Consider the following 57,671-nt stretch of genomic DNA (forward strand, 5'->3'; position numbering starts at 1 on the left):
GTGAACGTTTTAAGGTTTTTGCTGACAATATGAAAGATGAGCAATTATCTAAATTTTATACTGACTTAATGATTTCAGAAGCAAATCATTACACATTATTTTTAGGATATGCTAGAAAGTATATGGATAGAGAAATAGTTGATAAAAAATGGAATGATTTATTAGCTTTTGAAGCTGAAATGATGAAAAACAGAGGTACTTTAGCTAAAGTACATGGATAATGTTCAATAATCATTGAACGATTATCAATAGTCAATTTGAACTGATAACTAAGATTAATGTTTTCTAAAGAAGAATCAGCACGTATACGTAAAGAGTTTTGGACGAGTTTTGGAAAATCTTTTCCAAGAAAGTGGTTGTTGTACAATACTAAAATAAAAGGGTTTTCCTTTAAGTTTCAAGCTGATAGAAAAAAGGCTTTTGTTTGTTTAGATCTTGAGCATCCTGATGAAGTTGCTAATGAATTATTATACGATCAATTATTAGCTTTACAACAAATTCTTGAAACAGAATATTTACCAGAAGTTATCTTTGATGATGCCCACCAATTAGAAAGTGGAAAATATATTCGTCGTATTTACGTTTTACACGATACAAAGTTTAGTATTCATAATAAAAATACTTGGAGAGATTGTTACGAGTTCTTTGTAGAAACTATGAATCAATTCGAACTATTTTACTATGAATATGAAGACTTTATAAAACAAGCAATTTAAATCCCCTTAATATGAAATGCATTAAAAACATTTTCTTCATCTGTTTAGTTGTACTAATTGCAGGATGTAGTTCTGACTCTGAAAATGAAGGAATCTTAGCTGACAACACTTCAGCTACTTCTTATGAAAAAGAAATTCTGGATTTAATTAACAATCATAGAACTAGCAATGGCTTATCTAAACTTGAAATTTTAGATATCATAAAAACACAAACCAATGCTCACACGGATTATATGATTAATGCTGGTGTAATATCACATGACAAATTCAGTGAAAGAAGTAGTTATTTACAAGCTAATGCACAAGCTAAAGGAACGGCTGAGAATGTAGCTTCTGGATATTCAACTGCTCAATCGGTTACAAATGGTTGGATTAATAGCGATGGACATCGTAAAAATATAGAAGGAAATTATACACATTTTCATTTAACAGCTAAACAAAGCGCTGCAGGTAAATGGTATTACACTAATATATTTATTCGTCAATAAATAAGAAATTCAAAAAATAAAAACTCCTTAGACATAAGGAGTTTTTTTTGGTTTTAGTAGTTGCTGTTTGCAGTATTCATAGCTCATTTCAAAAATATCATCAATCTTGTGTTTATCTAAAACTTTATAGTTTTTAAGATATTGATGATCAATCATAACATCACAATACTTAAACTTTGATTGTGCTCGCTGATAACCATTAATGGCGAACAATCTGTTGATTAATTGTTGTACTATTTCTCCTTCCGAATTATTATAACTTGTCATAGGAATGGCATAACTTCCGTAGATAAAATCACATGTGTCTAATAATGGCTCTACGTGAAAATTATCTAAAAGAGCACTGTCAACTAAATTTTTCCCTTGGTAATGCACAGGTTTAAAAAAAGTAGACAATGAGGCTGATGCTTTTAAAATAGTTAAAAGATCTCCTTCATTATAACTCACCATTTCTCCTGTTCCTATATCTACAGCACCAATGTGCAAATTCCCTTTTTCAAATCGTTTAGGTAAATAGTTTTGGAAACTACCGAACATATCATCAACAGACAGAATTCCTTTTTTTTTGAGTTTCTCAAAAGGCACACTAAGCCAATCTTCTTTTTTCATTATTGATAAAATCTCTTCCACAGAATATCCATGAGCATATAATGTACCAACACATGCACCCGCACTATTACCAGAAATTACATTTGGTCTCTCTCCTATTTCTTCAAGGTTTTTCAATAATCCTAAATGAGCTGTTGCTAATGCTCCCCCTCCTGATAATACAATTCCAATCTTCTTCATAGCTATTAATCTAAAATGTAATCTGCTAACCGTCTTCTCTCTTCTTTTACATTTACATGAGGAAATCTTAAGTATTTATTGCGAGCAAGAATTAATGATGAAGCTTCTTTCTCTGTTTCAAAACAAGCGATTAGTTCATTCATACTATTAGAAATTTTAGCAAATACATCAAATGCGATAATGTTCAAATTGGCGAAATGAATTTCTTCATTTAGCATGTTTTCTAATTGTAATTTTTGAATTCTCAGTAAAGTACTTTCTAACACATAAACTTGAATAAGAAGATCTGAAATGTGCATAGATATCTCTTGTTCTTCCTCTAACTTCTGCATAAATTTCTGTAAACAAATACCTGAAACGAAAACTGCAAGAGACTTTAGATTATCTGTAAACTGTTGGAACTTTTCAAGTGTATTCAAACTGTATTCTACTGAATCATTATTAATTTCTGCATATACTTTAGAAAATGCAGACATTACATCTAGCTCTCCTTTCATACCTTTTTTTACAAACTCTTTGATGATAACTAATCTGTTGATTTCATTAGTTCCTTCATATATCCTACTAATTCGTAATGATCGATATAAATGCTCAATAGGACAATCTGCAGAGAATCCCATTCCTCCATAAATCTGAATTCCTTGATCAATAATAAAATCTTGCGCTTCCGAACCAAATACTTTTACAATTGCACTTTCAATACTAAATTCTTTCAATGAATTGATCTTAGCATTCGAAAAAGTTTCTCCTTTTGTTGTTAACTCTTCCCTAAGAATATCGATATCATTACCCAATCTGAATACTGCTGATTCGATAGCGAAAATATATGCACTCATTCTGGCCAATTTATCCTTTATTGCTCCAAAACTGCTTATAGTTTTTCCAAATTGTTCTCTTTGTTTTGCGTATTCTTTAGCATGTTGAACTACTTTATTTCCTACTCCAATACAAGAAGCACCTAACTTAATTCGACCTGTATTTAACGTATTCAAACCTATTTTCAATCCTTTATTTCGTTCACCTAAAAGATTTTCTTTAGGAACTTTTACATTCTCAAAAAATACCTGACATGTACTCCAACCCGAAAATCCCATTTTCTTCTCTTCAGGACCAATTGTAATCCCACCAAAAGCTTTCTCAACTACAAACGCAGATAAATTCTTATCATCTTCTATTTTAGCGAATACAATAAATATGTCTGCAATTCCTGCATTAGAAATCCATGCTTTTTGACCGTTTATACTAAAGTTTCCTTCCTCATCTAAAGTTGCTTTTGTCTTCCCAGAATTTGCATCACTTCCAGCATTCGGTTCGGTTAATGCAAAGGCAGAAAGCAATTCTCCAGCAATCATTTTTGTAAGATACTTTTCTTTTAAAAAATCAGATCCATATAAAAATACTGGAGCAATTCCAATACTAGTTTGAACACCTAAAGCTCCTGTGAATGAATATCCTTTACTCATTGTAGTTGTAAAATGTAATACATCTTTAAATGACATATCCATTCCTCCATATTTCTCAGAAACCTCTAATCCTAAAAAACCTAATTCGCCACATTTTTGAATTAATTCAGGTCCAACTTGAATGGCTTCAGGAGTTTCCATAAACTCTAATCTATTTTCGATTTCATTTTTTATGAAACTTGTTCCTGCATCATGCATCATTTTAGCTTCTTCCAAAATAAGTTCTTTTATATAAAAGGATGACAATTCTGTAGGTTGAATTAAAAACGTTCCTCCTTTTGTCTGTAGTTCTAATGTGTTCATTTTTAGTATAATTTGATTTTTTAGGCATTTTAGCCTAATTCAAATATATAAATTAATTTTAAAAATTAGGCTATTTTGCCTAAATTTGAATTATATGACTACCAAACAAAAAATCTTAACTACTTCTTTACAGTTATTCAATACAATTGGATACGCCAATATTTCTAGTAAAACAATTAGTGAAACTATTGGCATTAGCTATGGAAATTTGTGCTATCATTTTCCAAAAAAGGATGATATCGTAATGCGTTTACATCAGAACTTTTTAGATGAAATGGACGAATCAATGCTTAATCTAAAAGGAGAGATATTCGAGTTTGATTTTATGTTAAGAAGTTTAGAGAATTTAATGAACCTAACTTACAAGTATCGATTTCTATTACTGAACGGATACGATATTACATTAAAACATTTACCGATTAAGCAAAGAACCATGGAGCGTTCTAAAGTCTACTCAAATATTATTTATAAAATATCTAAATTCTTAATTGAAAATGGATATATGCATGATAATTTAAGTGACAAACAACTAAAACTAAAGCTTCATGGTCTACTTATAATATTTAATTCTTGGGTTGCAGATAAAGCGGTATTTTCTGAATTAGCTTTTGAAGAAAATAAAGATCATACGAAGTATTACATTCAATTACTCTTCTCTATGATTAGTTCTGCCTTAACAAAAAAAGGAATCAAAGCATTTTCAACAGCCTATGATCGCATTTTAAATAAGAATGTTCAAGACTAAAAACAGAAAAGCTTCCGAAATTTCGGAAGCTTTTCATTAATTCAAATAAATAAATTTTCCATTTAAAAAAATGATATACTAAATGGATAATTTGGCTCTTCTTCATTGCTTGCTCTTATGGCATTCATAATTGGGAAAATGAAATAAAATATTCCAAGCAATACAAATCCCAATAATCCTAAACCAAATAATAATATTAATGGTATGCATAACAATACATATAGAAACATTGTAATTCTAAAATTAAGAATTGCCTTTCCATGTTCGTCCATGCCTTCTACTTCATCTTTTTTTATTGCCCATAAAATTAATGGGACTATGAATCCACCAATTCCAGATACAAAATCCAATAATTGACTTAAATGTGTTAATACTAATAGCTCTTTATTTTTTCGCATTTTTTTAATGATTAGTTACACTTAATAGACTATTATCTTACCATTTTGTTACAGTTTTAAGCCATTTTCGCTAAATTTTAACTAAAAACCAGTTAAAAACTACCCAAAACTCCAAAAATGAGTCGCATAACAACTTGAAATTTTACAACCCTCACTGAACAACTCTTCATTATATTTGCAAAAAATATTCGATTTGCAAACAAACGTTAACGATACTATCATTGCTTTAGCCACTCCATCAGGAGTTGGTGCTATTTCTGTAATACGACTTTCGGGTGAAGATTCTATTCAAATTGTTAGTCAGTTTTTTAAGTCAGTACGTAAAAACAAACTTTTATCTGAACAAAAGACTCACACCGTTCATTTAGGACATATTATAGAAAAGGAACGAATTATTGATGAAGTATTAGTTTCTGTTTTTAAAAATCCGAATTCATACACTGGAGAGAATGTAGTTGAAATTTCTTGTCATGGATCTGTATTCATTCAACAAGAAATTCTACAATTATTCTTGCGTAATGGCTGTAGAATGGCTGATAATGGTGAGTTTACTATGCGAGCTTTCTTAAATGGTAAAATGGATTTAAGCCAGGCTGAAGCGGTTGCAGATGTTATTGCATCAAATTCTGAAGCTTCTCACCAAATGGCAATTCAGCAAATGCGTGGTGGTATTACCAATGAATTGAAAGAATTACGTGGACAATTATTAGACTTTGCTGCATTAATTGAATTAGAATTAGATTTTTCAGGAGAAGATGTTGAGTTTGCAGATAGAACAAAATTCAATGCTTTAGTCAATACCATTTCCTCTGTATTGAAACGTTTAATTGATAGTTTCGCTTTTGGAAATGCCATGAAAAATGGAATTCCTGTAGCTATTATAGGTGAACCAAATGTTGGTAAATCTACTTTATTGAATGCCTTATTGAATGAAGAAAAGGCTATTGTTTCGGATATTGCAGGAACAACACGTGACGCTATTGAAGATGAATTAATTATAGATGGAGTTGCATTCCGTTTTATTGATACTGCTGGAATCAGAGAAACTGAAGATGTTGTAGAAAGCATTGGAATTCAAAAAGCCTATGAAAAAGCAGATAACGCACAGTTAGTTATTTTACTGGTTAATGCCGAAAAAGTAGTTACAAAATCTTCAGTCATACTTTCTGAAGTTGCAAAAGTAAAAGAACGATTTTCTAATAAAAGAGTTCTTGTAATTGCCAATAAAATAGACTCTCTTTCTGAAGAATCAATTACTCAACTAAAATATTTACTACCTGACGGTATGTTACTTTCTGCTAAACAAAAAGTTGGTGTTGATACTTTAAAAAATGAACTGACTTCATTAGTAAATAAAGGAGCTTTAAGTAATAATGAGACTATTGTAACGAATTCTCGACATTTTGAAGCTTTAACTAATGCATTAGAAAGTATTAATTCTGTTGCTAACGGAATTGAATTAGGAATTTCGTCTGATTTATTTGCTATTGATATTCGCGAATGTTTACGTCATTTAGGAAATATTACTGGAGAATATGATGTAGACAAAGATATATTAGGTCATATTTTCTCTAACTTCTGTATTGGGAAGTAAGTCCAAAATCGATCAACTTTTAGGTATAAAAAAACCCACTCAAAGATTGAGTGGGAAAATTGCTATGAAAAAGAATCTCCAAACGTCTTTGGAGAAGTTTTAAATATTGTTTACGCGTTATTAACCAATAACTTTTACGTTAACCGCGTTAATTCCTTTTCTACCTTCCTCAGTTTCGTACTCAACTTTATCACCTTCGTTGATATCGTCAATTAATCCTGAGATGTGAACAAAAATATCTTGTCCTGATTCTGATTTGATAAAACCAAATCCTTTAGATTCATTAAAAAATTTTACAGTACCTTCTTGCATGTTTACTCTATTATAATTTATATTTTAATTTTTACTTAACCTAACACCTCTCTGTCAATTATCAACACATTTTATAGAATTCTAACATCTATAAAAAAGTTTCAAAACACTTAAAAAAATAAAGTAATGTGGAATAAAGAAGGAAAGAGATTACTCAAAAAAACTTATTAAATACTACCCTAAATTGAAAAGGTGTTCTGCTAAGAACGGTGTAAATATACACCTAAATAATTATAAATTAATCATTTTTAAAAAATACTCTTTCTTTATATTGAGCTTTCTTAACTTCAGCTCTTCTTCTTACAGATTCCTTAGTGTATTCTTTTCTTTCACGTAATTCTCGCATAAGTTTTGTATCTCTATGCTTTCTTCTGTAACGCTTTAATGCTCTATCAATATTCTCTCCGTCCTTTACTTTTATTATTAACATACTTTATATTTATTAAATTCTATTATTATTTTCTAAACTCAAATATCTAATGCCATCGAATTCCAAAAAAAATGGATATAGCATATTCCTCAGGCTATTGACATAAAGCCTTTAGTAACCAATCAAATAGATATTCTTCGAACACTAATGATTGACTTTTATATAATCAGCAAAAAATTAAAACGCAATAAGGATAAGTTTGTCGAGATTGCTTCGGGGGAAAGAAAGCTAAACTAAATAGATCCGATTGTAATTTAATCTAAGATTTTATAATATGAACCAAAGGTATGGATAAAAAAAGAATTAATTACTTTTAAACGTGAATTAACTTAATATGAGTACTAATAATAAACAGTTTTTTAAGTTTATCTTACAATCTATACTATTTTGGGTAGTTGCATTATTCGCTTTTGCCATATTCAGATTTTATGGTATTGAACAAGAATCCTTACTTCCAACTGCTGAAAATACCACAAATCAAGAAATTCTAAATCCGTATCTAGTTTCATTGTTTTTAGGACTAGGTTTAGGACTGTTATATGGTATTGTAGATTATTTATATGAACGTTTTTTTCTAAAGAAAGTTGGATTAGGAGTTGGATTGCTCTTGAATACATTTCTTCATTTTATATCCACAATTTTTGTGTTTACGTTTGGATTAAACCTTATAGCTAAAATATTTTCTCTTTCCATAAATTTAGAAATTGGATGGTGGTTAACCTATAAACGCTTTTGGGCAGCAATACTTTATATAATTTTATCCTCTCTAGTATTTTCATTTTTAAAAATAGCTAAAGAACGTTTTGGAACTGGAGTTTTTGTCAAAATGCTTTTAGGTAGATACAAAATTCCACAAGAAGAGGAACGTATATTTATGTTTTTAGATTTAAAAGACTCAACTACAATTGCTGAAAAATTAGGACATAACTTATACAGTCAATTTATTCAAGACTGCTTTTACGATCTTAATGAAGTGGTTTTGTTTTATGATGCTGAAATTTATCAATATGTTGGAGATGAAGTTGTATTATCTTGGCCTTATCACAAAGGATTAGCCAATAATAATTGTATCGGTGTATTTTTTGCATTTGAACTTAAAAGAGAAACTAGGAAAGAATATTATCTAAAAAAATATGGAGTTTTCCCTATGTTTAAAGCAGGAATTCATGGCGGTTCACTTATGGCAGCAGAAGTTGGTTTTGTAAAAAAAGAGCTTGCTTATCATGGCGATGTAATTAATACTTCTGCTAGAATTCAAGCGGAATGTAACAAGCATAATGTTTCATTGCTCATTTCAGAAAACTTATTGAAAAATCTTAAAGGTAAATCAGTTTCTTCCTCAAATTTCTTGGGTAGTGTTTTATTAAAAGGAAAAGAAAAAGAGGTTAAAATTCATTCAATATTATATGATGTATAAAAAACTTTATAAAAATAGATTTGAAATATTCTTAATAACTCAATTGACAATTTTATTTGGATCATTGTTTTTTCCGTTTGATTTCTTCGAATATAAACTACTTCCAATTTTATATTTAATTAGCATTGGTGCAGGAATTTTAATGATTTCGAAGAACAAAAAATTAACTTGGTTCTTTATTATTCTCTTTGGAATAGCAGCAACGGTTTTTGGTTTTGACATGATTGCTCGTAAGCAAAATTCAGAAAATTTAATCATCCGATTATCCATTTATTTCATCTTTCATGTTTTTGTTACTTGGAACATAATCAAACAAGTTTGGAAAGCGAAACGAGTAACTAAAAATGTAATTATTGGACTGATGAGTGGCTACATTTCTCTTGGGTTTTTGGCTTTTTTCCTATTTATGAGTATTGAATTGACAAATACCGAAGCCTTTAGAGGATTTTTAATGGAAAACTCAAGTGATATTAATTTACGTTCTGATAGCTTGTTATATTATGCTTTCATTACATTATTAACTATTGGATATGGAGAAATTGTGCCGGCAATTCCTATTGCACAGAAAGCTGCTATTTTAGTTGGACTTGTGGGACAATTTTATATGGTAATTATAACGGCTGTTGTTATAGAAAAATATATTCGTCATTCTTCGGCTGACATAGAGAAATAAAGTCTGAAAATTCTTAATTCATACCACTACTCTTTTTGATATTTTTTTTGGAATTAAAGTTATTCTTTGATTTAATTGAAACTACATTTTTATTCCATATTTGTATATCTATTTTAAGCAATACGCTCAATTTATATGAATATTACAGCAAATTCTACTGATGTAAAAAACATCCTTCTAAAAAATAACTCCGGACTAGAACTATCTATTCTAAACTATGGAGCAACTATTCAAAGTTTAAAAGTTCCAAGTAAAAATGGCTCTAAAGTTAATGTTGTTGCTGGTCTTTATAAGCCTGAAGATTATACCAAAGATTTGTATAAGAAACATAATATATGTTTAGGTGCTTCTATCGGTAGATACGCTGGAAGAGTTTCAGGAGGAAAATTTACTATTCATGATAAGGTGTACTCTCTGCCTGTTAAAAATGGGCTTCATTTACATGGAGGAAATGAAGGTTTTGATAAAAAAATATGGAATATAGATACTATTTCTGACGATCAGAACTCTGTTACTTTATCCTATGAAAGTAAACACCTTGAAGAAGGATATCCAGGAAATTTGAAAGTTTCTGTTACGTATACATTAGTAGATTTCAATGTTGATATCACCTATAAAGCAACTACAGATAAATCAACGGTAATTAATTTAGCCAATCATGCGTATTTTAATTTAGATGGACAGGGAACTATTTTAAATCATGAGTTGCAAATTAACAATACTCATCATTTAGAGGTAGATTCTAATCTTTTTCCTACTGGAAAAGTATTACCATCTAAACAAACAAGATTTGACTATTCAAAAAGTTCAGTAATCAATCGAAAAGACTTTAAAGGTTTTGATGATACCTTTGTGTTAGGAGATGAAGAATTAGCTGCTATTTTAACATCAAAAGTAACTGGTATTGAAATGCGGGTAACAACAAATCAACCAGCTTTAGTGATTTACACAAAAGATAAATTTCCAACTATTCCACTTTCGGCAAATTATATGGACTATCCAGCGATTTGTTTTGAAGCACAGAATTTCCCTGACGCTCCTAATAACAAAAACTTCCCTTCTTGTTTACTAAATCCAGAAGAGACTTATGAGAATAAAACTCGATTTTCATTTTCTATAAATGAATAAGCATTTATTGCTCAAGAGATTTCAAATGTTTTTTCCATAGGGAAAATTTAATCCTTCCTGTTAGGAAAACATAAATACAAAATTATATATATGAAATCTCACAAACTACTTTATTTAGTGGTTCTTTTTGCCCTTACCTTTTTTAATTCTGAAGCTCAAACTCCAATTCAAGTTGCGGGAACACCAACCAAAACAGCAATACAAAATGGAAATTGGACTGATGTGAATACTTGGGGCGGAAGTTTACCTCAAAACGATGATCGAATTCTTATTCCTTCTAATATCACCGTAACTGTTGATGGAATGATTCCGCAAGAATTCAAATCAGTTCGAATAGCAATGCAAGGAACATTGCAATATGCTACCAATGTAAATACAGAATTAAGAACAGAATTCTTAGTTAGTGAAATGGGAGCAAATTTTAACATTGGAACACCTTCCAATCCAATTAACTCGAATGTAAACGCTTCTCTAGTTTTTGCTTGGAGAGGAGGAACTACAAAAGCTCAAGATAATAATCGATTTGTTCCTGGTGCTGTTTTAATGGGACCTGTACGAATGGAAGGTTCACCTAAAACGAGCTGGACAACTGTTGCGAATTATCCTTTAGCTGGCGATAATCAATTAACTTTAAAACAAACTCCAACAGGATGGAAAATTGGCGATAAATTAACCGTTGCTGGAACAGATGTAGACGACTATCAAAGTGATGAAGTTGTTACGATTACTGGAATTTCTGGTACTACTATAATGTTGAGTAATTCTTTAATCAAAAATCATCAACCTCCAACTGAACTCAATAATCTTGTAGATGTTCATGTTTCCAATAACACAAGAAACATTGTTATTTCTTCTGAAAACTCAAGTGTTACAGCTCTTTCTGGAGTAAATGGTTATGATAAACCAAGAGGACATATTATGTTCATGCATAATTCTAATGTTCAAATTAGAAATGTAGAAACTAATAATTTGGGAAGAACAGATAAAACTATTGAATTAGATGATTGGTCTGTACCCGAAGAAGGTCCAGAAGATCAACCTGATCCAAGATTCAGTACTACAGTTCCGTATCCTGCAGGAGCAGGTAGAAATCCACGAGGTAGATATTCGATTCACTTTCACAGATCTCTTGACCGAGATGCTAACAAAGCTTTAGTTGAAGGTTGTGTTGTGAATAATGATCCAGGATGGGCATTTGTAAATCACTCTTCTTATGTAGATTTTATAAATAATGTGAGTTACGGCGTTGTTGGATCAGCATATTGTACTGAAGCTGGAGACGAATTAGGTTCTTTTAAAAACAATATTGCCATTAGAACTTATAATCCGAATGAACCTTTGAATTTAGGTCGTCCAATGGATGGAGTTTTGGGAATTAACGGAGGAAGAACAGATGGTTTAACAGACGGAAGAGAACAAATTTCAGATTTCGCCCATCAAGGAGATGGATTTTGGTTGCACAGCACAGGAGTTACTCTAGAAGGAAATGTAGTTTCAGGATGTAGTGGCCATGCTTATATTTATTGGACTGAAGGATTGTGGGAAAGTCTACGCGGGCGACCACAAATGCAGAACAAAATTGATTTATATGTTCCTCCAACTGAATTCCCTAATTTAAATGCAGAACTTAAAACTCAAGTAGCACAACATCCCAATTGGATATTTGATGTTTGGTATGTGTTACCTAGACCTTTTAAAAACAATATAGGATACACAACTGCACAAGGATTTAGAGGTGATTATATTATGACTGAGTTTCATGAAAATGGTGAAACTACGAGTAGAGAATACAATATGATGCCCACTAATTATAGGAATACTATGAATTTGATTATTGAAAACTCACTTTTTTGGGGTATTCGAAGAACCGGAATGCAGTTTGAAAACTGCGCTCAGATCACTATAAAGAATAATAAGATTTATGGTTATGGAGCAAGCACAGGATTTGCTCCTTGGAATCCCAATCCCAATCCCTATCCTGGCAGACTTGAAATAGAACCTCACTCTATTGGAATTGACTTAGATCATTATCATAACACAAGAAATTGGACCATAGAAAACAATGTTATAAGCGGTTGGGATGGAGCATCTCAGGCATTAACATTACCTATGAATGCTACCGTTCGAGTAAATGGTGGAACATTTGATAATTCTGGAACTGATATTTTTATCAGAGAAGTAAACTGGAACAAGAATTGGATTGATCGAATTATTGATAATACGGAAACAACATCTACCCCTTCATCCTTTGTAAACCCTACACCTACTGACTTAACTACACCTTGGAGAACCATAAATATTGAAGGAAATATTGTGTTTAATAATTCAACTAAAAATATTGTTCTAGATGCTCAATTTCATCTATTGAATAATGCTGGTGATGCTTTTGCTTTATTGCATCCTGATGGTTCTGGTGTAAAAATGACAACTTATTTTTTACTTCCTGATGATATTCGATTGAATTTTGGTGATTTTAATAATACTAAGGTTTATTTTGACGAACAAGATCCTAATTTCGTTCCTGTACCAACATCAGATTTGTTAACTCCTTATTTATATCCTACAGAAGATTTATTTCCAGAGCGTGTAACACCTGGTCAGTATTTGAATAAAAGTAATGCCCAATTAAAAAGTGAATTTGGTTCGTCTTTTGGTGGAGAGTTTTTACCTACAAATGCAACAACACATCCTATGATTTCAGGAGGAAAAATAGTTAACTCTACTTTAAGTAATCCAGATATTCCTATTGAAGAAAATAAATGTATTATCTATCCTAATCCGGCTTCTTCATCTTTTTCAATCAAAAGCATAAATAGAGATTTGGATGTCCATATATATTCGTTACAAGGAAATTTGATAAAAACTACTTCGTCAACACAAAACGGTATCGACGTTTCGCAATTGTCAACTGGTATATATATCGTTCAAATACAAGATCAAAACTCTAATTTTGTTTGCACCAAGAAACTTATCAAGAAGTAAATAAGTTTTTTAAAATTGAAAAGCCAGTTTTACAACTGGCTTTTTTATTTCTATTCGAATACAACTTCAATTTCTTTTGTTAATGCGATACTTTGACAAGTTAATATATATCCTTCTTTTACCTCTTTTTCGGATAAAGCCATATTCTTTTTCATCGTCACTTTTCCTTTTTTAAGCTTACAAACACAACTCGAACATACTCCGCCTTCACAAGAATAAGGTGGATTGAACTTATTATTTAATAATGCTCGTAAAACTGTCTCTCCTTTTTCAATACTTATATTTATTTCTTGATTGTTCAATTTAGCCTTTAACGCTGCTTTTTCAATTCCTACTAAATTATTATTAGTGGAACTTTCACCGAAACTCTCGATAAATATTCTATTATCAGGAACGTCAATATTCTTTAATGCTTCCTTTGTGTTCTCAATCATTTTACCTGGCCCACAAATGAAATATTCTGTATTTTGAGCATAAGGAGGATACTCATTTATAAACCAATTAATCGCTTCAGAATCTACTCTTCCCTTTCTATATTCAAACTCTTTTTTAGAAGAAAACCAACTCGTTTTAGGTTTACTAAGACTATGAACTAAAATCAGTCTTGTTGGATATTCCTTCCTTAACTTCTCTAATTCACTTTTAAACAAAACCGTTTCTTGATTCGTATTTCCATAAATCATATGGATATAACTATTCGGTTCACCAATTAAAACAGATTTTAAAATTGAAAGTATTGGTGTTATTCCACTTCCAGCAGCGAATAAATAGTATGTTTTGTAATTATCCGCTTTTACGTCAGCAAAAAAACGTCCATTAGGAATCATAACTTCAACTTCATCTCCAACTTTCAGATTATCATTAATATAATTTGAAACCAACCCGTTTTTAACTCTTTTCACTCCAATTGTCGGAGCTTCCTCGAGGAAAGGAGAACTGCATAAAGAATAAGATCTTCTTACTTCCTCTTCTTCTATATTAAATTTTAAAGTCAAATATTGTCCTGGTTTATAATTGAATTCATCATAAAGCTCAACTGGAACATCAAAAGAAACAGCAACAGCTTCTGAGGTTTGTTCCTTTATCTCAGAAACTTTTAAACTATAAAAATTGCTCATATATTAAATTTTAGCACCATTAGCAATCATCCACTTTTTTACTTCTTCCTGAAAACGAACAATTGCATATTCTCCTTTCTGAGCTCTCGCTCCAACACTAAAATATGGTGAACTTAGAGATTTTTGTTGTTGTTCACAGGCATAAATATCTTCTGCCATAAAATCACCTGATGCCATAGGATCATCTTTATCACCTTCATACTTTCCTTTATTTCCATAGTGTTGCCAAACTTTACTCATTGAAGATTTAGTATACTGTTTGGTAAATTCCCAATCACTTTTATTCTCTACTTTTGATCGAATCACTACTAAAGTTCTGTCTGGTGCTAACGGAATAGCATGAAAAGTATTCCATTGCGCTTCTCCTTCTGTAATTCCAATATTTGGAAATAACCATGGAACATAAGCGCCAATTTTATCTCTTGGTACACTTTCTATTAAAGGAAATTGAGCGGCATTTTCAACATCATTTAAATACTCATCCACCAAAGGTTCATAAAACCAATAATGCGGACCTTTCCAACCGAATTCAGCTTTTGCATGATTATACATGTTTAAAGTTCCTTCATGTAAATGTGCTAAATGATAATGATCTATATAATTTTCAACTACTATCTTCCAATTCGCTTGAATTTCTTTAGAATAAAATGGTTCTCCATCAGTTTCACTCCACTCGACTAATTCTTCAACGACATGCGGACCTAAATAAGATTCTACTTCTCCAAAAAACTCCATAATACTTGGTGCATTTTTCTCAGGATGAACAAATAACATTCCTTTGAAAATATCAACAGAAGCCTCATGTAAATTAAGTTCACATTCGTGCAATTCTTTATTGCATAAATCTGGGAATTCTTCTTCTCTTTTAGGAATACTAATTAATTTTCCTTCCAAATCATACGTCCAATCATGATAAGGACATGTAATCGCTTTTTGTGCTTTACCCACGGCTCTCAATAATTGAGTTCCTCTGTGACGACACATATTATGAAAAGCTCGTAATCTGTGATCTCTTCCTTTTACAATGAAAATATTATTTAAACCGGCTTGTACGGAAATATAATCTCCAGGATTTGAAACATCTTCAACTAACCCTGCATATTGCCAAGTTGTAGAAAATAAGTGTTTCATTTCTAAATCAAACCACTCTTTCGATGTATATGCTTCAATCGGAAGTACATGCATTTTCCTTTGATTCTCCATTATCTTAATTTATTTTGGAAATATATTTTTAATCACCTTTCCTTTCGTCCAAACTTCTTTATAAGGTTTTCCTTCAACCGTCATCAAAGCTTCTAATTTATTATAATCTTTTAAAGTAAAAATTACTTCATAATAACTTCCATCTGGTAAATACATCTTTCCGTTATTATATATATTCCCTTGTTTTTCAACATCAGTAAGAAAATAATCTCTCTTTTTATTTTTTCCTTGATACTCCAAGTTACCATCATTGTAATAGTGGATTTTTCCAAAGAATTTACCTCTGTACTCTACTATTTCGTAAACTGCTTGATAATATTCATTTTTCACTTCCCAAACTCCGATAATTTTATCATTTTTTTGAGCACAAGAAACCAGGCTTATTGCTAGTATAAAAGTTAATAATAATCTCATAATTTTAGGATTTGTTTGGATTTTCAGGCATCCAATCTGGAGGTTTTATAAACACTTTAAGCTTATTCTTAACTCCTGAAACTTTACCTAACTTATGATTCAATCTTGTCAAACCATGAAAAAATACTTTGATAGGATTGACGCTATTTAATGGTTCTGAAATTCCGTATTTCACCTTTTCTACTTCTGGCTCAAACGTACCTAATAATCTATCCCAAATGATCAAAATCCCAGCATAATTTTTATCCCAGTATTGTCTGTTCGAACCATGATGAACTCTATGATGTGATGGTGTATTGAAAATAAATTCAACAGGTTTTATCAATTTCCCAATTATTTCGGTGTGTAATAATGTTTGAAAAACTTGTACAAATACTTCAGAAAGTAAAACCAATATCGGATCAAATCCCAACATAACAATTGGTAAAGAGAATACGATTGGCATAATAGCATCTAATGGTCCAAAACGATACGCAACCGACATATTAAAATGTGGGGAACTATGATGAACTGTATGTGTTGCCCAACCAATTCCGATTCTATGCATCATTCTGTGTTCCCAATAATATGCAAAGTCTGCCAATAAAACACATGAAATAATGGTTGCCCAATTGATATCTAAATGAGGTAAACTTACATTATTAAATAACCAGTAATATACTTTTGTAACTGCTAAAATCCCAAGAATAATTTCTATTAAAAAGAATCCACCAAATGTTATAATATTCGCAATACTATCAAGAATTAAATCTTTATTCAATCGTCTTAAAAAGGCATAACGTATTAATTCAATTACAAAAAATGGTATGATAATATAGACTAAACTCAAGTCGTTAAATACATAAAACCAATACTCTACACTTTCCCATTGTAATGTATTCGAGAAAAAGGAAATTAAGCTGTCGTGTCCGCTTTCACTATAATTGTAATAAAAGAAATGTGCGAAACCTGTAATTAATAAAATGATTACTAAACTTCTAATTAACAATGTTGAATTTTTCATCTTAAATATTTTTTACAAAATTGCTAAATAAGTTCATTCAAGTTTTTGACCTATGTCAAAATAGCTAGATGATTAGCTACAGAATATATAGCTAAGAATGACCATATTAAAATCATTATCCAATATAGTTTTGGATGTTCCTTTTTAGTTATAGATTCCACAAAATGAATTTCACCACTTCTAATAATGTGAACTAAACCTAAAATTATAAATAAGGCCCAAAACCAATTCCATTCGTAAATAATTGCTAGTATTAAAAGAGCAAGAGCAACTATAGTTCTCCATTTATCCATATTAATATCTGTAATGATTATAATCTATGAACAAAGTAGATAAAGAATATGCCGCCATTAATATCCAAGAGGCAATAATTATCCAATACAAAATTGGATTTTCATTTCTTTGAATAGGCTCAATAAAAAATGTAACACCTGAAAACAAATCAGGAATTACCCACAACAAAAACAAAACTCCCCATGCCCATTCCCAATTCATAAACAAAGCAATGTACATTAATATCAATGCAATTATGGTTCTCCATTTTGTTGTATTCTTCATCTACTAAATATAAAAAAGAATTGTTAAACTATTATTCCAAAACGTTTTAAAAGCTTCTTTTCCATATTCCAAAAAAATTGAAACTGACCGAATAACCAACCAAACATTACTAAGAATACTTGGTAGAAAATGAAACTTGACATGATGAACATTGGATAATAGAAAATTGCAGGAACATTTTCTAAGGTCAATCCTAAAAACTTTAAAATTGGTCGTCCTACAAATACAGAAGATGATCCTGTAATTGAAAACACAAAAAATATAATTGCTAAATCTTTTTTGGAAGTAACATTCCAACGTGACATTAATTTATTCATTTCAAAAAATTTTGTTCAAAACTAATTCCAGCGCTAAAAAATCATTTTGACTTAAATCAAAAAATGAGGAATCTCATGATTTTGACATAGGTCAAAAAAACTTCAAAACATCCTTCACAATTTTGTCTCAAGATTAAAAACAAGAGTCATGAAGAGATTTTTATTACTTACCATTATTCCTTTGATGAGTTGCTCAACATCAGTAGACCATAGAATATTCGGAACCTGGAAAACGAATAGTAAATTTTACGCTGCTACCTACAAGATTGAGAAAAACAGTGAAAAAATTATAGGTAAACTTCTGTATTACAATGATGGAACAACTGTGTTACATGAAACCAAAAGTGATAAAGATATTTTTATTAAAGATCTACAATATGAAAACGAAGCTTTTGTAGATGCTATTTCAGGAGCAACACAAACTACTTCAAAGAAGTATCAAATAAAAATAAAACATACTGATACTCTTGAAGTAACTACTTACGTAAGAAATAAACCTTCCATAGAAACTTGGACAAGAAAACAACAATAGATTTAAAATTATGAAGAAAAGATATTCTCTTTTAGGAACATTAGCTGTTCTTTTTTTAATAGGATGTGAAGACAATGTAAGAGACATTACAGGAGGTAATAATTCACAAGTTCCTACCAATCCTACAGCAGAAGTAAATCCAGTAGATATTAACAATGATGGATTTGATTTTATGGAAAAAATGCAAGGTCATTGGGTTGGAAATAATAAAGTAATTGCCGATGAATACGATTGGTTTGGATGGGACTATCGTGCCATTTCTCCATCTCATATTCATGGGATTCATGAAGGAGGAACTTTAGGAAATTTATTCACCTCATTCTTTGTAACGAACTATAAAGGACAAAGAACAATTATGGCGAGAAATGGGGGATTATTAAACGGGATTTATCGTACGAGCTACTTTGTAATGGACAAAGTTGAAAATAGAAATTCCGAAGGAAAGTATTATAGACTTGTTGATGCAGTTGGTGGAGACGCGATTATGTATATGGAATTACGCTTTAAAAATGATAGTTTATATTTTAATTCCTATACCAGTAATCTTGGAAATAGATTACCCACTAGACACATGACTTTTAAGGGGAAAAAGATGCATTTTGAATTAGCACAAGAAGCAGCTAATGCAACTAATTATCCTCAAAATACAATTGATACTGGATTAGATTTTAAAGACGGTTTTAATACAGAATACTTATACGTAGATCAAGGAGAAGATGCTCCTAAATCTGCAACCTTTTTAGCTTCTCAAACTAGTAATGATGTGTATGAACTAGCTCCACAGTCAGGGGATCCTTATATTATTTCTGATCATCCGAGATTAGGAACATTAACTGTAAACATCAATCGAAATAACACAATCTCTAATGATAATTTACTAGTTTATTTATCTAAAGATCCACTCACAGATTCTGACGGATATTTTACACAAACTCCTGGAGCTTACGATACCTTACTTCATTTTCCAAGTTTAGAAAATAACGAAGATACATTCCTATTTACATACTTGCATCCCGGTACTTACTATTTAACTGTAATTGCTGATAAGAATAATGACGGTGGACCAAGTGAAGGAGATATTGTAAGTGTTTCTAAGGAAATTATCATAGCTCCTTTAGAAAATAAAACTGAAAATATAACCAATATTGATGTACAAAATTAAACTTATGAGCATACTTAAAAACACACTTTTATTCCTTTGTTTATTGGTATTAGGAAGCTGTACTAAAGCTGAAATTCCATTAGTTGGTGAAAATCCTTTAAATAGACCCGTTACCTATACACAAGACATTCAATCCATAATATTTAATAATTGCTTGACTTGCCATAGTTCAGTAAACCCTAGAAACGGATTGATTTTAGAAACCTATGCTCAAGTAAGAAACTCTTCAGAGTTTGGAACATTGATAGCCCGTTTAAACGATGCTGCGAATCCAATGCCACAAAGTGGACTTTTAACTGCGGACAGACGTGCCTTATTTGACCAATGGAAATCGGGAGGATATTTAGAATAACAATACTATTTAATATGAAAAAAATAATCGTTTTAACACTTTTAGTAATTTCTCAAATTACATCAGCTCAAAAATATTTTACAAGAACTGGAGCAACAGAATTTAAAGCTTCTGTGGCTGCTTTTGAACCTGTTGAAGCAAGTAATAAGAGTACAACAGTAATTCTAAAAAGTGATACTGGTGATATCGCTGCACAATTATTTATTAATGCTTTTCAATTTCGAGTTGCTTTAATGCAAGAGCATTTTAATGAAAATTATATGGATTCTGATACCTATCCTAAGGCAAGCTTTAGAGGTAAAATTCAAGATTTTTCTTTATCAAATATAGATAGTGAAAAGAAATATCCTCTAGAAGGAACACTCTCTATTCGAGGTAAACAAAAAGAAATTAATACAACCCTTAGTATTCAATTAAAAGATGATACTATAATTCTTAAATCGGAATTCAAATTAAATCCGAATGATTTTGGAATTAAAATCCCTAGTATAGTTAGAAAGAAAATTGCAAAACAGATAAACATAACACTGCATTATGAGATGGTTGAAAAAAAATAAGGTAATCACAATTGTTGTTTCATTACTTACAATCTCCTTTTTTGTTTACCGATACACTTTTAGAACCAATGAATCGATAGAGGATATTTCTCCTAATTATTTAGGAACCTCTATTGATTTTACAAGCCTAGCAACTACAAATTTCGATTCTTGGAATACAAAAGTGGTTCAGCTTACTGGAGAAATAACAGCTTTAGATAAAAACGGTTTCACTTTGAACAACAAGCTTTTTTGTCAGTTAAAAAATGAAGATGATAGTTCAGGTATAAAAGCAAATCAAACAATTACCATAAAAGGTCGTGTTATAGGATACGATGATTTATTAGAAGAATTAAAATTAAACGAATGTATACAACTAAAATAAAATCACTGATTATAGTCTTGCTCCTATCAATTAATGGAACAGCTCAAGAAGATTTATTAAATGAACTTGATAACGAAACCAAGAACACAAAACAATTTGATTTACCTGCATTTAAAGCCATGCAAATTGGAAACTTACAATCCACAAAAATTGCAGAAAAAGGAGATTTATATCTAATTGTTGCACATAGATTTGGATCAATAAAAGATGGAATTGATGAGTTTTTTGGATTGGATCAAGCCAATACTAAAATTCAATTGCTCTATAGTTTTTGGGACGGAATTCAGTTAAGTTTAAGTAGAGATAGTTTTGAAAAAACATATTCAGGAACTGCTAAGATTAGTATTACAAAACAATCGAATAGATTTCCTGTAAACCTAGTGGGATATGCAAGTACAGATATTAATTCTGAAATAAAAACTGCTAATTATCCTGAATTGAGGTTTAGTGATAGAATGAGTCATTCCTTACAATTATTAGCTTCTAGGAGGTTTTCTAAAAAACTATCTTTACAATTGTCCCCAATTTATGTACGTCAAAACTTACAGGATATCAACTTTACAAAAGCAAGAAATCATAATCAATTTTTAATGGGAATTGGTGGTCGATTAAAAGTGAGTAAACGTATGAGTATAAATTTAGACTACGCCTATAATTTCAGCAAAGACAAAAACTCCGTTTATAAAAACCCACTTACTTTAGGTATTGATATTGAAACAGGTGGGCATGTATTTCAATTGCTATTCTCAAATGCAAGAGGAACAAATGACAGCGCTTTTTTAACTAAAGCACAAGGTGATTGGAGCAAAGGAGATATTTCATTTGGATTTAATGTGGTAAGAGTATTTTAAGTTAGGGGAAATACTTCTTGTTTAGTGGCCTTCTATTTATTTAGAAGGCTTTTTTTATGTACTACGAATTCTACTCAGTGTTTCTTGCGATATTCCCAACATTGAAGCAATGTGTCCTAAATTTGCTATTTGGGTAATATTAGGATATACACTTATTAGCAATTCATACTTTTCTTTCGCTGATAAGAAATAATAGCCCTTGTAAAATTCATCGATAATAGCTAATTCTTGCTCCATCATTAACCTACCGAATCGTTCTAATTCAGGATGTTCTTTGAAGAGTAATTGCCAATTGTCATAAGATATAGAAACTACTTTGCAAACATCGATAGCCTCCAAATATTCATTCGATGGATTTTGTAAAATATAACTTCCCCACGATGTAAATAAAGAATTCGGTCCGTATACCCAATGCGTAATATCTTTTCCTTTTTGATATATAAAACTTCTAACACTTCCTTCTTTTAAAAAGTACAGATGTTTACATGTTTTACCAATATTGAGAATTTGCTCACCTTTTTCAAATACGACTTCGTTGGATAAACTTAGTATATGTTGAAATGTATCTTCTTTTAAATCAATATATCCTTTGATATAATCTGCTAGCTCTTGCATTTGGCTAATTTAAATAAATTGAATTGAGATTCTTTACAAAAAACAAAAACGCTTCTAAAAATAGAAGCGTTTTTTTGTTTTATGATATTTCCTGTTATTGATTGCTGGTAGAAACGTTTTTTCCACCTTTTACAATGTAGAAATATGATCTTCTATTCTTCTGATGTTCTTCCTTTGAACACTTGCTTTGATTTGCATCATTACAGTGATTTAACAATCGGTCTTCTCCAAATCCAATCGCACTTTGTATTCGATTGGCTGCAATACCTCTTGAGATGATATAATCTCTTGTTGACTTTGCTCTGTTATCAGATAAGTTTCTGTTGTATGCTTTCGTTCCTCGACTATCGGTATGTGATTCGATCTTAATCACCATATCTGGATTATTGTTCATTACCGTTACAATATGCTCTAACTCATACTCTGCATCTTCTCTTATGTTGTACAAATCAAAATCAAAGAAGATCGGATTGATAACAATCTGTGCCGCCTCTGGACTTTCTACAATTAACGATTCTAAAGCTAAATCTGTTTTGATTTCCTTCTTGTTAATGTCCTCTGTAGCTGTTTCCTTTTGATCATTTCGGTAATCATCTTTTGAAGCGCTTACTGTAAAGTTGTTCTCACAGTCGATATCTTTAAAGGTATATTTTCCATCTGCCTGTGTTACTTGCTCACTAACTGGTGCTCCACTCTCGTCTATTAATCGAACTGTAGCTCCTGAGATAGGTTTACCTGTGTTTACATCGGTTACGTATCCTCCAATGTCTTCTTTACATCTATAGATCACAAAACTGTATATATCGTCATCTCCCTTTCCTCCTTTTCTATTGGAAGAAAAGTATCCGTATGATTTATCTTCACTAATCACAAAACTAAAATCATCTCTCGGACCATTTATTGGACTTCCTAGATTGACAGGGTCAGTGTACTTATTATCTACATATTTAGCTTCAAACACATCTAAAGCTCCTAAACCTAAATGACCATCTGATGCAAAGTACATGGTGTTTTCACTATCAATACTTGGAAACATTTCTCTTGCTTCTGTATTTATTGGTGCGCCTAAATTCTTTACTTCTCCGTAACTCCCATCATCTTGTATCGCAACCTTATAGATATCGGTAGCTCCTAGTCCTCCTGACATATCTGATACAAAGTATAGTGTCTTCTCATCTGCACTTAATGCTGGATGTCCGCATGAATATTCATTACTGTTAAATGGTAATTCTCTAACATCATCCCAATTCCCATTATTTAAGGTAGCCTTGTATATCTTTAAGTGAGTTACTCGGTTCTTATCTCCTTCTAACTTATCGTCATTGTAATTATCTCTGGTGAAATACATCGTTTTACCATCTCCTGTAACAATAGCGTTAGATTCATGATAACGCGTATTTAAAGATGGTAACTTCTCAGAAGCACTTACCTGAAGTCCTTTTTCAATATCATTACTCAAATCTGCATCGGCAGTATAGATATTTAAAAACGGTTGCTCGTTCCACTTGTATAACTTCTTATCAAACTTTGAACCTTCTGGTTTAGTAGATGCGAAATACAACTTATCTCCGTAGATAAAACCTCCAAAATCTGAATACTTCGTATTGATCTCTAAGTTCTGAATACTAACATACGTCTTCTTACGATTAGAGTACTTCACAAAGTAATCTGCATTCTTTTCTAAAGCTAAGGCTCTTGAATCTTCTCCCTTTACTTCTTTTAACTTACGAAGCCATGAATCTGATTCATCAACCTTACCATTACTCTTTAAGGCTTGAGCATATCTGAACATATATTCTGGTGATACCTGATCTTTGTATTTCTCAAATAAAATACGATACCACTTCTCTGCCTCACTTGTATTGGTATTGTAATAATGAGAATCTCCTAGCCTACTAATGACTAGTTCTGACTCATCTCCTTTGTTATAAATAACCTCATATAACTCAGCAGATTTCTTATACGCAAACTCCTTGAAGTAACGATCTGCTGCATAACGCCTTTGTGAAAAAGACGAAAAGCTAATTATTAAAAAATAAATTAGTAATAGTTTCCTCATAATATTAATTTAAAAGAACCTTGGCGATTTAAACACGCGTTCCCTGAATATATCCCAACGTAACATAAGCTCATATGTTCCCGAATTATAATTGCTATAATTTGACGTAGTCAAATCATATGCAAAACCTATGTTTAAGTTCTTTGTTGCTTGTAACCCTAATAAAGCACTGATGGAGTCGTCCCACCTCCATGCTAATCCTGCAGCAAACTTCTCATTAAATAAAAAGTTAGCCGAAACATCTAATGATAATGGTGCCCCGTTCACCACCTTAACTAATGTAGCTGGCTTGAACTTTAACGTCTCACTTAAGTCAAATACATAACCCGCGATACCAAAAAAGTGTAAGCGCTCCTCAGCTAAATCTCCGCTCCCAAAACTCGTCGTAGCAACAGTATCGTCGTAATGATCTGTCCGTAGAAAGTTCGGAATTGCGGCACCAAGATACCAATTTGATTTATAAAAATAAATCCCAGCTCCAATTGTAGGTAAGAACTTACTGATATTACCCTCAAAAATACGCTCTTGCTGAAGAGCCGTTCCTTTACTCCAATCAATTCCTAAATGACGACCTCCTAACTTTAATCCAAAGGCTAAATTACCATCATTACTCGTACGAATTGTATAAGAAACATTGGCATCTAAATAAATCTCACTCGAGGGACCAATCCTATCATTAGTAATACTAATACCTAATCCTACTCCACTATAACCTATCGCAGTATCGTAACTAAATGTTTGTGAATCTGGTGCACCATCTAAACCAACCCATTGTGTTCGGCCTAAGGCAGTAATCACTGTATGATTATTAGATCCAGCATAAGCAGGGTTAACACTCATCGTGTTATACATATACTGCGTATACTGAGGATCTTGTTGTGAGAATAATACTCCAACCTTAAATAAGATAATGAGTATTAAAAATTTATATGTTACTATGCTATTCATATCCCTATTATGTTGTTTCTTGTTTCTTATGCTTACTTATTTATATATAACCATCCTGTTCGTGCTGATTCTCCATTTCCTGGATCAATCACATAGTAATACGTTCCTACTGGTAACTTCTCATCAACACTTATCGTAGCTCTACCATTAGAAATTCCTTCAAATCTTCTTGAAGAATCAGTGTTACTATAACCACTGATCTTATAAACCGTATTACCCCATCTGTTAAAGATCTCAACCGTATTATTAGCATACTCTGGATTATCAATACATTTAATAAAAAAGAACGAATTTTCAGTATTACCATCTCCTGGTGACATTAAACTATATGGTGATAAACATTCATCGTTTTTACAATTTGGTCCTTCAATTGGATCACAAGGATCATTAGGATCAGAAGTTGGTCCACCTACAAAAGTATCAGGATCAAGTGGTGTATTTGGATCATCAGTACCTGTTACTTCTTCACCATCCGTTAAACCATCACCATCACTATCAGGATTTAGAGGATCTGTTCCTTCGTCAGTTTCCTCTTCGTTAGTAAGTCCATCATCATCACAATCTAACTGATTCCATTCATCACTTACATTATTTATATCTTGACTACTAGCTTCATAAGAACATCCATTTAAAGGATCGGTACCATCGGCTAATTCATCTCCATTTATAACACCGTCTCCATCACAATCTAAAGCATTCCAAGCGGCAGATACATTAGTTTCTACTTGACTTGTACTATTATAAGAACATCCATCAAATGGATCTGTACCATCATTTACTTCTTCTCCATTTGTAACTCCATCTCCATCACAATCTGATGCAGCCCAAACACTATAATTAGGATCAGTGGTTGCTGGAATTGTAGGATTAGAAACTGAACATGAATCTAAAGGATCCGTTCCATTATTTAATTCATCTTGATTACTTTCTCCATCTCCATCACAATCTAATGAATTCCAAGCAGCAGAAACATTGGTTACCACTTGACTTGATGCTGAATAAGAACATCCATCAAATGGATCTGTACCATCGTTAGCTTCATCTCCATTTGTAACTCCATCTCCATCACAATCTGATGCAGCCCAAACACTATAATTAGGATCAGTAGTTGCTGGAATTGTAGGATTAGAAACTGAACATGAATCTGAAGGATCTGTTCCATTATTTAATTCATCTTCATTACTTTCTCCATCTCCATCACAATCTAATGAATTCCAAGCAGCAGAAACATTGGTTACAACTTGACTCGAAGCTGAATAAGAACATCCATCGAACGGATCAGTACCATCATTAGCTTCTTCTCCATTTGTAACTCCATCGCCATCACAATCTAATGCAGCCCAAACACTATAATTAGAATCAGTAGTTGCTGGAATTGTAGGATTAGAAACTGAACATGAATCTAAAGGATCTGTTCCATTATTTAATTCGTCTCCATTACTTTCTCCATCTCCGTCACAGTCTAAAGCACTCCAAGCAGCAGAAACATTTGCTTCTACTTGACTTGATGCTGAATAAGAACAGCTATCGAATGGATCTGTACCATCGTTAGCTTCTTCTCCATTTGTAACTCCATCACCATCACAATCTGATGCAGCCCAAACACTATAATTAGGATCAGTAGTTGCTGGAATTGTAGGATTAGAAACTGAACATGAATCTAAAGGATCTGTTCCATTATTTAACTCATCTCCATTATTTTCTCCATCTCCATCACAGTCTAATACATTCCAAGCAGCAGAAACATTTGCTTCTACTTGACTTGATGCTGAGTAAGAACATCCATCGAACGGATCCGTACCATCGTTAGCTTCTTCTCCATTTGTAACTCCATCTCCATCACAATCTGATGCAGCCCAAATACTATAATTAGGATCAGTACTTGCTGGAACTGTAGAATTGGAAACAGAACATGAATCTAAAGGATCTGTTCCATTATTTAACTCATCTCCATTGCTTTCTCCATCTCCATCACAATCTGCTATTAACCAATTTCCTGATTGCATTAATGAAATTGAAGTTGGGATATATGAACAAGAATCTGTAGGATCAGTTCCATCTGTAACCTCCTGTCCATTTGTAACTCCATCACCATCACAATCTGCAGTTAGCCAATCTCCTGATTGTGCTACAGAAACTGAACTTGGATTTACTGAACATGGATCTGTTGGATCAGTTCCATCTGTAACTTCTTGTCCATTTGTAGCTCCATCTCCATCACAATCTGCAGTTAACCAATCACCTGTTTGAGGTAACGAAACTGAACTTGGATTTACTGAACAAGGATCTGTAGGATCAGTTCCATCTGCAACTTCTTGTCCATTTGTAACTCCATCTCCATCACAGTCTGCAGTTAACCAATCACCTGTTTGAGGTAAAGAAACTGAATTTATTAGAAATGAACATGGATCTGTTGGATCGGTTCCATCAGCAATTTCTTGACCATTTGTAACTCCATCTCCATCGCAGTCAGAAGTTTGCCATGTAGGATTACTAACATCTGCTACTGGGTTTCCGGTGAACGAACAAGAATCATTAGGATCACTTGTACCTGTTGGTATTCCTGAAGTTGAAGGATCGTCAATTCCTGTTGTTTCTTCACAATCTGTTAAGCCATCACCATCTGTATCTGTTGATGGTCCAACAGTAACTGTAAATACTGGCGAAGTTAAAGATACACACCCATTAGAATCGGTAACAACATAAGTAATATCTACTGTTCCAAAATTTATTCCAGTAACAACACCATTAGAATCAACTGTTGCTATACCCGTATTAGAAGAAATCCATGATATACTAGATCCTGTAGTACCTTCCGTAAGATCTATGGTATCACCTAAACAAACTTCAGAAGTCCCGGTAATTGGTAATGCTTCAGGTCTTGGATTTACAGTGACTGTATATGTATATTGATTTCCTTGACATCCATTTGGACTTATTGGCGTTATGGTATAAACTACAGTTTGTGGACTTCCACTCGTGTTTGTTAATGTATCAGAAATCGTAGAACCTGTTCCTGATGAAATTGTTTCTCCCGTTACATTTGAATTATCTGTTGCAATCCAATTAAAGGTAGTACCAATTACGTTAACATCGGATGTTAAATCATGACTTAAAGCAACATCACTACAAACTGTATCTGTTGGAGCTGTTGCATTAAATGGTTCTGGATTTACAGTAACTATAACATCGAAAGTTTCTCCATCGCATGCAGTACCATCATCAATAGTAACTGTATATGTAATAGTAACAGGAACTCCTGTTGTATTGGTATAACCATCTGTAATATTAGCAGCAATAGCTGTTACTCTATCTGGTCCTGCAGGAACATTTGTCGGGTCCGAAGACACCACTGTATAGGTAGCTGTAAATGCATTAATAGCAACATTTAAATTTTCACCAGAACAAACTTCTTCAGTAAAGTTAGGGAAAGGCGGTGATACAATATGTAATGTAACTTCTTCTCGTAATGGATTGACACATGAAGTACTTGTATCTGTAATTTCCGCATAAAATGTAACTGGTGCGTTCTCTGTATTTGTTATTGGGTTGGCAATAACATTACCTCCAGTTGCAGCATCATACCAAGTAACTGATATATTTGAACCAAATGTAATTCCATCATTTGCATTTAATGTCTGAATAGGAGATTCAACACATTCTATAATGTCATTTACTGATGTTAATACTGGGAGTGAGTTTACAGTAACTGTTGCAGTATCTGTTAAATTAATCGAACAATTTGTACTACTAAACTCTAGAGAAATTAAATTTATTGTTGTATCGGAAGTAGCTCCTGAATTCACTATTGTAGCATTTCCTGATCCATCTAAAGTAATTGTTTGATTAGCATTGCCATCAATATTATAAGTCAACACACTGTTTGGAGATCCTGAAACAGTAAATTCAGCATCGCTATTTTCACAAATAGGTGAATTTGTTGTTAAACTTGTATATACAGGTAACGGATTAACCGTTACAATATAGGTAAATGAGTTACCGTCACAGCCACTTAAACTAGTTGGAATTATTGTATATACTACTGTTTGTGGAATTGTACTATTATTGATTAATGTATCTCCTATAGTATTTAATGATGAATTGCTCAATGTTTCTCCTGTTACATTAGCGTTATCAGTTGCAACCCAATTAAAAGTAGTTCCTGATAGATTTACATCAGTTAATAAATTATGATTTAAAGTAGTATTACTACAAACCGTTTCTGTAGGAGGTACTGCATTGAAAGGTTCAGGATTTACAGTAACTGTATATGTAAATGGATCACCAATACAACCATCAGGACTTGTTGGGGTAACTGTATAAGTAACATTTTGAACACTTCCACTAATGTTTGTTAGAGTATCCGTTATCATTGATGAATTTGTAGCTACTAGAGTTTCACCAGTAATAAAACCATTATCCGATGCAACCCAACTAAAAGTGGTTCCTGAAATATTAATATCTGTTGATAAATCATGATTTAATGGTATATCACTACAAATTGTATCTGTCGGTGCAACCGAATTAAATGGTTCTGGATTTACCGTAACTGAATATGTGTAAGCAGTACCTGGACAACCATCAGTACTTATTGGCGTAATGGTGTATGTAACTATTTGACTAACTCCACTAATATTAGTTAATGTATCAGATATTGTAACTGCTGAATTATTAGACGTAGTTTCCCCTGAAACATTTGGATTATCTGTTGCTGACCATGTAAAATTCGTATTAGATACATTTACATCTCCTAATAAATCATGATTTAATGTTGTTTTACTACATACTGTTTCTGAAGGAGGAGTACTATTGATAGGCTCTGGATTTACCGTAACAGTGTATTCAAAAGAATTTCCTACACAACCATCCGCGCTTGTAGGTGTAATAGAATATACAACTGTTTGTACACTTCCACTAGTATTTGATAATGTATCTGTAATGGTTGATGAAGAAGTGTTTGTAATAGTTTCTCCAGTTACATTAGGATTATCAACTGCAATCCAATTAAAGGTCACCCCAGATAAATTTACATTTCCATTTAAATCGTGATTTAACGTACCACCACTACAAATTGATAATATTGGTTCAACTGCGTTAAATGGTTCAGGATTGACAGTAACCGTGTAAGTAAATGAATTCCCTACACAACCCTCTGCACTTCTAGGAATAATAGTATATATTACCGTTTGAGTAGTTCCACTCGTATTTGTTAATGTATCTGAAATAATAGCAGTATTAGAATTACTCGTAGTTTCTCCAGTAACATTCGGATTATCTGTGGCAACCCAATTAAAAGTTGCTCCTGTTAAGTTTACGTCTGTATTTAAATCATGATTTAATGCTACATCACTACAAATAGTATCTGTTGAAGCTGTTGCATTAAACGGTTCTGGATTTACAGTAACTGTATACGTATATTGATTTCCTTGACATCCATTTGAACTTATTGGCGTTATAGTATAAACTACAGTTTGTGGACTTCCACTAGTGTTTGTTAATGTATCAGAAATTGTAGAACCTGTTCCTGATGAAATTGTTTCTCCTGTTACATTTGGATTATCTGTTGCAATCCAATTAAAAGTAGTACCAATTACGTTAACATCGGATGTTAAATCATGACTTAAAGCAATATCACTACAAACAGTATCTGTTGGAGCTGTTGCATTAAATGGCTCTGGATTTACGGTAACAACAACATCGAAAGTTTCTCCATCGCATGCAGTACCATCATCAATAGTAACTGTATATGTAATAGTAACAGGAACTCCTGTTGTATTGGTATAACCATCTGTAATATTAGCAGCAATAGCTGTTACTCTATCTGGTCCTACAGGAACATTTGTCGGGTCCGAAGACACCACTGTATAGGTAGCTGTAAATGCATTAATAGCAACATTTAAATTTTCACCAGAACAAACTTCTTCTGTAAAGTTAGGGAAAGGCGGTGATACAATATGTAATGTAACTTCTTCTCGTACTGGATTGACACATGAAGTACTTGTATCTGTAATTTCCGCATAAAATGTAACCGGAGCGTTCTCTGTATTTGTTATTGGATTGGCAATAACATTACCTCCTGTTGCAGCATCATACCAAGTAACTGATATATTTGGACCAAATGTAATTCCATCATTTGCATTTAATGTCTGAATAGGAGATTCAACACATTCTGTAATGTCATTTACTGATGTTAATACTGGGAATGAGTTTACAGTAACTGTTGCGGTATCTGTTAAATTAATCGAACAATTTGTACTACTAAACTCTAGAGAAATTAAATTTATTGTAGTATCGGAAGTAGCTGCAGAATTCACTATTGTAGCATTTCCTGATCCATCTAAAGTAATTGTTTGATTAGCATTGCCATCAATATTATAAGTCAACACACTGTTTGGAGATCCTGAAACAGTAAATTCAGCATCGCTATTTTCACAAATAGGTGAATTTGTTGTTAAACTTGTATATACAGGTAACGGATTAACCGTTACAACAGATTCATTTGAAGTAACAGTATTACATCCTGATCCACTATCACTAATAATAACTTGATAATATGTAGTCCCAGAACTTGTAGTTACTGGTGTATATGTAGCAGAAGTTGCTCCACTTATATCTGCAAATCCAGATCCACTTGTACTTGAACTTTGCCATTGATAAGTTAATCCTGTTACTCCACCTGTTGCGGTTACAGCTAAATCCGTTGGAGTCACTCCTGAACAAATAGTTTGAGTTGTTATAGGTTGTACGGTAATTGTAGGATCAGCATTTATAATTACAACAGATTCATTTGAAGTAATTGTATTACATCCCGACCCAGTATCACTAATAACAACTTGATAATACGTAGTTCCAGAACTCGTGGTTACTGGTGTATATGTAGCTAAATTTGCTCCGCTTATATCTGTAAATCCTGATCCACTAGTACTTGAACTTTGCCATTGATAGGTTAATCCTGTTACTCCTCCTGTAGCTGCTATAGATAAATCCGTTGGAGTTGCTCCTACACAAATAGTTTGAGTTGTTATAGGTTGAGTAGTAATAGCTGGATCATCATTTATAATCACAACAGATTCGGATGAAATGACCGTATTACATCCTGATCCACTATCACTAATTATAACTTGATAATATGTTGTTCCAGAACTCGTCGTAACTGGAGTATATGTAGCTAAAGTCGCTCCACTTATATCTGTAAATCCTGATCCACTAGTACTTGAGCTCTGCCATTGATAAGTTAATCCTGTTGCTCCTCCATTTGCTGTTACAGATAAATCTGATGGAGTTGCACCAACGCAAATTGTTTGATTTGTTAAAGGTTGTGCTGTAATTGTAGGATCTTCATTTATAATTACAACCGATTCAGAAGAAGTTATTGTATTACACCCTGAACCAGTATCACTAATTACAACTTGGTAATAAGTTGTCCCAAAACTTGTCGTTACTGGTGTATATGTAGCTAAAGTCGCTCCACTTATATCTGTAAACCCTGATCCACTTGTACTTGAACTTTGCCATTGATAGGTTAATCCAGTTACTCCTCCAGAAGCTGTCACTGATAAATCCGTTGGAGTTGCTCCAACACAAACTGTCTGATTTGCTAAAGGTTGCGCTGTAATTGTAGGATCTTCATTTATAATTACAACCGATTCAGAAGAAGTTATTGTATTACACCCTGATCCAGAATCACTAATTATAACTTGGTAATATATTGTTCCAGAACTTGTTGTTACTGGTGTATATATAGCCGTAGTTGCTCCACTTATATCCGAAAATCCAGAACCACTTGTACTTGAACTTTGCCATTGATAGGTTAATCCTGTAACTCCTCCTGTAGCGGTTACAACTAAATCCGTTGGAGTTGCTCCAACACAAATTGTTTGAGTTGTTAGAGGTTGCGAAGTAATTGAAGGATCATCATTTATAATTACAACCGATTCAGAAGAAGTTATTGTATTACATCCGGATCCGGTATCGCTAATTACAACTTGATAATACGTAGTTCCAGAACTCGTCGTAACTGGCGTATATGTAGCAGAAGTTGCTCCACTTATATCTGAAAATCCTGAACCACTAGTACTTGAACTCTGCCATTGATAGGTTAATCCTGTAACTCCTCCTGTAGCTGTTACTGATAAATCTGCTGGAGTTGCTCCAACACAAATTGTTTGAGTTGCTAGAGGTTGTGCTGTAATTGTAGGATCTTCATTTATAATTACAACAGATTCATTTGAAGTTATTGTATTACATCCTGATCCGGTATCACTAATTACAACTTGATAATATGTAGTTCCTGAACTTGTTCTTACTGGTGTATATGTAGCCGAAGTTGCTCCACTTATATCTGAAAATCCTGAACCACTTGTACTTGAACTCTGCCATTGATAGGTTAATCCAGTAACTCCTCCGTTTCCTGTTACTGTTAAATCCGTTGGAGTTGCTCCTATACATATAGTTTGAGTTGCTATTGGTTGTACTGTTATTGTTGGATCATCGTTTACAATTACTACTGATTCTGATGAAGTTATATCGTTACACCCTGAACCGGTATCACTAATTACAACTTGGTAATATATTGTTCCTGAACTTGTTGTTACTGGTGTATATGTAGCCGAAGTTGCTCCACTTATATCTGTAAATCCAGAACCACTTGTACTTGAACTTTGCCATTGATAAGTTAATCCTGTGACTCCTCCAGAAGCTGTCACTGATAAATTCGTTGGAGTTGCTCCAACACAGATTGTTTGAGTTGTTAGAGGTTGTGCTGTAATTGTCGGATCATTATTTATAGTAACTACAGATTCACTAGAAGTAATTGTGTTACATCCCGATCCAGTATCACTAATTACAACTTGGTAATATGTTGTTCCTGAACTTGTTGTTACTGGTGTATATGTAGCCGAAGTTGCTCCGCTTATATCTGTAAATCCAGAACCACTTGTACTTGAACTTTGCCATTGATAAGTTAATCCTGAAACTCCTCCAGAAGCTGTCACTGATAAATCCGTTGGAGTTGCTCCAACACAAACTGTCTGAGTTGTTAGAGGTTGTGTAGTAATCGTAGGATCATCATTTATAATTACAACCGACTCAGAAGAAGTAATTGTATTACATCCTGATCCAGTGTCACTAACTATTACTTGATAATATGTTGTTCCAGAACTTGTCGTTACTGGTGTATATGTAGCCGAAGTTGCTCCGCTAATATCTGTAAATCCAGAACCACTTGTACTTGAACTCTGCCATTGATAAGTTAATCCTGTTACTCCTCCAATTGCAGTTATTGATAAATCCGTTGGAGTTGCTCCAATACATATAGTTTGAGTTGCTATTGGTTGTACTGTAATTGTTGGATCATCGTTTACAATTACTACTGATTCTGATGAAGTTATATCGTTACACCCTGAACCAGTATCACTAATTATAACTTGATAGTATGTTGGACCCGAACTTGTTGTAATCGGTGTATATGTAGCAGAAGTTGCTCCGCTAATATCTGTAAATCCTGAACCACTTGTACTCGAACTCTGCCATTGATAAGTTAATCCTGTTACTCCTCCAGAAGCTGTAACAGATAAATCTGTTGGAGTTGCTCCTACACAAACTGTTTGAGTTGTTAAGGGCTGTACAGTAATTGTTGGGTCGTTATTAACAATCACAACTGATTCAGAAGAAATTACATCATTACATCCTGATCCAGAATCACTAATTACAACTTGGTAATAAGTTGTTCCAGAACTTGTCGTTACTGGCGTATATGTAGCAGATGTTGCTCCACTTATATCTGTAAATCCTGATCCACTTGTACTTGAACTTTGCCATTGATAGCTTAATCCAGTTACACCGCCTGTTGCTGTAACTGATAAATCGGTAGGGGTTGCTCCTACACAAATGGTTTGAGTTGATATTGGTTGCGAAGTAATCGAAGGGTCATTGTTTATAGTAACTACTGATTCATCAGATATAATATCTGAACATACACCACTTGCATCACTAATGACAACTTGGTAATAAGTTGTTCCAGAACTTGTTGTAACTGGTGTATATGTAGCTGAAGTTGCTCCACCTATATCAGTAAACCCTGAACCACTAGTTGAAGAACTTTGCCATTGATAATCTAACCCATCAATTCCCCCAGTAACTGTAACGGAAAGATCGGTTGGAACTGCTCCTACACAAATAGTTTGCGTTGCTAAAGGTTGTGCTGTTATTGATATTTCTGGTTTTATTGTAACCGTATATGTAAAAGAATCACCTTGACAACCATTTCCACTTGTTGGAATTATAGTATATGTTACGGTTTGATTCGTTCCTGAATTATTAATTAAAGTATCACTAATAATAGCATTTGTTCCACCTGATACTGTTTCACCTGTTACATTAGGATTATCAGTTGCTGACCACATAAAACTTGATCCAGTAACATTAACATCCGAATTTAAATCGTGACTTAATGTTGAGTTACTGCAAATGGTTTCTGTTGGAGCTGTTGTATTTGATGGCTCTGGGTTAACCGTAACAACAACATCAAAAATATTACCGTCACACGGAGAACCATCCTGAATAGTTACTGTATATGTAATCGTAACTGGATTTCCTGTAGTATTGGTATAAGTATCTGTAATATTAGCTGTTGTCGCTGTAGTTCTATTAGCCCCTGCAGGTACGTTTGTTGGATCAGAAGAAGCAACGGTATAAGTTGTAGCAAAAGATAAACCTATATTAAGCATTTCATCTGAACACACTGTTTCGGATAAATTCGGAAAAGGAGGTGAAACAATTTGGAGTTTAACTTCTTCTCTCACAGGATTCACACAAGACGAACTCGTATCTGTTATTTCAGCATAAAAAGACGTAGGAGGATCCGTACTTGGAGTTGCTGTATTTACTATAGGTGAGGCTACAATATTTCCTCCAGAAGGTGCATCATACCAAACAACACTAGTGTTAGGATTCAATGTGATTCCACTATTAGCGTCCAAACTTTGTGTTCCAGACATATCATCACAAACAATAATATCATTTACACTTGCTAATGTTGGATTTGGATTTACAACAATTGTTTCTGTATCAGTTAATGCCACCGAACATGTTGTTGAAGTAAACTCTAATGATACTAAATTTATTGTTACATCACTCACAGCCGAAGAGCTTGTTATAGTAGCGTTTCCTGATCCATCTAATACTATTGTTTGATTAGCATTCCCATTCAGACTGTATGTTAATGTAGAATTTGCAGAACCAGAGATTGTGAATTCAGCAATATTTCCCTCACAAATAGGAGTATTTGATGAAAGTGAAATAAGTGATGGTAATGGGTTAACTGTAACTGTAAAGGTAGCTGATACTAAAGAAGTACATCCATTTGTATCAGTTACAGTATAAGTTATATCAGTACTTCCAGCGGATACACCAGTAACCAAACCATTAGTATCAATTGTAGCTACGCCAGTGTTAGATGAATTCCAAATTATTGTACTTCCAGTAGTTCCTTCTGTTAAGTCAATTGAACCACCCACACAAACTTGATTAGACCCTGTAATAGGACTGGCAATTGGTAATGCATTTACGGTTATCGTTCCTGTTGCACTCACAGTATTACAACCACCTGTTAACGGTATATCATAATTAAAAACTCCAGAATTTGTAGGCGTACCGCTTATTGTGATTGTATTGCTATTCCAACTCGCTGTAACTCCTGTTGGTAAACCTGTTGGCGTACCTATGCCAGTGGCTAAAGTTGTTGAATGAGTTATGTTAGTGAGTGGTGTGTTAACACATAAAGTAGGCGAACTCGATGGTGCGCTAACAGTATTACATGCATTAATAGTAACGCTTTCATTTAAATCATCAGGAAAAGTATTAATTTCTGTAGCTATTTCGTTGTAATTATAAGTTACAGTATTTGTTACAGTTCCAGATGCATCATCTCGAGCTCTTGCGACTATTTCCAGCTCAAATTTATCTCCAGGATCCATATTCCCTATATTCCAAGTTAATGTTCCTGTACTAGAAAATGTTGTTCCAGGTTCTGGATTGGCACTAACAAACTCTAATTCTGCGGGAAGAACATCCTCAATTATAACATTAGTAATTGGATCAACAGAAAAACTCTCCGCCGTTATTGTAAAAGTAACATTGCTACCCGCATCTATTGGATCGGCATTATCTGTTTTTAATACCTGAAGTTCAGGATCACAGCTATAAAAAGTAACTACAGCTGAATTATATTCACATCCTCCGAAATCAGTAACACGCACAAAATAATTTCCAACTCCATTTAAAGTTGGATCATAAGTTTGTAATGTTGGTCCACTTGCTAATAATGTTCCTGAAATCTCATCAAAACCTTTATACCAAGCATAATTTGCAAATCCACCTGTAACTTCTTGAATACTTGATCCTGGATGACATCCGCCTCCTGTAAGTTCTATTTCAACAACCGGAACCGTATCAAAACCAGAAAAATAACCTGCTAAACCAGCATTTGACCCTAAGGACATAAAAGTTCCTGCTGCTATTGGCCCCGGTGTAACAACAGAAATTTCACCTGTTAATCCTGGTACATATAAAGTTTTCCATTGTGGTGTTCCCGTTCCATCATTTACTAATGAAGAAGCTGGTGTTGTAATTTGTACACCATTTTGATAAATTTCAATATCGGCATCACTAACTAACGTTGAGACCACTAATGTTAATGCTGAGATATTAGAATTAGTGTTTGCTATATCTTGAATTTGTGGTATCTCTTGTAATTCATTTGGAAGTAAACAATTAACAGGAGCAATAAAATTCATCCCAACTGTTTGTATTCTATTTGTTTGACCGGCTAAACATTGATAAGCATAAGCATCTTTAGATGTTCTTACGTACATATTCGAACCTGCCGTAGTTCCTGAATAATTGGAACCAGGAATTTCTAAATACTCACCATCATCAATTGTTCCTATTAACACTCCTCCAGCGAATACCTGAGTATCATCTTGTGTTGCTACAATTACAGGAAATTCCGTTCCATCATTTCCATCACCTGCTCCTCTCATAAAAACATATTCTCTCCCTATAACATTTGTAGGTACTGGTTGATCTATACCAACATCTCTACTTCCAGAGGTAGCGCTTATTCCAAAATTTAAACCACCACTTGCTATAGCAATAGGTTCAGTAGCTTCAATTGTTGCTCCTAACCATCCATCGATATTTGCTGTATTGGTTGCTGCGCTAATTCCTGATTGATTTCTGACTGCCTCTAATACATAAGTTTCACCTGCCTGCAACGTTATATTAATAACATCGTTCGTAATTCCATCAGGATCTGTTCCACTTCTAAATGCACAATCTGGATTAAATCCAGAAATAGTTACCATAGTATTTGGTGCAGTAGCCATTATACCTAAACTAGTACTACTGTTAGAATTTGAATGTCTATTAGCAATTCCTCCCCATCTAAACTCTTTTCCTAATGCTTTTCCTCCTTTACAGGTTAAGGAACCTGCTTGAGCGCCAGAACGACCTCTATAATTAACATAGAACTTTTGTCCACCTGGAGCTTCAAAACGTAAACCTGCTGTAGTTAAAACTGTACCAGTATTTCCGTTAGTAACTAAAGTTATATTATTATTACTATTCGCTAATACTTGATCTGTAAAACCACCTCCTGAATCATTTACGTTATCAATTACAAATGGAGTTCCATTTACTAAACTTGGTATAACTAACCATGGTACAGTAGATATTCCTCTATACACATTAACTGTAAAAGCAGTTGTTTCGGGCGTGGAAAGATAAATTGATTGCTGTTGTATGGCAGCATTACTTTGGTGATTGGCATTATTATTTGTACCTGAAGTTTGTTTTAAAGGAGGTAAATAATGTTGACTATCTAATTGAGAATAGGCCAATGAAGTACAAAACATCATTATTACAGAAATAACAATATCTCTTTTTAAAAATTTATGAAATATCTTGTAGGGTAAAGTTATTATCATACGATGATGTTTTTAATAGTTTAGCTATATAATTTTGAAAGACATTTTCTAATATCGATAAATGTTAAAATTAGTTAAAAATTAACACATGTTAATTGTTAAGACACACATCTTTTTTGAAAGTCACAAAAAAGTTAAAAAAAAGTTAAACATTATTTGAATAAGTTTCGTCTTAATGCAGATTTCCAAAGGTGAGAAGAGGTAAATCCTGATAAAATTTATTTTTTTCTTTTAAAAAAAGAGGCCTATTAATCAATAAATCTTTTAAGAAAAACAAAAACGCTTCTAAAAATAGAAGCGTTTTTTTGTTTTATGATATTTCCTGTTATTGATTGCTGGTAGAAACGTTTTTTCCACCTTTTACAATGTAGAAATATGATCTTCTATTCTTCTGATGTTCTTCCTTTGAACACTTGCTTTGATTTGCATCATTACAGTGATTTAACAATCGGTCTTCTCCAAATCCAATCGCACTTTGTATTCGATTGGCTGCAATACCTCTTGAGATGATATAATCTCTTGTTGACTTTGCTCTGTTATCAGATAAGTTTCTGTTGTATGCTTTCGTTCCTCGACTATCGGTATGTGATTCGATCTTAATCACCATATCTGGATTATTGTTCATTACCGTTACAATATGCTCTAACTCATACTCTGCATCTTCTCTTATGTTGTACAAATCAAAATCAAAGAAGATCGGATTGATAACAATCTGTGCCGCCTCTGGACTTTCTACAATTAACGATTCTAAAGCTAAATCTGTTTTGATTTCCTTCTTGTTAATGTCCTCTGTAGCTGTTTCCTTTTGATCATTTCGGTAATCATCTTTTGAAGCGCTTACTGTAAAGTTGTTCTCACAGTCGATATCTTTAAAGGTATATTTTCCATCTGCCTGTGTTACTTGCTCACTAACTGGTGCTCCACTCTCGTCTATTAATCGAACTGTAGCTCCTGAGATAGGTTTACCTGTGTTTACATCGGTTACGTATCCTCCAATGTCTTCTTTACATCTATAGATCACAAAACTGTATATATCGTCATCTCCCTTTCCTCCTTTTCTATTGGAAGAAAAGTATCCGTATGATTTATCTTCACTAATCACAAAACTAAAATCATCTCTCGGACCATTTATTGGACTTCCTAGATTGACAGGGTCAGTGTACTTATTATCTACATATTTAGCTTCAAACACATCTAAAGCTCCTAAACCTAAATGACCATCTGATGCAAAGTACATGGTGTTTTCACTATCAATACTTGGAAACATTTCTCTTGCTTCTGTATTTATTGGTGCGCCTAAATTCTTTACTTCTCCGTAACTCCCATCATCTTGTATCGCAACCTTATAGATATCGGTAGCTCCTAGTCCTCCTGACATATCTGATACAAAGTATAGTGTCTTCTCATCTGCACTTAATGCTGGATGTCCGCATGAATATTCATTACTGTTAAATGGTAATTCTCTAACATCATCCCAATTCCCATTATTTAAGGTAGCCTTGTATATCTTTAAGTGAGTTACTCGGTTCTTATCTCCTTCTAACTTATCGTCATTGTAATTATCTCTGGTGAAATACATCGTTTTACCATCTCCTGTAACAATAGCGTTAGATTCATGATAACGCGTATTTAAAGATGGTAACTTCTCAGAAGCACTTACCTGAAGTCCTTTTTCAATATCATTACTCAAATCTGCATCGGCAGTATAGATATTTAAAAACGGTTGCTCGTTCCACTTGTATAACTTCTTATCAAACTTTGAACCTTCTGGTTTAGTAGATGCGAAATACAACTTATCTCCGTAGATAAAACCTCCAAAATCTGAATACTTCGTATTGATCTCTAAGTTCTGAATACTAACATACGTCTTCTTACGATTAGAGTACTTCACAAAGTAATCTGCATTCTTTTCTAAAGCTAAGGCTCTTGAATCTTCTCCCTTTACTTCTTTTAACTTACGAAGCCATGAATCTGATTCATCAACCTTACCATTACTCTTTAAGGCTTGAGCATATCTGAACATATATTCTGGTGATACCTGATCTTTGTATTTCTCAAATAAAATACGGTACCACTTCTCTGCCTCACTTGTATTGGTATTGTAATAATGAGAATCTCCTAGCCTACTAATGACTAGTTCTGACTCATCTCCTTTGTTATAAATAACCTCATATAACTCAGCAGATTTCTTATACGCAAACTCCTTGAAGTAACGATCTGCTGCATAACGCCTTTGTGAAAAAGACGAAAAGCTAATTATTAAAAAATAAATTAGTAATAGTTTCCTCATAATATTAATTTAAAAGAACCTTGGCGATTTAAACACGCGTTCCCTGAATATATCCCAACGTAACATAAGCTCATATGTTCCCGAATTGTAATTGCTATAATTTGACGTAGTCAAATCATATGCAAAACCTATGTTTAAGTTCTTTGTTGCTTGTAACCCTAATAAAGCACTGATGGAGTCGTCCCACCTCCATGCTAATCCTGCAGCAAACTTCTCATTAAATAAAAAGTTAGCCGAAACATCTAATGATAATGGTGCCCCGTTCACCACCTTAACTAATGTAGCTGGCTTGAACTTTAACGTCTCGCTTAAGTCAAATACATAACCCGCGATACCAAAAAAGTGTAAGCGCTCCTCAGCTAAATCTCCGCTCCCAAAACTCGTCGTACCAACTGTATCATCGTAATGATCTGTCCGTAGAAAGTTCGGAATTGCGGCACCAAGATACCAATTTGATTTATAAAAATAAATCCCAGCTCCAATTGTAGGTAAGAACTTACTGATATTACCCTCAAAAATACGCTCTTGCTGAAGAGCCGTTCCTTTACTCCAATCAATTCCTAAATGACGACCTCCTAACTTTAATCCAAAGGCTAAATTACCATCATTACTCGTACGAATTGTATAAGAAACATTGGCATCTAAATAAATCTCACTCGAGGGACCAATCCTATCATTAGTAATACTAATACCTAATCCTACTCCACTATAACCTATCGCAGTATCGTAACTAAATGTTTGTGAATCTGGTGCACCATCTAAACCAACCCATTGTGTTCGGCCTAAGGCAGTAATCACCGTATGATTATTCGATCCAGCGTAAGCAGGGTTAACACTCATCGTGTTATACATATACTGCGTATACTGAGGATCTTGTTGTGAGAATAATACTCCAACCTTAAATAAGATAATGAGTATTAAAAATTTATATGTTACTATGCTATTCATATCCCTATTATGTTGTTTCTTGTTTCTTATGCTTACTTATTTATATATAACCATCCTGTTCGTGCTGATTCTCCATTTCCTGGATCAATCACATAGTAATACGTTCCTACTGGTAACTTCTCATCAACACTTATCGTAGCTCTACCATTAGAAATCCCTTCAAATCTTCTCGAGGAATCTGTATTACTATAACCACTGATCTTATAAACCGTATTACCCCATCTGTTAAAGATCTCAACCGTGTTGTTAGCATACTCTGGACTATCAATACAAGGTATAAAAAAGAACTCATTCTCTGTATTACCATCTCCTGGTGACATTAAATTGTATGGTGACAGACAGGTTTCTGTCGGTAGTACAACAACTGTAACCGTAGCTGTAGTACAATTTTGAGGTACTAAATTATCACAAATAGTATAGGTAAAGGTATCTGTTCCACTAAATCCATCATTCGGTGTGTAGATAATAATATCATCACTAGGATCATTCGGTGTTCCTCCATCATCTACATCAACAGTACCATCACCTGGATCAGTCACATCAATAGTTCCATCATCAGGAATATCATTATCATTATCTGTAACATCAATATTTACATCTTCACCTGCATTGGTAGTGGCGGTATCGTCAACAGCATCCGGTGTTGGAATTACTGTAATCGTAACTGTAGCTGTAGTACAATTTGCTGGACTCGCATTATCACAAACAGTATAGGTAAAGGTATCTGTTCCATTAAAATCGGCATCTGGAATATAGGTCACAATATCATCACTCGGATCATCTGGGGTACCGCCATCATCTATCGTTACCGTACCATTAATTGGATTTGTAACCGTTAAAGTACCATTATCAGGAACATTGGTGTCATTTGCATAAATATCAATATCAACCATATCATCTTCCGCAACCGTAGCTGTATCATCAACTGCTATTGGAGCTTCATCAACTGGTATTACCGTAATCGTAACTGTAGCTGTTGAACAGTTCGCTGGACTTGCATTATCACAAATTGTATAATTGAATGTATCCGTACCATTAAAATCAGCATCTGGAATATACGTCACAATATCATCACTCGGATCATCTGGGGTACCGCCGTCATCTATTGTTACTGTACCATTAGCTGGATCTGAAACATCTAATGTACCATCACTAGGGACATCTCCATCATTTAATGTGATATCAATATCAACCATATCATCCTCTGAAACCGTAGCCGTATCATCAACTGCATCTGGTGTAGGGGTTACAGTAATTACTACTGTAGCTGTTGAACAGTTCGCTGGACTTGCATTATCACAAATTGTATAATTGAATGTATCCGTACCATTAAAATCAGCATCTGGAATATACGTCACAATATCATCACTCGGATCATCTGGTGTACCGCCATCATCTATCGTTACTGTACCATTGGCTGGATCAGAAACATCTAATGTACCATCACTAGGAACATCTCCATCATTAGCGGTAATATCAATATCAACCATATCATCCTCTGAAACCGTAGCCGTATCATCAACTGCATCTGGTGTAGGGGTTACAGTAATTACTACTGTAGCTGTTGAACAGTTCGCTGGACTTGCATTATCACAAATTGTATAATTGAATGTATCCGTACCATTAAAATCAGCATCTGGAATATACGTCACAATATCATCACTCGGATCATCTGGTGTGCCGCCATCATCTATTGTTACTGTTCCATTGGCTGGATCAGAAACATCTAATGTACCATCACTAGGAACATCTCCATCATTTAATGTGACATCAATATCAACCATATCATCCTCTGAAACCGTAGCCGTATCATCAACTGCATCTGGTGTAGGGGTTACTGTAATCGTAACTGTTCCTGTTGAACAGTTCGCTGGACTTGCATTATCACAAATTGTATAATTGAATGTATCCGTACCATTAAAATCAACATCTGGTATATACGTCACAATATCATCACTCGGATCATCTGGGGTACCGCCATCATCTATCGTTACTGTACCATTAGCTGGATCTGAAACATCTAATGTACCATCACTAGGAACATCTCCATCATTAGCGGTAATATCAATATCAACCATATCATCTTCTGAAACCGTAGCCGTATCATCAACTGCATCTGGTGTAGGTGTTACTGTAATCGTAACTGTAGCTGTTGAACAGTTCGCTGGACTTGCATTATCACAAATTGTATAATTGAATGTATCTGTGCCATTAAAATCAGCATCTGGAATATAAGTTACAATATCGTCACTCGGATCATCTGGTGTGCCGCCATCATCTATCGTTACTGTACCATTAGCTGGATCTGAAACATCTAATGTACCATCACTAGGAACATCTCCATCATTTAATGTGATATCAATATCAACCATATCATCCTCTGAAACCGTAGCCGTATCATCAACTGCATCTGGTGTAGGGGTTACAGTAATTACTACTGTAGCTGTTGAACAGTTCGCTGGACTTGCATTATCACAAATTGTATAATTGAATGTATCCGTACCATTAAAATCAGCATCTGGAATATAAGTTACAATATCGTCACTCGGATCATCTGGTGTGCCGCCATCATCTATCGTTACTGTACCATTGGCTGGATCAGAAACATCTAATGTACCATCACTAGGAACATCTCCATCATTAGCGGTAATATCAATATCAACCATATCATCCTCTGAAACCGTAGCCGTATCATCAACTGCATCTGGTGTAGGGGTTACAGTAATTACTACTGTAGCTGTTGAACAGTTCGCTGGACTTCCATTATCACAAATTGTATAATTGAATGTATCCGTACCATTAAAATCAGCATCTGGAATATAAGTTACAATATCGTCACTCGGATCATCTGGTGTGCCGCCATCATCTATCGTTACTGTACCATTAGCTGGATCTGAAACATCTAATGTACCATCACTAGGAACATCTCCATCATTTAATGTGATATCAATATCAACCATATCATCCTCTGAAACCGTAGCCGTATCATCAACTGCATCTGGTGTAGGTGTTACTGTAATCGTAACTGTAGCTGTTGAACAGTTCGCTGGACTCGCATTATCACAAATTGTATAATTGAATGTATCCGTACCATTAAAATCAGCATCTGGAATATACGTCACAATATCATCACTCGGATCATCTGGGGTACCGCCGTCATCTATTGTTACTGTACCATTGGCTGGATCAGAAACATCTAATGTACCATCACTAGGAACATCTCCATCATTTAATGTGACATCAATATCAACCATATCATCCTCTGAAACCGTAGCCGTATCATCAACTGCATCTGGTGTAGGGGTTACAGTAATTACTACTGTAGCAGTATCTGTGTCTCCGTCTGCATCTGTGATGGTATATGTGAATGAATCTGTTCCGTTAAAGTCAGCGTTTGGTGTGTAGACAAATACTCCGTCTGAAGTCTCTGTTACTGTACCATTAGATGGACCACTAGTTAAACTGTAGTCTTCTCCATCTCCACCATCTCCACCAATATCATCATTAGTGCTTACGGTAATAGTCGTACTTGCGTCCTCATTTACTGTAGCCGTATCATCTGTAGCAGTTGGAGCGTCATCTACTGAGTTTACAGTAATTACTACTGTAGCCGTATCAGTGTCTCCGTCTGCATCTGTGATGGTATATGTGAATGAATCTGTTCCGTTAAAGTCAGCGTTTGGCGAGTATACAAATACTCCGTCTGAAGTCTCTGTTACCGTACCATTAGATGGACCACTAGTTAAACTGTAGTCTTCTCCATCTCCGCCATCTCCACCAATATCATCATTAGTGCTTACGGTAATAGTCGTACTTGCGTCCTCATTTACTGTAGCCGTATCATCTGTAGCAGTTGGAGCGTCATCTACTGAGTTTACAGTAATTACTACTGTAGCCGTATCAGTGTCTCCGTCTGCATCTGTGATGGTATATGTGAATGAATCTGTTCCGTTAAAGTCAGCGTTAGGCGTGTATACAAATACTCCGTCTGAAGTCTCTGTTACCGTACCATTAGATGGACCACTAGTTAAACTGTAGTCTTCTCCATCTCCGCCATCTCCACCAATATCATCATTAGTGCTTACGGTAATAGTCGTACTTGCATCCTCATTTACTGTAGCTGTATCATCTACTGCATCTGGTGCGTCATCTACTGAGTTTACAGTAATTACTACTGTAGCCGTATCAGTGTCTCCGTCTGCATCTGTGATGGTATATGTGAATGAATCTGTTCCGTTAAAGTCAGCGTTTGGCGTGTACACAAATACTCCGTCTGAAGTCTCTGTTACCGTACCATTAGATGGACCACTAGTTAAACTGTAGTCTTCTCCATCTCCACCATCTCCACCAATATCATCATTAGTGCTTACGGTAATAGTCGTACTTGCGTCCTCATTTACTGTAGCCGTATCATCTGTAGCAGTTGGTACATCATCTACTGAGTTTACAGTAATTACTACTGTAGCTGTATCAGTATCTCCATCTGCATCTGTGATGGTATATGTGAATGAATCTGTTCCGTTAAAGTCAGCGTTTGGCGAGTATACAAATACTCCGTCTGAAGTCTCTGTTACCGTACCATTAGATGGACCACTAGTTAAACTGTAGTCTTCTCCATCTCCACCATCACCACCAATATCATCATTAGTGCTTACGGTAATCGTAGTACTTGCGTCCTCATTTACTGTAGCTGTATCATCTACTGCATCTGGTGCGTCGTCTACTGAGTTTACAGTAATTACTACTGTAGCAGTATCTGTGTCTCCGTCTGCATCTGTGATGGTATATGTGAATGAATCTGTTCCATTAAAGTCAGCGTTAGGCGTGTATACAAATACTCCGTCTGAAGTCTCTGTTACCGTACCATTAGATGGACCACTAGTTAAACTGTAGTCTTCTCCGTCTCCACCATCTCCACCAATATCATCATTAGTGCTTACGGTAATCGTAGTACTTGCGTCCTCATTTACTGTAGCTGTATCATCTACTGCATCTGGTGCGTCGTCTACTGAGTTTACAGTAATTACTACTGTAGCAGTATCTGTGTCTCCGTCTGCATCTGTGATGGTATATGTGAATGAATCAATTCCATTAAAGTCAGCGTTAGGCGTGTATACAAATACTCCGTCTGAAGTCTCTGTTACCGTACCATTAGATGGACCACTAGTTAAACTGTAGTCTTCTCCGTCTCCACCATCTCCACCAATATCATCATTAGTGCTTACGGTAATCGTAGTACTTGCGTCCTCATTTACTGTAGCTGTATCATCTGTAGCAGTTGGAGCGTCATCTACTGAGTTTACAGTAATTACTACTGTAGCCGTATCAGTGTCTCCGTCTGCATCTGTAATTGTATATGTGAATGAATCAGTTCCATTAAAGTCAGCGTTAGGCGTGTATACAAATACTCCGTCTGAAGTCTCTGTTACTGTACCATTAGATGGACCACTAGTTAAACTGTAGTCTTCTCCATCTCCACCATCTCCACCAATATCATCATTAGTGCTTACGGTAATCGTAGTACTTGCGTCCTCATTTACTGTAGCTGTATCATCTACTGCATCTGGTGCGTCATCTACTGAGTTTACAGTAATGACAACAGTTGCTGTATCTGTGTCTCCGTCTGCATCTGTGATGGTATATGTGAATGAATCTGTTCCGTTAAAGTCAGCGTTTGGTGTGTAGACAAATACTCCGTCTGAAGTCTCTGTTACCGTACCATTAGATGGACCACTAGTTAAACTGTAGTCTTCTCCATCTCCGCCATCTCCACCAATATCATCATTAGTGCTTACGGTAATAGTCGTACTTGCGTCCTCATTTACTGTAGCCGTATCATCTGTAGCAGTTGGAGCGTCATCTACTGAGTTTACAGTAATTACTACTGTAGCCGTATCAGTGTCTCCGTCTGCATCTGTGATGGTATATGTGAATGAATCTGTTCCGTTAAAGTCAGCGTTTGGCGAGTATACAAATACTCCGTCTGAAGTCTCTGTTACCGTACCATTAGATGGACCACTAGTTAAACTGTAGTCTTCTCCATCTCCACCATCTCCACCAATATCATCATTAGTGCTTACGGTAATCGTAGTACTTGCGTCCTCATTTACTGTAGCTGTATCATCTACTGCATCTGGTGCGTCGTCTACTGAGTTTACAGTAATTACTACTGTAGCAGTATCTGTGTCTCCGTCTGCATCTGTGATGGTATATGTGAATGAATCTGTTCCATTAAAGTCAGCGTTAGGCGTGTATACAAATACTCCGTCTGAAGTCTCTGTTACCGTACCATTAGATGGACCACTAGTTAAACTGTAGTCTTCTCCGTCTCCACCATCTCCACCAATATCATCATTAGTGCTTACGGTAATCGTAGTACTTGCGTCCTCATTTACTGTAGCTGTATCATCTACTGCATCTGGTGCGTCGTCTACTGAGTTTACAGTAATTACTACTGTAGCAGTATCTGTGTCTCCGTCTGCATCTGTGATGGTATATGTGAATGAATCAGTTCCATTAAAGTCAGCGTTAGGCGTGTACACAAATACTCCGTCTGAAGTCTCTGTTACCGTACCATTAGATGGACCACTAGTTAAACTGTAGTCTTCTCCGTCTCCACCATCTCCACCAATATCATCATTAGTGCTTACTGTAATCGTAGTACTTGCGTCCTCATTTACTGTAGCTGTATCATCTGTAGCAGTTGGAGCGTCATCTACTGAGTTTACAGTAATTACTACTGTAGCCGTATCAGTGTCTCCGTCTGCATCTGTAATTGTATATGTGAATGAATCAGTTCCATTAAAGTCAGCGTTAGGCGTGTATACAAATACTCCGTCTGAAGTCTCTGTTACTGTACCATTTGATGGACCACTAGTTAAACTGTAGTCTTCTCCATCTCCACCATCTCCACCAATATCATCATTAGTGCTTACGGTAATCGTAGTACTTGCGTCCTCATTTACTGTAGCTGTATCATCTACTGCATCTGGTGCGTCATCTACTGAGTTTACAGTAATGACAACAGTTGCTGTATCTGTGTCTCCGTCTGCATCTGTGATGGTATATGTGAATGAATCTGTTCCGTTAAAGTCAGCGTTAGGCGTGTATACAAATACTCCGTCTGAAGTCTCTGTTACCGTACCATTAGATGGACCACTAGTTAAACTGTAGTCTTCTCCGTCTCCACCGTCTCCACCAATATCATCATTAGTGCTTACGGTAATCGTTGTAGAAGCATCCTCATTTACTGTTGCCGTATCATCAATCGCATCCGGTGCGTCATCTACTGAGTTTACAGTAATTACTACTGTAGCCGTATCAGTGTCTCCGTCTGCATCTGTGATCGTATATGTGAATGAATCTGTTCCGTTAAAGTCAGCGTTTGGCGAGTACACAAATACTCCGTCTGAAGTCTCTGTTACCGTACCATTTGATGGACCACTAGTTAAACTGTAGTCTTCTCCGTCTCCACCATCTCCACCAATATCATCATTAGTGCTTACGGTAATAGTCGTACTTGCATCCTCATTTACTGTAGCTGTATCATCTGTAGCAGTTGGTACATCATCTACTGAGTTTACAATAATTACTACTGTAGCAGTATCTGTGTCTCCGTCTGCATCTGTAATTGTATATGTGAATGAATCAGTTCCGTTAAAGTCAGCGTTTGGCGTGTATACAAATACTCCGTCTGAAGTCTCTGTTACTGTACCATTTGATGGACCACTTGTTAAACTGTAGTCTTCTCCGTCTCCGCCGTCTCCACCAATATCATCATTAGTGCTTACGGTAATTGTTGTAGAAGCATCCTCATTTACGGTTGCCGTATCATCTGTAGCAGTTGGAGCGTCATCTACTGAGCTTACTGTAATGACAACAGTAGCAGTATCTATGTCTCCATCAGCATCTGTGATGGTATATGTGAAACTGTCTGTTCCGTTAAAGTCAGCGTTTGGCGTGTATACAAATACTCCGTCTGAAGTCTCTGTTACCGTACCATTTGATGGACCACTTGTTAAACTGTAGTCTTCTCCGTCGCCGCCATCTCCACCAATATCATCATTAGTGCTTACGGTAATCGTTGTAGAAGCATCCTCATTTACGGTTGCCGTATCATCTACTGCATCTGGTGCGTCATCTACTGAGTTTACAGTAATAACAACTGTAGCTGTATCTGTATCTCCGTCTGCATCTGTGATCGTATATGTGAAACTGTCTGTTCCGTTAAAGTCAGCGTTTGGCGTGTATACAAATACTCCGTCTGAAGTCTCTGTTACCGTACCATTTGATGGACCACTTGTTAAACTGTAGTCTTCTCCGTCTCCGCCGTCTCCACCAATATCATCATTAGTGCTTACGGTAATCGTTGTAGAAGCATCCTCATTTACGGTTGCCGTATCATCTACTGCATCTGGTGCGTCATCTACTGAGTTTACTGTAATGACAACAGTTGCTGTATCAGTATCTCCATCTGCATCTGTGATTGTATATGTGAAACTGTCTGTTCCGTTAAAGTCAGCATTTGGCGAGTATACAAATACTCCGTCTGAAGTCTCTGTTACCGTACCATTTGATGGACCACTTGTTAAACTGTAGTCTTCTCCGTCGCCGCCATCTCCACCAATATCATCATTAGTGCTTACGGTAATCGTTGTAGAAGCATCCTCATTTACGGTTGCCGTATCATCTACTGCATCTGGTGCGTCATCTACGCTTGCCACTGTAATTACAACTGTAGCTGTATCAGTATCTCCATCAGCATCTGTGATTGTATATGTAAATGAATCAGTTCCGTTAAAGTCAGCGTTTGGCGTGTATACAAATACTCCGTCTGAAGTCTCTGTTACTGTACCATTTGATGGACCACTTGTTAAACTGTAGTCTTCTCCGTCTCCGCCGTCTCCACCAATATCATCATTAGTGCTTACTGTAATAGTCGTACTTGCATCCTCATTTACTGTAGCCGTATCATCAATCGCATCTGGAGCGTCGTCTACTGAGTTTACTGTAATGACAACAGTTGCTGTATCTGTATCTCCGTCTGCATCTGTAATTGTATATGTGAATGAATCAGTTCCGTTAAAGTCAGCGTTTGGCGTGTATACAAATACTCCGTCTGAAGTCTCTGTTACTGTACCATTTGATGGACCACTTGTTAAACTGTAGTCTTCTCCATCTCCACCATCTCCACCAATATCATCATTAGTGCTTACTGTAATAGTCGTACTTGCATCCTCATTTACGGTTGCCGTATCATCTACTGCATCTGGTGCGTCATTGACTAAAATTGTCTCAGTATCTGAATTAACACAACCTCCCGCAGTTGTTACAGAATATGTAATTGTAACTGAACCACTGGCAACCCCAGTAACCTCACCGCTTGAAATATTTACAGTTGCAATACTAGAATTTGAGCTTGACCAAGAACCTCCACCTGTTGTACTAGTTAAGGTTATATTTTGTCCAACATTAATCGTACTTCCTCCTGATATTGTTTGAGGAACTGGGTTACTTACTGTAACTTTCACAGGTACTTTTGCACTTTCACATAATCCATCAGAATGACTAACAAAATATGTTGTTTCTCCTGATGAAACTGTACTAGGTGTTGGTGCACTCCCTAAAACCGTAGTACCATCAGTATCAAACCAAATTAAAGTTCCAGGAGCAGTAGCTGTTAATTGTGACGCAACATCACCAACACAATACTCTACATTACTAACTGTTGGCAAAACTGGAGTTGCCACTTCTACTATTTGAACTTCAGCAGATTCCACCTCTCCACAGGCTGACATATCTGTTAACACAACCTTATAGAATCCTGGTTCTAAATTAGAATAACTTCCATCATTATCCCCATCCGTAGCAGTAGCATCTATAAAAACTCCTCCAGAACTTGTTGAGAATAACAAATTATACATATAAGCAGGACTTCCACCAGAACCACTTGTGCTAATTGTTCCATTATTTAATCCTTGACAACTATTAGTAACTGTAAGCGCATTTAAAGTTGCTGTTGTTGGTTCAGTAATTGTTATTGTTATATCATCTGTGGATGTTGGACAGGATGCGCCATTAGTTACAGTCCATCTTAAAACTGCCGTATCACCTGCATCAGCATTTGTTAATGTTAGACTTGTAGTTGGACTACTTGGACTATCAAAAGAAACTAACAATCCTCCTGTTGGTGTTCCTACCACACTCCACGATCCCACTCCTCTTGCTGGAGTAACTGCGTTTAATTGTGGATTTAAAGTACAGATCGTTGTTGTAGAACCCGCATCTGCAACACTTGGAGCTTCAAAAACATTGATACTTAACTCATCTTGATTTATACAAGCACCATTATCCGTTTGCCAAGTAAAAATGTAAGTACCTTCTGTATTTAAATTTGTTATTGTAGTAGTTGCAGATGAAGCATCTATTATTACAGGTGTACTTGAACCTGTGCTTACTCCTGAATTGTAAATCCAAGTTCCAGAAGTAATTGTATTTGCCGCCATTGTCGCAACACCTCCATCGGCTGGACAAAGATCGATATCTGGTCCCGCAATAGGTGTATCTAAAGCAATATTAGAAATTGTAACAGTATCAGATGTAGCCGTACAAGAAGATCCCATTGGGATAGTAATCTCATATTGAAAAACATACGTATTACCACTAACAATATCAGCCCTAGCCATATTATCATTTAAAGTAGTAATTGTTGGTGTATCTGAACCACTAGTACTAACTAGTGTCCAAGTACCTTCAGAACCCATTGTTCCCTCTAACAACACATTATCGACTCCACATAATGTCTCATCGTCACCAGCATCTGCGGGAACTACAACATTTAAGGTTAAAGTTGCTGAAGTAGTCAAAGAAGTATTACAGGCAGCATCTGGACTTGCAAACTCCGGAGATGTAGTCCATCGATATGTGTATGTTCCTGTAACTAAACCGCTAACTGTAGCATTATTATCTGATGTATCATTTATTGACGGTCTATTCGGTCCTGAGACATATTCCCAAGTTCCCACTCCTATTGATACTGCATTCGCATTCAAATCAGTAAAAGTGTCACAGACATTTAAAGTACTTGATGTTAAACTTGCTGGAGTTGGTGTATTGGTAATAGAAAAAGATACTTTATCATTATTTGCACAATCTGCTGTTGAAACCCTCCATTCAAATTGATAAACACCATCACTTAAACCTGTAAAAGTTGCAGTATTACTATTAATATCCGTAACACTCCAACCAGCTGGCCCGAAAGTTTGAACCCAAGTTCCTTGATTAGGTGAACTTACGGCCGTTGCGTTCATAGTAACTGAATTACTACCACATGAAGAATTATCTGTTCCAGCTGAAGGTGTAGTATTAAATAAAGAAACCGTAACTGTATCTGAGGTTAAATTTCCTGGACAACTTGGATCTACTATAGACCATCTAAAAACATAATTTCCTTCAACTAACCCTGAAATTGTTGCATTTGGATCGTTAAAACTAGAAAAAGATGCCGTATTAGGTCCACTTACTTGAGACCAAGTTCCTGTTCCTACCGAGGCTGCAGTTGCAGTTAAAGCAGTAGATGTTACTCCAGAGATACACTGATCTGAACCTGCTTGTGAAATATCTGGTCCTGTATTCGCATTCGTTGTTATTACAACATCATCGTTAACAGTACCACATGTATTTGTTATTGTATATGTAAATGTATAAGCCGTACTTGTACTTAGTCCAGAAACTATTGCTTTTGGATCATTTGGGTCGGAAAAGGAAACTCCAGCTGATGGACTTACACTCCATGTTCCTAGTTCATTTTCTAAAATATCGTTCGCTTGTAGTTGATAAGAACCCGCACAAACATTATCATCTGGACCAGCGAAATTAGCTGCGGGAGTTGGTACCGACGTAGATACGGCAACTTTTACTTCATCAATATTATTTGCTCCAATTACTCCATTTGGACCACTGCTAATACTCCATCTAAAATAATATACTCCACTTACTAGACCCGTTACAGTAGTTGATGGATCAGATGTATCAGTTATATTTGCTGTATTAGGTCCACTTACTTGAGACCAAGTTCCAATTCCTTGTGTAGGTGTATTTCCTGTAAGAGAAGCAGTTGTAATTGGTGCACAAACAAAAATATCTGTTCCTGCATTTGCTCCGCCAGCTGTACCAGATATTTTCACAGTAATTACGTCATATACTGCCGTACATCCATTTTCCACATCTCCATTTGGATCTCTTTCAACCCCAATAACATATGTACCTATTTCAGCAAAAGTTAATGTAAAATCGTTAGCGTTAGTAGAATTACCCGAAGAAACACCTCCTACACCTGAATAACTAGTTGGAGTACTTCTTGGAGTTGCTGTTGGTGTTGATAAATATGTTCCATTAGGAGCATCTAAAATGCTATATCTCGTTGTGGAACTTGTATTATCTCGAATCAATCCAAAATCAACTGTAGCAATTCCAGCTCCATTTAAATCAGCAAAAATACATTCCGATGGCGTTCCATCATCTGTTATTTCAATAGAAAGCGGAGTTTTAATAAATCTAATTACAACATTATCAGATGTTGTACAAACTCCATCTGCACTTGTTATGGTATATCTAAACGTATAATTTACTCTATTTGCATTACTTCCTGCTGTTTCATCCAAACCTGTAACTAAAGTTGTTGGATTGTTAGGAGTATCAATAACAACACCAGATGTAGGTCCACCTGTTTGCGTCCATTCAACTGTTTCTCCTACTTTTTGAGGAGGATCTGCTACTAATAAATACTCTGTTGTTGGGCTAGATGGGTTAGCACATATTCTAATTACATCTTCATCTATTAAATCTTCAGCATCTGTAACACTACCAGAAGGAGCGGGTACATTAATGGTAAATGTATCTGAACCTGTTACACATGGACCGCTTACACTCCATCTCAAAACATATGAACCTTCTATTAAATTCGAAACTGTGGTCGAATTATTATTTATATTTCCGAATGAAGGATTATTTGGACCACTTACTAATTCCCAAACTCCTTGTTGACCACCTAATCCATTTCCACCAAAAGAAGCTCCTAATCCATAACTAGTATCTACGTCAAAACAAGAATCTAAATTTACTACTGCATTACTATCTGCGCTTACAACTGCTTCTCCTCCGATATTCGTAATTGTAACTGTGGATACCCCATCGCACGTAGCTGGATTACCATCTGTAATTCTCCATTCCAAAACGGTAATTCCTGCGCTAGTGTCAGGCAGAGTAATTTGCGTTGTCGGTGAAGCTGTGTCATTTATTGAAATATTAGCATTGTTCGAACCTACAAAATTCCATTCACCGGTAAAACCAGGGTCAGGAGTGTTTGCTGATAAGTTATAATTACCAGGACAACCACTAATATTTGAACCTGCATTTGAAACAGGAGCAGATTCTACGGTATATGAAACTATTTGCGATGTTGTTATGGCATCTGTACAGGTTGCTGTTAATCTAAAAATATAGGTATTACCCCCTGTTGCACCAGTAATGGTTGGTTTGTAAATAGTAGGATCACTTATTCCAACTGTAGGTCCTGAAACTTGAGTCCAGACGGTAGAAACAACATTAGCATCTCCACTTCCATCAAGAACAAAAGCAGCACCCTCACAGATACTCCCACTGGCTCCTGCATTTACAGAACAATTTTGAGCTTCAGCATTTAATAAAAATGCAAAAATAAATATGTGTATTAATAATAATTTTTGAAATCGAAATTTCATTTTTGGAGTAATGTTGTGCATAGGTAAATTTTGATAGTTTATAAGTACTACATAATCTTTCTTTATTTAATTTATACAATGCTTCAACAAGAAGTCTAAAAAAGACTTTTTGCATTTTAAATGTATAAGTAGTGATTGATCCTAGTGTAGAACTCATGAAAACGGGGGCGGAGTTATTTCTATTTTCTTCTAAAAAGAAACTAAACACATTTTCTTACTTTCTGTTTACGATAGCAGAAAACCTTGAAAGCTTCTTTTTGTTAAAAATAATTAAAATTTTATTAAAAACCATAATTATCTCTCTTTACATTATTTATTTAACAATTATCTAATATTGATAAAATTCTAATTATCTAAAAAATAATCTACTGAAAATCATTACTATGCACTAACAGATGATGCTTTAATTGGAGTGCTTACATTTTTTCCAGGTTTTCTTTTAATATTGTAGTACCAAGCAATTTGTCCTAATTGGAAAATAATTTTGAATGAATCTTTCATAGATAATTTTGATCCGTCAGCATGTATCCATCTTTTTAATGGCTGCTCACATAAAATTTGTTTCGCTTTTTTCAATCCATAATGAAGAGTGACTCTTCTAAATATTTCTACATCAAAGATCCATTTTGAAACAAATTTATCTCTAAATGAAATTTCAATAACATCTCTACTAAAGATTTTCGCTCCACATTGAGTATCCTGAAAATCCATTGAAAGAATTTTTCTGATTATAAAGTTAATTGTTTGACTTATTATCTTTCTAGCAGATTCTTTAGTAATATTGGCTCCCATTCTACTTATTCTAGAGCCACTCACAATTTTATATTCTGAATTTTCAATTGTAGAAACTAGATCATCAAAATCAGATAAGTCTGTTGATAAATCAGCATCAAGAAAACCAATATAATCTAAATCTTCTTGCTTTAGCATATGCAACATCCCTTGTCTTACTGCTTCTGCCTTACCTCCATTTTTTTCACAATCGTAAACTGTAATAAAATCTTCTCTTCCTTCTCTAATTGAATGTAATACTTCTAAAGTTTTGTCTTTACTACCATCATTTACAAAACATAAATGATATCCTGTATGTTTATGAATATAGTCCGTAAATTCATCACTTAACAATCTTTCTTCTTCATTGTAACAAGGAATCACTACACCAACACATCTTTCTTGAATCAGAACTTCACCTGTGTA

The 57,671-nt window shown here is 34.7% G+C and carries 35 protein-coding genes (2 of these 35 cut by a window edge); 15 read left to right on the top strand and 20 right to left on the bottom strand.

Annotated features, from left to right (window positions below; translation table 11 throughout):
* The 3 genes in view from ABNT61_RS04540 to ABNT61_RS04550 are tightly spaced (at most 57 nt apart) and all read left to right on the top strand, a layout consistent with a single transcriptional unit that may run on beyond the window.
* On the top strand, nt 1–221 hold the 3' portion of the coding sequence (locus tag ABNT61_RS04540; RefSeq protein ID WP_348712334.1) for a tRNA-(ms[2]io[6]A)-hydroxylase. It extends 361 nt beyond the left edge of the window; only the last 221 of its 582 coding nucleotides appear in the window; its start codon lies beyond the left edge, outside the window; its stop codon occupies nt 219–221.
* A 57-nt stretch (nt 222–278) separates the two neighbouring features.
* Nucleotides 279–716 (top strand): DUF4268 domain-containing protein, encoded by a 438-nt coding sequence (locus ABNT61_RS04545; protein ID WP_348745019.1) that lies wholly within the window; start codon nt 279–281, stop codon nt 714–716.
* Between the two features lie 11 nt (nt 717–727).
* The gene (locus ABNT61_RS04550) at nt 728–1,204 is read left to right on the top strand and encodes a CAP domain-containing protein (protein WP_348745020.1); all 477 of its coding nucleotides are present in this window, start codon (nt 728–730) and stop codon (nt 1,202–1,204) included.
* A gap of 27 nt (nt 1,205–1,231) precedes the next feature.
* Here the strand turns inward: ABNT61_RS04550 and ABNT61_RS04555 are convergent, their stop codons facing one another.
* Both ABNT61_RS04555 and ABNT61_RS04560 read right to left on the bottom strand, forming a co-directional pair.
* Nucleotides 1,232–1,993 (bottom strand): patatin-like phospholipase family protein, encoded by a 762-nt coding sequence (locus ABNT61_RS04555; protein ID WP_348712337.1) that lies wholly within the window; start codon nt 1,991–1,993, stop codon nt 1,232–1,234.
* Between the two features lie 5 nt (nt 1,994–1,998).
* On the bottom strand, nt 1,999–3,759 hold the full coding sequence (locus tag ABNT61_RS04560) for an acyl-CoA dehydrogenase family protein (RefSeq protein WP_348745021.1): 1,761 nt from the start codon (nt 3,757–3,759) through the stop codon (nt 1,999–2,001).
* Between the two features lie 94 nt (nt 3,760–3,853).
* Here ABNT61_RS04560 and ABNT61_RS04565 point away from each other — a divergent pair, with 94 nt between their 5' ends.
* Complete coding sequence (locus tag ABNT61_RS04565; RefSeq protein WP_348745022.1) at nt 3,854–4,504, top strand: TetR/AcrR family transcriptional regulator; 651 nt, start codon at nt 3,854–3,856, stop codon at nt 4,502–4,504.
* 62 nt (nt 4,505–4,566) lie between these two features.
* Here ABNT61_RS04565 and ABNT61_RS04570 read toward each other — a convergent pair whose 3' ends face one another.
* On the bottom strand, nt 4,567–4,902 hold the full coding sequence (locus ABNT61_RS04570) for a DUF4870 domain-containing protein (RefSeq protein WP_348712340.1): 336 nt from the start codon (nt 4,900–4,902) through the stop codon (nt 4,567–4,569).
* Between the two features lie 193 nt (nt 4,903–5,095).
* On the opposite strand from ABNT61_RS04570, the gene mnmE reads away from it, so the two are divergent.
* A complete protein-coding gene (mnmE, locus tag ABNT61_RS04575) occupies nt 5,096–6,496 on the top strand; it encodes a tRNA uridine-5-carboxymethylaminomethyl(34) synthesis GTPase MnmE (RefSeq protein WP_348745023.1) in 1,401 nt (466 codons plus the stop codon).
* A gap of 120 nt (nt 6,497–6,616) precedes the next feature.
* Here mnmE and ABNT61_RS04580 read toward each other — a convergent pair whose 3' ends face one another.
* Nucleotides 6,617–6,808 (bottom strand): cold-shock protein, encoded by a 192-nt coding sequence (locus ABNT61_RS04580; protein ID WP_348712342.1) that lies wholly within the window; start codon nt 6,806–6,808, stop codon nt 6,617–6,619.
* Nucleotides 6,809–7,046: 238 nt separating this feature from the next.
* Nucleotides 7,047–7,238, bottom strand: coding sequence for a 30S ribosomal protein S21 (rpsU, locus tag ABNT61_RS04585; protein ID WP_348712343.1), 192 nt, complete (start codon nt 7,236–7,238; stop codon nt 7,047–7,049).
* Between the two features lie 334 nt (nt 7,239–7,572).
* Here rpsU and ABNT61_RS04590 point away from each other — a divergent pair, with 334 nt between their 5' ends.
* The 4 genes from ABNT61_RS04590 to ABNT61_RS04605 all read left to right on the top strand — a co-directional run bounded on the left by ABNT61_RS04590 (nt 7,573) and on the right by ABNT61_RS04605 (nt 13,438).
* Nucleotides 7,573–8,655, top strand: coding sequence for an adenylate/guanylate cyclase domain-containing protein (locus tag ABNT61_RS04590; protein WP_348712344.1), 1,083 nt, complete (start codon nt 7,573–7,575; stop codon nt 8,653–8,655).
* Nucleotides 8,648–9,328, top strand: a complete 681-nt coding sequence (locus ABNT61_RS04595; RefSeq protein ID WP_348745024.1) for a potassium channel family protein — start codon at nt 8,648–8,650, stop codon at nt 9,326–9,328. Before ABNT61_RS04590 ends, ABNT61_RS04595 begins: the two co-directional genes overlap by 8 nt.
* A 135-nt stretch (nt 9,329–9,463) precedes the next feature.
* Nucleotides 9,464–10,456: an aldose epimerase family protein gene (locus tag ABNT61_RS04600; protein ID WP_348745025.1), complete on the top strand. Its 993-nt coding sequence runs from the start codon at nt 9,464–9,466 to the stop codon at nt 10,454–10,456.
* A 90-nt stretch (nt 10,457–10,546) separates the two neighbouring features.
* A complete protein-coding gene (locus ABNT61_RS04605; RefSeq protein ID WP_348745026.1) occupies nt 10,547–13,438 on the top strand; it encodes a G8 domain-containing protein in 2,892 nt (963 codons plus the stop codon).
* Between the two features lie 50 nt (nt 13,439–13,488).
* Here the strand turns inward: ABNT61_RS04605 and ABNT61_RS04610 are convergent, their stop codons facing one another.
* The 7 genes from ABNT61_RS04610 to ABNT61_RS04640 are packed head-to-tail and all read right to left on the bottom strand — an operon-like array spanning nt 13,489 to nt 18,051.
* The gene (locus ABNT61_RS04610) at nt 13,489–14,556 is read right to left on the bottom strand and encodes a ferredoxin--NADP reductase (RefSeq protein ID WP_348742168.1); all 1,068 of its coding nucleotides are present in this window, start codon (nt 14,554–14,556) and stop codon (nt 13,489–13,491) included.
* Between the two features lie 3 nt (nt 14,557–14,559).
* Nucleotides 14,560–15,759 (bottom strand): aromatic ring-hydroxylating dioxygenase subunit alpha, encoded by a 1,200-nt coding sequence (locus tag ABNT61_RS04615; protein ID WP_348745027.1) that lies wholly within the window; start codon nt 15,757–15,759, stop codon nt 14,560–14,562.
* A 9-nt stretch (nt 15,760–15,768) separates the two neighbouring features.
* A complete protein-coding gene (locus tag ABNT61_RS04620) occupies nt 15,769–16,173 on the bottom strand; it encodes a hypothetical protein (protein ID WP_348745028.1) in 405 nt (134 codons plus the stop codon).
* A 4-nt stretch (nt 16,174–16,177) separates the two neighbouring features.
* Entirely contained in the window at nt 16,178–17,176 is a 999-nt protein-coding gene (locus tag ABNT61_RS04625) for a sterol desaturase family protein (protein WP_348745029.1), read from the bottom strand.
* Between the two features lie 50 nt (nt 17,177–17,226).
* Nucleotides 17,227–17,469, bottom strand: coding sequence for a hypothetical protein (locus ABNT61_RS04630; RefSeq protein WP_348725007.1), 243 nt, complete (start codon nt 17,467–17,469; stop codon nt 17,227–17,229).
* A gap of 1 nt (nt 17,470) precedes the next feature.
* Nucleotides 17,471–17,734 carry a hypothetical protein gene (locus tag ABNT61_RS04635; RefSeq protein WP_348745030.1) on the bottom strand — a complete coding sequence of 88 codons (264 nt, stop codon included), beginning with the start codon at nt 17,732–17,734 and terminating at the stop codon, nt 17,471–17,473.
* A 23-nt stretch (nt 17,735–17,757) separates the two neighbouring features.
* Complete coding sequence (locus ABNT61_RS04640) at nt 17,758–18,051, bottom strand: DUF6787 family protein (protein ID WP_348745031.1); 294 nt, start codon at nt 18,049–18,051, stop codon at nt 17,758–17,760.
* A 148-nt stretch (nt 18,052–18,199) separates the two neighbouring features.
* On the opposite strand from ABNT61_RS04640, the gene ABNT61_RS04645 reads away from it, so the two are divergent.
* The 6 genes from ABNT61_RS04645 to ABNT61_RS04670 are packed head-to-tail and all read left to right on the top strand — an operon-like array spanning nt 18,200 to nt 21,869.
* A complete protein-coding gene (locus ABNT61_RS04645; protein ID WP_348745032.1) occupies nt 18,200–18,583 on the top strand; it encodes a hypothetical protein in 384 nt (127 codons plus the stop codon).
* Between the two features lie 10 nt (nt 18,584–18,593).
* Nucleotides 18,594–19,745, top strand: coding sequence for a hypothetical protein (locus ABNT61_RS04650; RefSeq protein WP_348745033.1), 1,152 nt, complete (start codon nt 18,594–18,596; stop codon nt 19,743–19,745).
* Nucleotides 19,746–19,749: 4 nt separating this feature from the next.
* A complete protein-coding gene (locus tag ABNT61_RS04655) occupies nt 19,750–20,097 on the top strand; it encodes a hypothetical protein (RefSeq protein ID WP_348745034.1) in 348 nt (115 codons plus the stop codon).
* A gap of 14 nt (nt 20,098–20,111) precedes the next feature.
* Nucleotides 20,112–20,654, top strand: coding sequence for a YceI family protein (locus ABNT61_RS04660; RefSeq protein ID WP_348745035.1), 543 nt, complete (start codon nt 20,112–20,114; stop codon nt 20,652–20,654).
* On the top strand, nt 20,632–21,018 hold the full coding sequence (locus tag ABNT61_RS04665) for a hypothetical protein (RefSeq protein ID WP_348745036.1): 387 nt from the start codon (nt 20,632–20,634) through the stop codon (nt 21,016–21,018). Before ABNT61_RS04660 ends, ABNT61_RS04665 begins: the two co-directional genes overlap by 23 nt.
* Nucleotides 21,000–21,869, top strand: coding sequence for a DUF5777 family beta-barrel protein (locus ABNT61_RS04670; protein WP_348745037.1), 870 nt, complete (start codon nt 21,000–21,002; stop codon nt 21,867–21,869). The genes ABNT61_RS04665 and ABNT61_RS04670 overlap by 19 nt, the downstream gene beginning before the upstream one ends.
* 54 nt (nt 21,870–21,923) lie before the next feature.
* Here ABNT61_RS04670 and ABNT61_RS04675 read toward each other — a convergent pair whose 3' ends face one another.
* From ABNT61_RS04675 to ABNT61_RS04710, 8 genes are all read right to left on the bottom strand, one after another.
* Nucleotides 21,924–22,484 carry a Crp/Fnr family transcriptional regulator gene (locus tag ABNT61_RS04675; RefSeq protein WP_348745038.1) on the bottom strand — a complete coding sequence of 187 codons (561 nt, stop codon included), beginning with the start codon at nt 22,482–22,484 and terminating at the stop codon, nt 21,924–21,926.
* 94 nt (nt 22,485–22,578) lie between these two features.
* Entirely contained in the window at nt 22,579–24,543 is a 1,965-nt protein-coding gene (locus ABNT61_RS04680) for an OmpA family protein (protein ID WP_348745039.1), read from the bottom strand.
* Between the two features lie 9 nt (nt 24,544–24,552).
* On the bottom strand, nt 24,553–25,491 hold the full coding sequence (locus ABNT61_RS04685) for a type IX secretion system membrane protein PorP/SprF (protein WP_348745040.1): 939 nt from the start codon (nt 25,489–25,491) through the stop codon (nt 24,553–24,555).
* A gap of 32 nt (nt 25,492–25,523) precedes the next feature.
* Nucleotides 25,524–39,476, bottom strand: coding sequence for a PKD-like domain-containing protein (locus tag ABNT61_RS04690; RefSeq protein WP_348745041.1), 13,953 nt, complete (start codon nt 39,474–39,476; stop codon nt 25,524–25,526).
* A 325-nt stretch (nt 39,477–39,801) separates the two neighbouring features.
* The gene (locus tag ABNT61_RS04695) at nt 39,802–41,766 is read right to left on the bottom strand and encodes an OmpA family protein (RefSeq protein ID WP_348745039.1); all 1,965 of its coding nucleotides are present in this window, start codon (nt 41,764–41,766) and stop codon (nt 39,802–39,804) included.
* Nucleotides 41,767–41,775: 9 nt separating this feature from the next.
* A complete protein-coding gene (locus ABNT61_RS04700; RefSeq protein WP_348709475.1) occupies nt 41,776–42,714 on the bottom strand; it encodes a type IX secretion system membrane protein PorP/SprF in 939 nt (312 codons plus the stop codon).
* A gap of 32 nt (nt 42,715–42,746) precedes the next feature.
* Nucleotides 42,747–56,495 (bottom strand): Ig-like domain-containing protein, encoded by a 13,749-nt coding sequence (locus ABNT61_RS04705; RefSeq protein WP_348745042.1) that lies wholly within the window; start codon nt 56,493–56,495, stop codon nt 42,747–42,749.
* 360 nt (nt 56,496–56,855) lie between these two features.
* Nucleotides 56,856–57,671 carry the 3' portion of a response regulator gene (locus ABNT61_RS04710; protein WP_348745043.1) on the bottom strand. It continues 384 nt past the right edge of the window, so the window shows 816 of its 1,200 coding nt (coding positions 385–1,200); its start codon lies beyond the right edge, outside the window — the gene reads right to left on this strand; it ends in the stop codon at nt 56,856–56,858.

It is taken from the genome of Tenacibaculum sp. 190524A05c (genome assembly GCF_964036595.1).
GTDB classification, from domain to species: domain Bacteria; phylum Bacteroidota; class Bacteroidia; order Flavobacteriales; family Flavobacteriaceae; genus Polaribacter; species Polaribacter platacis.

What these genes read in the sequence shown, in the direction of transcription:
- ABNT61_RS04665 (WP_348745036.1), top strand. Translation starts at nt 20,632, where the DNA reads ATGAGATGGTTGAAAAAAAATAAGGTAATCACAATTGTTGTTTCATTA.
- ABNT61_RS04605 (WP_348745026.1), top strand. Translation starts at nt 10,547, where the DNA reads ATGAAATCTCACAAACTACTTTATTTAGTGGTTCTTTTTGCCCTTACC.
- ABNT61_RS04680 (WP_348745039.1), bottom strand. Translation starts at nt 24,543, where the DNA reads ATGAGGAAACTATTACTAATTTATTTTTTAATAATTAGCTTTTCGTCT.
- ABNT61_RS04625 (WP_348745029.1), bottom strand. Translation starts at nt 17,176, where the DNA reads ATGAAAAATTCAACATTGTTAATTAGAAGTTTAGTAATCATTTTATTA.
- ABNT61_RS04705 (WP_348745042.1), bottom strand. Translation starts at nt 56,495, where the DNA reads ATGCACAACATTACTCCAAAAATGAAATTTCGATTTCAAAAATTATTA.
- ABNT61_RS04565 (WP_348745022.1), top strand. Translation starts at nt 3,854, where the DNA reads ATGACTACCAAACAAAAAATCTTAACTACTTCTTTACAGTTATTCAAT.
- ABNT61_RS04570 (WP_348712340.1), bottom strand. Translation starts at nt 4,902, where the DNA reads ATGCGAAAAAATAAAGAGCTATTAGTATTAACACATTTAAGTCAATTA.
- ABNT61_RS04590 (WP_348712344.1), top strand. Translation starts at nt 7,573, where the DNA reads ATGAGTACTAATAATAAACAGTTTTTTAAGTTTATCTTACAATCTATA.
- ABNT61_RS04640 (WP_348745031.1), bottom strand. Translation starts at nt 18,051, where the DNA reads ATGAATAAATTAATGTCACGTTGGAATGTTACTTCCAAAAAAGATTTA.
- ABNT61_RS04695 (WP_348745039.1), bottom strand. Translation starts at nt 41,766, where the DNA reads ATGAGGAAACTATTACTAATTTATTTTTTAATAATTAGCTTTTCGTCT.
- ABNT61_RS04560 (WP_348745021.1), bottom strand. Translation starts at nt 3,759, where the DNA reads ATGAACACATTAGAACTACAGACAAAAGGAGGAACGTTTTTAATTCAA.
- ABNT61_RS04690 (WP_348745041.1), bottom strand. Translation starts at nt 39,476, where the DNA reads ATGATAATAACTTTACCCTACAAGATATTTCATAAATTTTTAAAAAGA.
- ABNT61_RS04620 (WP_348745028.1), bottom strand. Translation starts at nt 16,173, where the DNA reads ATGAGATTATTATTAACTTTTATACTAGCAATAAGCCTGGTTTCTTGT.
- ABNT61_RS04600 (WP_348745025.1), top strand. Translation starts at nt 9,464, where the DNA reads ATGAATATTACAGCAAATTCTACTGATGTAAAAAACATCCTTCTAAAA.
- rpsU (WP_348712343.1), bottom strand. Translation starts at nt 7,238, where the DNA reads ATGTTAATAATAAAAGTAAAGGACGGAGAGAATATTGATAGAGCATTA.
- ABNT61_RS04700 (WP_348709475.1), bottom strand. Translation starts at nt 42,714, where the DNA reads ATGAATAGCATAGTAACATATAAATTTTTAATACTCATTATCTTATTT.
- ABNT61_RS04670 (WP_348745037.1), top strand. Translation starts at nt 21,000, where the DNA reads ATGTATACAACTAAAATAAAATCACTGATTATAGTCTTGCTCCTATCA.
- ABNT61_RS04645 (WP_348745032.1), top strand. Translation starts at nt 18,200, where the DNA reads ATGAAGAGATTTTTATTACTTACCATTATTCCTTTGATGAGTTGCTCA.
- ABNT61_RS04655 (WP_348745034.1), top strand. Translation starts at nt 19,750, where the DNA reads ATGAGCATACTTAAAAACACACTTTTATTCCTTTGTTTATTGGTATTA.
- ABNT61_RS04650 (WP_348745033.1), top strand. Translation starts at nt 18,594, where the DNA reads ATGAAGAAAAGATATTCTCTTTTAGGAACATTAGCTGTTCTTTTTTTA.
- ABNT61_RS04555 (WP_348712337.1), bottom strand. Translation starts at nt 1,993, where the DNA reads ATGAAGAAGATTGGAATTGTATTATCAGGAGGGGGAGCATTAGCAACA.
- ABNT61_RS04635 (WP_348745030.1), bottom strand. Translation starts at nt 17,734, where the DNA reads ATGAAGAATACAACAAAATGGAGAACCATAATTGCATTGATATTAATG.
- ABNT61_RS04580 (WP_348712342.1), bottom strand. Translation starts at nt 6,808, where the DNA reads ATGCAAGAAGGTACTGTAAAATTTTTTAATGAATCTAAAGGATTTGGT.
- ABNT61_RS04675 (WP_348745038.1), bottom strand. Translation starts at nt 22,484, where the DNA reads ATGCAAGAGCTAGCAGATTATATCAAAGGATATATTGATTTAAAAGAA.
- ABNT61_RS04550 (WP_348745020.1), top strand. Translation starts at nt 728, where the DNA reads ATGAAATGCATTAAAAACATTTTCTTCATCTGTTTAGTTGTACTAATT.
- ABNT61_RS04595 (WP_348745024.1), top strand. Translation starts at nt 8,648, where the DNA reads ATGTATAAAAAACTTTATAAAAATAGATTTGAAATATTCTTAATAACT.
- ABNT61_RS04545 (WP_348745019.1), top strand. Translation starts at nt 279, where the DNA reads ATGTTTTCTAAAGAAGAATCAGCACGTATACGTAAAGAGTTTTGGACG.
- ABNT61_RS04610 (WP_348742168.1), bottom strand. Translation starts at nt 14,556, where the DNA reads ATGAGCAATTTTTATAGTTTAAAAGTTTCTGAGATAAAGGAACAAACC.
- ABNT61_RS04660 (WP_348745035.1), top strand. Translation starts at nt 20,112, where the DNA reads ATGAAAAAAATAATCGTTTTAACACTTTTAGTAATTTCTCAAATTACA.
- ABNT61_RS04630 (WP_348725007.1), bottom strand. Translation starts at nt 17,469, where the DNA reads ATGGATAAATGGAGAACTATAGTTGCTCTTGCTCTTTTAATACTAGCA.
- ABNT61_RS04685 (WP_348745040.1), bottom strand. Translation starts at nt 25,491, where the DNA reads ATGAATAGCATAGTAACATATAAATTTTTAATACTCATTATCTTATTT.
- ABNT61_RS04615 (WP_348745027.1), bottom strand. Translation starts at nt 15,759, where the DNA reads ATGGAGAATCAAAGGAAAATGCATGTACTTCCGATTGAAGCATATACA.